At 42.7% G+C, this 48208-nt stretch carries 44 protein-coding genes; 4 read left to right on the top strand and 40 right to left on the bottom strand.

Annotated elements, in window-relative coordinates; genetic code table 11:
• Positions 1-137: 137 nt before the first annotated feature.
• The 3 genes from LG34_RS07270 to LG34_RS07260 all read right to left on the bottom strand — a co-directional run bounded on the left by LG34_RS07270 (position 138) and on the right by LG34_RS07260 (position 3246).
• Positions 138-983, bottom strand: coding sequence for a purine-nucleoside phosphorylase (locus tag LG34_RS07270; protein WP_109215516.1), 846 nt, complete (start codon positions 981-983; stop codon positions 138-140).
• Positions 984-1184: 201 nt separating this feature from the next.
• Positions 1185-2657, bottom strand: coding sequence for a stage IV sporulation protein A (gene spoIVA, locus LG34_RS07265; protein WP_109215515.1), 1473 nt, complete (start codon positions 2655-2657; stop codon positions 1185-1187).
• A 169-nt stretch (positions 2658-2826) separates the two neighbouring features.
• Complete coding sequence (locus LG34_RS07260; RefSeq protein ID WP_109215514.1) at positions 2827-3246, bottom strand: C-GCAxxG-C-C family protein; 420 nt, start codon at positions 3244-3246, stop codon at positions 2827-2829.
• Positions 3247-3463: 217 nt separating this feature from the next.
• Here LG34_RS07260 and LG34_RS07255 point away from each other — a divergent pair, with 217 nt between their 5' ends.
• Complete coding sequence (locus tag LG34_RS07255; protein WP_109215513.1) at positions 3464-3889, top strand: winged helix-turn-helix transcriptional regulator; 426 nt, start codon at positions 3464-3466, stop codon at positions 3887-3889.
• Positions 3890-4011: 122 nt separating this feature from the next.
• Here LG34_RS07255 and gltA read toward each other — a convergent pair whose 3' ends face one another.
• The 10 genes from gltA to LG34_RS07205 form a co-directional block, all read right to left on the bottom strand.
• Complete coding sequence (gene gltA / locus LG34_RS07250) at positions 4012-5397, bottom strand: NADPH-dependent glutamate synthase (protein ID WP_109215512.1); 1386 nt, start codon at positions 5395-5397, stop codon at positions 4012-4014.
• Positions 5397-6287, bottom strand: a complete 891-nt coding sequence (locus LG34_RS07245) for a sulfide/dihydroorotate dehydrogenase-like FAD/NAD-binding protein (RefSeq protein ID WP_109215511.1) — start codon at positions 6285-6287, stop codon at positions 5397-5399. Before LG34_RS07245 ends, gltA begins: the two co-directional genes overlap by 1 nt.
• 246 nt (positions 6288-6533) lie before the next feature.
• Positions 6534-7610, bottom strand: a complete 1077-nt coding sequence (gene buk, locus LG34_RS07240; protein ID WP_109215520.1) for a butyrate kinase — start codon at positions 7608-7610, stop codon at positions 6534-6536.
• A gap of 10 nt (positions 7611-7620) precedes the next feature.
• Positions 7621-8604 (bottom strand): bifunctional enoyl-CoA hydratase/phosphate acetyltransferase, encoded by a 984-nt coding sequence (locus tag LG34_RS07235; protein ID WP_109215510.1) that lies wholly within the window; start codon positions 8602-8604, stop codon positions 7621-7623.
• Positions 8605-9017: 413 nt separating this feature from the next.
• Positions 9018-9695, bottom strand: coding sequence for a GntR family transcriptional regulator (locus LG34_RS07230; protein WP_109215509.1), 678 nt, complete (start codon positions 9693-9695; stop codon positions 9018-9020).
• A gap of 255 nt (positions 9696-9950) precedes the next feature.
• Positions 9951-10139 carry an excinuclease ATPase subunit gene (locus LG34_RS07225; RefSeq protein WP_109215508.1) on the bottom strand — a complete coding sequence of 63 codons (189 nt, stop codon included), beginning with the start codon at positions 10137-10139 and terminating at the stop codon, positions 9951-9953.
• Positions 10140-10153: 14 nt separating this feature from the next.
• A complete protein-coding gene (locus LG34_RS07220; RefSeq protein ID WP_109215507.1) occupies positions 10154-11005 on the bottom strand; it encodes a 3-keto-5-aminohexanoate cleavage protein in 852 nt (283 codons plus the stop codon).
• Between the two features lie 199 nt (positions 11006-11204).
• Positions 11205-12215 carry a cyclase family protein gene (locus tag LG34_RS07215; protein ID WP_109215506.1) on the bottom strand — a complete coding sequence of 337 codons (1011 nt, stop codon included), beginning with the start codon at positions 12213-12215 and terminating at the stop codon, positions 11205-11207.
• Positions 12216-12311: 96 nt separating this feature from the next.
• A complete protein-coding gene (locus LG34_RS07210) occupies positions 12312-13259 on the bottom strand; it encodes a 3-hydroxyacyl-CoA dehydrogenase family protein (RefSeq protein ID WP_109215505.1) in 948 nt (315 codons plus the stop codon).
• A gap of 145 nt (positions 13260-13404) precedes the next feature.
• A complete protein-coding gene (locus LG34_RS07205) occupies positions 13405-14199 on the bottom strand; it encodes an SDR family NAD(P)-dependent oxidoreductase (protein WP_109215504.1) in 795 nt (264 codons plus the stop codon).
• A 323-nt stretch (positions 14200-14522) separates the two neighbouring features.
• On the opposite strand from LG34_RS07205, the gene LG34_RS07195 reads away from it, so the two are divergent.
• Positions 14523-14882: a cupin domain-containing protein gene (locus LG34_RS07195; RefSeq protein ID WP_109215502.1), complete on the top strand. Its 360-nt coding sequence runs from the start codon at positions 14523-14525 to the stop codon at positions 14880-14882.
• A gap of 310 nt (positions 14883-15192) precedes the next feature.
• Here the strand turns inward: LG34_RS07195 and LG34_RS07190 are convergent, their stop codons facing one another.
• The 7 genes from LG34_RS07190 to LG34_RS07160 all read right to left on the bottom strand — a co-directional run bounded on the left by LG34_RS07190 (position 15193) and on the right by LG34_RS07160 (position 23334).
• The gene (locus LG34_RS07190; RefSeq protein ID WP_109215501.1) at positions 15193-15993 is read right to left on the bottom strand and encodes an ABC transporter ATP-binding protein; all 801 of its coding nucleotides are present in this window, start codon (positions 15991-15993) and stop codon (positions 15193-15195) included.
• A complete protein-coding gene (locus LG34_RS07185; RefSeq protein WP_109215500.1) occupies positions 15993-16925 on the bottom strand; it encodes an ABC transporter permease in 933 nt (310 codons plus the stop codon). Before LG34_RS07185 ends, LG34_RS07190 begins: the two co-directional genes overlap by 1 nt.
• A gap of 21 nt (positions 16926-16946) precedes the next feature.
• Positions 16947-18014 (bottom strand): ABC transporter substrate-binding protein, encoded by a 1068-nt coding sequence (locus tag LG34_RS07180; RefSeq protein ID WP_109215499.1) that lies wholly within the window; start codon positions 18012-18014, stop codon positions 16947-16949.
• Positions 18015-18414: 400 nt separating this feature from the next.
• Entirely contained in the window at positions 18415-19359 is a 945-nt protein-coding gene (locus LG34_RS07175) for a TIGR03943 family putative permease subunit (RefSeq protein WP_177957228.1), read from the bottom strand.
• 108 nt (positions 19360-19467) lie between these two features.
• A complete protein-coding gene (locus tag LG34_RS07170; protein ID WP_109215498.1) occupies positions 19468-20592 on the bottom strand; it encodes a CobW family GTP-binding protein in 1125 nt (374 codons plus the stop codon).
• 63 nt (positions 20593-20655) lie between these two features.
• Positions 20656-21567, bottom strand: a complete 912-nt coding sequence (locus LG34_RS07165) for a DUF2156 domain-containing protein (RefSeq protein WP_109215497.1) — start codon at positions 21565-21567, stop codon at positions 20656-20658.
• 27 nt (positions 21568-21594) lie between these two features.
• Entirely contained in the window at positions 21595-23334 is a 1740-nt protein-coding gene (locus tag LG34_RS07160) for an ABC transporter ATP-binding protein (protein WP_109215496.1), read from the bottom strand.
• Between the two features lie 253 nt (positions 23335-23587).
• On the opposite strand from LG34_RS07160, the gene LG34_RS07155 reads away from it, so the two are divergent.
• Positions 23588-24226: a lactate utilization protein gene (locus tag LG34_RS07155; protein ID WP_109215495.1), complete on the top strand. Its 639-nt coding sequence runs from the start codon at positions 23588-23590 to the stop codon at positions 24224-24226.
• Between the two features lie 391 nt (positions 24227-24617).
• Here the strand turns inward: LG34_RS07155 and argS are convergent, their stop codons facing one another.
• The gene (gene argS, locus LG34_RS07150; RefSeq protein WP_109215494.1) at positions 24618-26384 is read right to left on the bottom strand and encodes an arginine--tRNA ligase; all 1767 of its coding nucleotides are present in this window, start codon (positions 26382-26384) and stop codon (positions 24618-24620) included.
• A 334-nt stretch (positions 26385-26718) separates the two neighbouring features.
• Here argS and sigG point away from each other — a divergent pair, with 334 nt between their 5' ends.
• Positions 26719-27501 (top strand): RNA polymerase sporulation sigma factor SigG, encoded by a 783-nt coding sequence (gene sigG, locus LG34_RS07140; RefSeq protein ID WP_109215492.1) that lies wholly within the window; start codon positions 26719-26721, stop codon positions 27499-27501.
• 163 nt (positions 27502-27664) lie between these two features.
• On the opposite strand, the gene srtB is transcribed toward sigG, so the two are convergent.
• From srtB to LG34_RS07045, 19 genes are all read right to left on the bottom strand, one after another.
• Positions 27665-28459 carry a class B sortase gene (gene srtB, locus LG34_RS07135; protein ID WP_109215491.1) on the bottom strand — a complete coding sequence of 265 codons (795 nt, stop codon included), beginning with the start codon at positions 28457-28459 and terminating at the stop codon, positions 27665-27667.
• 117 nt (positions 28460-28576) lie between these two features.
• The gene (locus LG34_RS07130; protein WP_177957224.1) at positions 28577-30040 is read right to left on the bottom strand and encodes a L,D-transpeptidase family protein; all 1464 of its coding nucleotides are present in this window, start codon (positions 30038-30040) and stop codon (positions 28577-28579) included.
• 90 nt (positions 30041-30130) lie between these two features.
• Positions 30131-30871 (bottom strand): RNA polymerase sporulation sigma factor SigE, encoded by a 741-nt coding sequence (gene sigE, locus LG34_RS07125; protein WP_109215489.1) that lies wholly within the window; start codon positions 30869-30871, stop codon positions 30131-30133.
• 176 nt (positions 30872-31047) lie between these two features.
• The gene (locus LG34_RS07120; protein WP_109215488.1) at positions 31048-31818 is read right to left on the bottom strand and encodes a sigma-E processing peptidase SpoIIGA; all 771 of its coding nucleotides are present in this window, start codon (positions 31816-31818) and stop codon (positions 31048-31050) included.
• Between the two features lie 91 nt (positions 31819-31909).
• On the bottom strand, positions 31910-33076 hold the full coding sequence (gene ftsZ, locus LG34_RS07115; protein ID WP_242979826.1) for a cell division protein FtsZ: 1167 nt from the start codon (positions 33074-33076) through the stop codon (positions 31910-31912).
• A 249-nt stretch (positions 33077-33325) separates the two neighbouring features.
• Positions 33326-34141, bottom strand: coding sequence for a cell division protein FtsQ/DivIB (locus LG34_RS07110; RefSeq protein WP_109215487.1), 816 nt, complete (start codon positions 34139-34141; stop codon positions 33326-33328).
• Positions 34142-34291: 150 nt separating this feature from the next.
• Positions 34292-35431, bottom strand: a complete 1140-nt coding sequence (gene ftsW / locus LG34_RS07105) for a putative lipid II flippase FtsW (protein WP_109215486.1) — start codon at positions 35429-35431, stop codon at positions 34292-34294.
• A 6-nt stretch (positions 35432-35437) separates the two neighbouring features.
• Complete coding sequence (gene murD, locus LG34_RS07100) at positions 35438-36799, bottom strand: UDP-N-acetylmuramoyl-L-alanine--D-glutamate ligase (RefSeq protein WP_109215485.1); 1362 nt, start codon at positions 36797-36799, stop codon at positions 35438-35440.
• A gap of 45 nt (positions 36800-36844) precedes the next feature.
• On the bottom strand, positions 36845-37795 hold the full coding sequence (gene mraY / locus LG34_RS07095) for a phospho-N-acetylmuramoyl-pentapeptide-transferase (protein ID WP_109215484.1): 951 nt from the start codon (positions 37793-37795) through the stop codon (positions 36845-36847).
• A 116-nt stretch (positions 37796-37911) separates the two neighbouring features.
• Positions 37912-39669, bottom strand: coding sequence for a peptidoglycan D,D-transpeptidase FtsI family protein (locus LG34_RS07090; protein WP_109215483.1), 1758 nt, complete (start codon positions 39667-39669; stop codon positions 37912-37914).
• Positions 39670-39797: 128 nt separating this feature from the next.
• On the bottom strand, positions 39798-41804 hold the full coding sequence (locus LG34_RS07085; RefSeq protein WP_242979825.1) for a peptidoglycan D,D-transpeptidase FtsI family protein: 2007 nt from the start codon (positions 41802-41804) through the stop codon (positions 39798-39800).
• A 102-nt stretch (positions 41805-41906) separates the two neighbouring features.
• On the bottom strand, positions 41907-42398 hold the full coding sequence (locus LG34_RS07080) for a hypothetical protein (RefSeq protein WP_109215482.1): 492 nt from the start codon (positions 42396-42398) through the stop codon (positions 41907-41909).
• A 29-nt stretch (positions 42399-42427) separates the two neighbouring features.
• Positions 42428-43366: a 16S rRNA (cytosine(1402)-N(4))-methyltransferase RsmH gene (rsmH, locus tag LG34_RS07075; RefSeq protein ID WP_109215481.1), complete on the bottom strand. Its 939-nt coding sequence runs from the start codon at positions 43364-43366 to the stop codon at positions 42428-42430.
• Positions 43367-43549: 183 nt separating this feature from the next.
• Positions 43550-43990 carry a division/cell wall cluster transcriptional repressor MraZ gene (gene mraZ / locus LG34_RS07070; protein WP_109215480.1) on the bottom strand — a complete coding sequence of 147 codons (441 nt, stop codon included), beginning with the start codon at positions 43988-43990 and terminating at the stop codon, positions 43550-43552.
• A gap of 263 nt (positions 43991-44253) precedes the next feature.
• The gene (locus LG34_RS07065) at positions 44254-44403 is read right to left on the bottom strand and encodes an aspartyl-phosphate phosphatase Spo0E family protein (protein ID WP_158582174.1); all 150 of its coding nucleotides are present in this window, start codon (positions 44401-44403) and stop codon (positions 44254-44256) included.
• 137 nt (positions 44404-44540) lie between these two features.
• Positions 44541-44855: a DUF1540 domain-containing protein gene (locus LG34_RS07060; protein WP_109215478.1), complete on the bottom strand. Its 315-nt coding sequence runs from the start codon at positions 44853-44855 to the stop codon at positions 44541-44543.
• A gap of 221 nt (positions 44856-45076) precedes the next feature.
• Positions 45077-45580 carry an SEC-C metal-binding domain-containing protein gene (locus LG34_RS07055; protein WP_109215477.1) on the bottom strand — a complete coding sequence of 168 codons (504 nt, stop codon included), beginning with the start codon at positions 45578-45580 and terminating at the stop codon, positions 45077-45079.
• A 303-nt stretch (positions 45581-45883) separates the two neighbouring features.
• Positions 45884-47383, bottom strand: coding sequence for an L-arabinose isomerase (gene araA, locus LG34_RS07050; RefSeq protein WP_109215476.1), 1500 nt, complete (start codon positions 47381-47383; stop codon positions 45884-45886).
• 51 nt (positions 47384-47434) lie between these two features.
• Complete coding sequence (locus LG34_RS07045; RefSeq protein ID WP_109215475.1) at positions 47435-48133, bottom strand: L-ribulose-5-phosphate 4-epimerase; 699 nt, start codon at positions 48131-48133, stop codon at positions 47435-47437.
• Positions 48134-48208 lie beyond the last annotated feature (75 nt).

Raw genomic sequence — 48208 nt, 5'->3', positions numbered from 1 at the left:
ATTACTCACCACTTGCAGAAGTGGGAGTCTTCTCGACTGAGATAAAACATATTTATACAAATCATTGATTTCTATTGTATTTTTGTCTTCTGTATTTCACATTCTTTATTTTTATTCAGTCACACAGATCCATTTTTCTAACAAGCATCATTTACCGTCTTTGCAATATTTACTACAGATTCTGTAATCAGCTGTTTAAACATTGGCGCCACCCGGTCTGCCATCTCCTGAATCTCCGCGTGTGTCAGAGGATGTTTAGAAATACCTGCTGCCAGATTCGAAATACAGGAAATACCACAAACGCGCATGCCCATATGATTCGCCGCCATTGCTTCACAGGCAGTACTCATGCCAACCGCATCTGCGCCAAGAATCTTAAACATCTGTATTTCTTCCGGAGATTCATAATTCGGTCCGGTTGTCTGCACATATACGCCCTCTTTCAACGGAATCTGTAACTCTTTTGCAGTAGTTCGGATCACTTCCTGCAGATCCTTTTTATAAACCTCACTCATATCCGGAAAACGGGTGCCAAGTTCATCTGGATTTGGTCCGATCAGAGGAGACGGCACAAAGCTGGAAATATGTCCGGTGATCAGCATAAAATCGCCAACCTGCATCCCATCCTGAATTCCACCGGAAGCATTTGTCAGGAATAAAACCTTTGCTCCAAGCAGTCCCATCAGTCTGGTAGGAAGCACGACATCACTCATCGAATAGCCTTCATAATAATGTACTCTGCCCTGCATAATTACCACAGGGACGTCCTGAATATAACCAAACACGAAACGTCCTTTGTGTCCCAGTACCGTAGAAACCGGAAAACCTTCGATTTCATGATAATCCAGAACCGCTTCTACCTGAATGTGCTCCGCATAATCCCCCAGACCGGAACCAAGAATCAATGCAATCTGCGGTTCAAAGGATACTTTTTCTCTCACACTGTGATAACATCTCAGTAATTTGTCATATACCTCACTCATGCCAAACTTCTCCTTTTTATCTGTTTTACTTGAAATCGTTACACTTTTCATATAGATAGTAAATTATAATACCACAAAACCCAAAAATGAACAAGTCCGTGAAGATGTTCCCCTTTTTGATATATAATACGAAAGCCCGGCAGAAGTATCCCACAGGCTAAGACGCCTTGTGTGATACTTCTGTCGGACTTTCTTACGTTTTTACAATATGATACATACAAGACCACCATTATTATCGTTGACAATTTTTTTCATGGTATCCTGCAATTTTTGCTGGCTTTCTTCATCCATCATCGTAATTTTTCGCCGGATTCCATCTTCCACCAGTTCTCCGATGGATTTTCCGAAAATATTGGTTTTCCAGAGACCTTCTGACGTATTCTGATTGTCTTTGATGTAAGTAACCAGATCGTTTGCCTGTTCTTCGCTTCCGATGATCGGCGCAATCTCGGTCTCAATATTTGCACGGATCATATGTATGGACGGGGAAGATGCTTTCACACGCACCCCATAGCGATTACCATGTTTGATTAGCGTTGGTTCCTCAATACTGATGTCATCCATGGACGGAGATACCACGCCATATCCCGTGTCACGGACACTTTCGATTGCAGAAGCCACCTGTTCGTACGCTTTTTTCTGTTTGGCAAGTTCCCGGATCAGGGATAGCAGTTCATATTCACCGTGAATCGGAATCCCTGTCAATTCACTGATATTTTCATAATAATACCGTTCATCCACTCCCAGACAAATTTTTACCGTTCCGCTGGCAAGGTCCGTCACATCCAGACGAATTTCTGCAATTTCCTCATGTTCCGGCAAAAAAGTATGCCCGACAATATCCTTCATCTGATCTGCCTGTTGCAAAATTTTCCCCGCTTCCTGTATCGCTGCCTGTTTCACTTTATGCGCTGTCGGGAGCATTTCTACCCATTTTGGGACATAAAATTCTAACGCCTCCAGTGGAAATTCATACAGCACACTCTGCAAAATCTGCCGAATATCTTCCGATTTCAATTGTTCACAGTTCACCGCCAGCACAGTGACACCATATTTCTCCTGCAACTCCTGACAAAGCTGTTCTGCCCCGGTACTGTGCGGCCTCGGTGTATTCAGTAAAATTACAAACGGCTTTCCAATCTTTTTTAATTCTTCCACCGTTTTTTCCTCTGCCGGGACATAATTCTCCCGTGGAATATCCGTAAAACTGCCATCCGTTGTCACTACAATTCCAATCGTTGCATGCTCCCGAATGACCTTCTCCGTCCCGATCTGTGCCGCTTTTGCAAATGGAATCTCATAGCCGTACCATGGTGTCTTTACCATCCGCTCCGCACCATCCTCCATATGCCCGCTGACACCCTCAATCAGATACCCCACACAGTCAATCAGCTTCACATCTGCCGACACATCCTCATCCAGTTGAATCGTTGCCGCTTCCCGCGGAATAAACTTCGGCTCCGTTGTCATGATCGTTTTTCCCTGTGCAGACTGCGGCAATTCATCAATCATCCGCTGTTTGCCTGCCGACTCCTCCATGCGGGGCAGCACCATCAGATCCATAAAACGCTTGATAAACGTAGATTTTCCGGTTCTGACCGGTCCCACAACCCCAAGATAAATATCACCACCGGTTCTTGCTGCGATATTCTGATAAATATTTTTATTTGTCATATCCGTCACTCTCCTCTTCTGCTTATGAATATGCGACACCCGATCAATATATGACATTAAAATACCAATAAAACCGCCCAACCAAATATTCAAAAAATATCCGGCAAGGCGTCTTAGCCTGCAGGATATTTTTTTCTCTCTTTTTTCGTCCGTCTAATCACACAATCCTTTATTCATCTAATAAATATTCCCCAAGAATCCGAATACCATCCTCGATACAGCCATCACAGCTTCGCAGCACTTTTCCAGTATCCACACCTTTCAGTTCCCGACATACGATCGAACCATTTTTATCCTTGAATTTTGCTGCCAGCTCCCGCACCAAACGCATGGTCTGTGGCTTGGTATCGCATGCCTGCAGATCCCCGGAACTGTTTTTCAATCCAAGTGCCATAAACATTGCGGTCACCGCACCACAGGTTTCCATCATACCACCCATACCTGCACCAAATCCTTCTGAGATCTGAAACAGTGTCTCCTCATCAATACTAAGCACATCTGCATAAGAGCACAATACCACCTGTGCACAGTTATATCCGCGTGCATGTCTGTCTTTTAACTCTGCTACTCTTTCTTCTACCGTCTTCATTTTTCTACCTCCGCTTTGCTCTTTTTTTACCCATTTTTCTAAATTTTTCACTTATTTGACTAATTATATCATATTTTGAATATTTTTTACCAGAATCCATTGAAATTTTGTCACGAAACTGCTACACTATGGTTACCCTTTTGATACTAAATTACTTTTTTAAACCAAATTACTTTTAGAAAAATCAAAAGAAAAGGTCGGAGGTGAAATACTTTCCATGCAACAAACTGTTAATCCGTATCATTTTGTCACAAACTGTATCTCCGGTAAATGGAAGATGACGCTTTTGCATCACATCCATCATTATGGAAAAATCCGTTTCAACGAAACAAAAAAGACACTCGGCGTCAGCGAAAAAGTGCTCAGTCAGCAGTTAAAAGAACTGACACATGACGGACTGGTTGAAAGAATACAGTACAACACCATCCCATTGAAAGTCGAATATATTCTGACTCCTCTGGGAGAAGATTTGATCCCGGCATTAGACATTCTTTACATTTGGAGTATCAGACGCTTAAATGAATTGAATCTTCCCATTGATCCAGATGCCTTTGCAGTTCACACAGAAGTCAAATATCGTGACCAATTACAAGATATCATGGATACGTATATGAAAAAGCATCCTCCAGTGGAGCAAAAATAGTAAACAAAAAAAGCTGCTTATGCAGCTTTTTTTGTTATTAGGATAGGATATTATATATAGCTACAAACAAGGTTGTATTCAACCTGTGTAACTGCCAGAATAAATTGTTCTGCAACAAACCCTTATTTGTTTGTTACATAATCATAGATTGCATGTGCTGCATGTTTACCAGCTCCCATTGCAAGGATAACGGTAGCAGCACCTGTAACTGCATCACCACCGGCATAGACACCCTCTTTGGTTGTCTTTCCGTTCTCTTCATCAGCTACGATACATTTCCATTTATTTACTTCCAGACCCTTTGTTGTAGAAGAAATCAATGGGTTTGGAGATGTTCCCAGAGACATGATAACAGTATCAACATCCAGAACAAAGTTAGATCCCGGAATTTCCTGCGGACGTCTTCTTCCCGACTCATCCGGCTCACCAAGCTCCATGCGGACACACTCAAGACCGGATACCCATCCGTTCTCATCTTCATAGATCTTAACCGGATTAGTCAGAAGGTCAAAGATAATGCCCTCTTCTTTTGCGTGATGAACTTCTTCCACACGGGCAGGAAGCTCTGCTTCACTTCTTCTGTATACAATATGAACTTCCGCACCAAGACGAAGTGCAGTTCTTGCAGCATCCATTGCTACGTTACCACCACCAACGACAGCTACTTTCTTTCCACCGTGAATCGGTGTGTCATACTCATCTCTGTATGCGCTCATCAGGTTATTTCTTGTCAGGTACTCGTTTGCAGAGAATACACCATTTGCGTTCTCACCATCAATACCCATGAATTTCGGAAGACCTGCTCCAGAGCCGATAAATACAGCTTCGAAACCTTCCTCATCGATCAGCTGATCAACAGTTACCGCTTTACCGATAACAACGTTTGTCTCAATTTTAACACCAAGATCTGTTACATTGTTGATCTCTCTTGCAACGATACGCTGTTTCGGAAGACGGAACTCCGGAATACCGTAACGAAGTACTCCGCCCGGCTCATGTAATGCTTCAAAAATTGTAACATCGCATCCCATTCTTGCAAGCTCGCCTGCGCAAGCCAGACCTGCAGGACCGGAACCTACGATTGCGATCTTATGTCCGTTTGACGGAGCCGGTGCCTGCTGGCTATAATTATTTTCAGCAGCTGCATCTGCTACGAAACGCTCCAGTTTACCGATGGAAACTGCCTCGCCTTTGATACCGCGGACACATCTTCCCTCACACTGGTTCTCCTGAGGGCATACACGTCCACAAGTAGCCGGAAGGGATGTATACTGAGAAAGGATTTTGTAAGCCTCTTCGATCTCGCCTGTTTTTACTTTTCCGATAAATCCAGGAATGTCGATGGAAACCGGACATCCTTCGATACATTTTGCATTTTTACATCCGATACATCTCTGTGCTTCCTGTACCGCTTCTTCTTTATTATATCCATAACAAACTTCTTCAAAATTTGTTGCTCTTACCTTTGGATCCTGCTCTCTTACAGGAACTTTTTTAAACATATCCATTAGTTGTCACCTCCGCAGTTTCCGCATCCACCATGATGTGTATCACCTTCATGCAGTTTCAGGATCGCGCGTCCCTCTTCTGTCTTATACATCTGCTGACGTTTCATTGCCTGGTCAAAATCAACCAGATGTCCGTCAAACTCCGGTCCGTCTACACATGCAAATTTGATCTCATCACCAACCTGCAGACGGCATGCACCACACATACCAGTTCCGTCTACCATGATTGGGTTCATGGAAACGATGGTCGGAATGTTCAGCTTTTTGGTAAGCAGACATACGAATTTCATCATGATCATCGGTCCGATGGCTACGCAGACATCATACGGCTGCTCAGCTTTTGCTGCCAGATCTTCAATTGCTGTGGTAACCATTCCCGGAATACCATAGCTTCCATCATCTGTACATACATACAGATTTCCTGCTACTGCTTTCATCTCATCCTCAAGGATCAGCATATCATGATTCTTTGCACCGACAACTACATCTACATCAATGCCATGCTCATGCATCCATTTTACCTGTGGGTAAACCGGTGCAGCTCCAACACCACCTGCTACAAACATGATTTTTTTCTTTTTCAGTTCTTCCAGGTCTTCTTCTACCAGTTCAGACGGGCATCCCAGCGGTCCAACAAAATCCTGGAATGCATCTCCCTCTTCCAAAGCTGACATACGTTCTGTAGAAGCTCCAACGATCTGGAATACAATGGTAACGGTTCCTGCTTCTCTGTCATAATCACAGATTGTCAGCGGAATACGCTCTCCGATCTCATCCATCTTTACTATTACAAACTGTCCCGGAAGACAGGCTTTTGCTACTCTTGGTGCATCAACAACCATATAATAGATTTTATCAGCTAACTGCTTACGTTCTAAAATCTTATACATAAGTACCTCCTCTATTGTTAATTTATTAACTAACTCACTTTTTATATTGTATACAAAATAGCGTCTTTTTTCAACTCCTTTCTGCACATTTACATGTTCTAATTCGTATACATTCAATTATAATTATTGCTTTTTTTATTATACAAAAAGCGTGCCATTTTTTCAACAAAAAGGACCCCTGCAAAGCAGAAGTCCTTTTCCTGGATAGGTATAATTTAGAAAATCATAAAATCAAATAATTTGATTTTATTCCGGAACAACTTTTGTGAATGTTCTGGCCTCTTCCTCGCCACGCTGTACACGTAAAGCGCCTAAAGCAAGGGATTCCATCTCATTTTCACCGGCATATACGATTACCGGTGCGATAAACTCTACACGTTTTGCAACTTCTTTTGTAAAATATTCAGAATATGCAATACCGCCGGTCAGAATGATGTTGTCAACTTTTCCATCCACATAAACACTCAATTTTGCAATATTTCTTGCAACATTGAGAATCATTGCATCATAGATCAGTTTGGCTTTCTCATCGCCATCCATCATCATTTTTTCAACGATTCGTGTATCATTTACACCAAAGTAGCCCATAAGACCACCCTGTGTTTTTACTTTTTTCATCATGGCTTTTTTGCCCATGCCTTCACGGGTTGCCATATCAATGACCTGAAATGCAGGCAGTCCGCCGGCACGCTCCGGTGAGAACGGGCCTTCATCATCAGAGATCATATCAACAATCTGACCTTTGTGGTGCAGGGATAATGTGATTCCACCGCCCAGATGAGCAACGATCACAGAAATATCACTGTATGGTTTGTTATGCTCTTTTGCATATTTCATAGCTGCTGCACGCATGTTCAGGTTATGTCCCATACCTTTACGCTGCATCTCCGGTAAACCGGTCACTTTGGCAAGTGGCTCCAGCTCATCAACAGTTACTGCATCGTAAATATAGGCCGGAATGTCAAGCTCTGTAGCGATGGCATTTGCGATAACTGCGCCAAGGTTGGATGCATGCTCATTCTGCGGTGCGTATGTAAGCTGCCATACCATATCTTCGTTTACACGATAAGCACCAGCTTTAATCGGTGGAAGCAGTCCTCCACGGGATACGATTGCTGTCAGATCCTCTTTGTGTACTCCATTTTTCTCCATGGTTGCAAGGATCAGGTCTTTACGCATCTCATACTGATCGATAATATTTTCAAAAGGTTTTAACTCATCCTGAGAATGTTCAATGCTCTCTACAAATAACGGTGTCTCATCCTGATAAACCGCAATTTTTGTGGATGTGGAGCCTGGATTCATTACTAAGATTTTTTCCATATCGGTCTCCTTATTTGTTTTTGCCTGCACTTACTGCTGCTGCTAATGCAAGAGAAAGGAATTTTTCTTTTGCAGAAGATCCTCTGGAGCAGAATACGATCGGTACCTGAGCACCAACTACGAAACCTGCCATGTTACCTTTTGCAATGATTGTGATGGATTTTCCAAGGATATTTCCAACCTGGATGTTTGGAACAAGGATAACATCTGCATCACCTGCAACCGGGCTTTCAAAACCTTTGATGTCTGCGCACTCTTTGTCCAGAGCGATATCCAGGGAGATCGGTCCCTCAACAACACAGTCTTTGATCTCGCCGCGCTCGTTCATCTCTTTTAACTCGCGTGCTTCTACTGTCTCAGGCATTTTCGGGTTTACTTTCTCTACTGCTGCTACAGCTGCGATCTTCGGATTCTCATATCCAAGAGCTTTCAGAGTCTCTACGGTATTCTCGATGATCTGAGCTTTCTGCTCAAGTGTCGGGTATGTCATCATACCACCATCTGTAGTAACAAGAAGTTTATGATAATGTGGAAGTTCGTCAAATACGAAATGAGACATTACACGGCCTGTTCCAAGACCTGTCTCTTTGTTTACAGCCGGTTTTAAGATCTGTGCTGTCTCCATTTTACCTTTCATCAGGAAATCACCTTTTCCTTCGTGGATCAGGGCAACGGCACGTTTTGCAGACTCGTCTACATCCGGAACATCGTAAATATCTTCTTCCGGTACAACCAGACCGATCTCTGCACAGATTTTGTCGATCTCTGCTTTATCGCCAACCAGAACCGGTTTTGCGATTCCTTCTTCCTGTGCGTGTTTGATTGCCTGTAATGTGTGCTCATCCTGAGCAGCTGCAACGATTACACGCATTGGCTCTGGGAAACCTTTTACACGCTCTACGATCTCATCAAAGTTTTTAATAACTGCCATACTAAAATCCTCCTGCTTTTGTTTATATATTTTTTTGAGTCTTTCCTGAGACTCTTTTCTCATTCATTGGTTCTCATTATAGCATGATTCTTTTTGTATCGCAACAGAAAAATTTGCAATTTATACTTTATATTTTGCATCGTGCACGATTTTTGTTTTTATATACATTATTGAAAGAGAAGTCCCTGATTTGTCTCAGTCGCTAACAATCGCTCCTTGAGAAAAATCAGGGACTTCTCTTAATCTACACGGTGATAAAAAATCACGGTAATATTCCTATATTTTTTAGTTTATACATTCTTCGCTGTTTATCAAAAAATGTAATAAAATTTCTATTAGAAAAAGATATTCGTCATGAATTATATTTTTGCCATGTAAATTCAGGACAACAACTGAAATAGCGGGAATCTTAATTTTTCCTAGCAGCGATTGTTAGCTGCTGGGACAAATTAAGAATCCCGCTCTCATACTCTATATTAGAATCTATTTTTCACAGTCTCAAGGTTTTTAAGAATGTACCCCCGTGACCACAACTGATGTGCTTCCAATCCATCACAGATTTTTGCAAAATCTTTGTTTGCAACCGCATCATGAATCTGCTCAAAATATGTGATACCGGAATGGTACTGTCCGCCACTGCCACCTTTTTCACGCGGCATTGCAAATAATGCATGCAGAATCTCGTCCATACCTGTCATAGAAGTTACTTTTGTCATCAACATATCATTGTTGGAATTTTTATAAAATACATCCATAATATTTCGGATACATCTGCAGCTTTCAATGACGCCATTGGAAGAACGGTATTCTTCAATGTATTTTTCGATCTCCTCTGCCATCTGCTGTGCATCGCCGTTACGAAGTGCATTACGTGCGGCTACCATCTGATAAGAAAAAGAAATCTCCTGAATCTCCCGGACATCTTTCTCTGTGATATCTATAACGTGTGCACCTACGTTGTTTTCGAATTCAATCAGCCCTTCATTTAATAAACGGTTCAGCGCTTCACGCACCGGTGTGGAACTTACACCATATTCCTCCTGAAGTTTGCTTACATTTAATTTACTTCCAAAAGGAATCTTTAACTGTACAATGCGCTCCCGCAATTTGTCATATACCTGATCCACAAGGGATACTCTCTTAATTACTGCCATTCTTTTCTTTTTACTCCTGTTTTACTTATAGCCTTCCTACACATTTCACATTTTGCACAATGTCAAATACATAGAATATTATGCCACACATCCAGAAGCAATGCAAACACTTTATCGTATAAAAAGAAAAACTTTCCACATAAAATCTTTGTAATATAGTTTCTTAAATTCTCCTGTCAATGACTAGCCATTCATTTATATATAGAAAAAAAGACACGGTCAAAACCATTTCTGATTCTGATCGTGTCTTTTCTATTACTCTACTTCAAAGTAATCATTGTCATCCTTCTGACGGGCACCTTCTTTTTCATAGACACCCATCACATGGCATTCCGGACAGAAACCGAACTCATCACCAAACTCAGTCATGACATCCAGTGCGTATTCGAATTTCATTCCGCATTTTGGACAATGATAATACATGTATAAAGCTCCCCAGGTCATAAAGAAGCCTCCTATTATTTAGCTGTTAAACCAAGCATCTCACGTGCCTCAGCCGGTGTAGCAACTTCGTTACCATACTCTCTGATTACACGAGCAGCTCTCTCTACGAACTGAACGTTGCTCTCTGCAAGCTGTCCTTTAGCGTACATTACGTTGTCTTCCATACCTACACGGATTCCGCCGCCAAGTGCTACTGCACCGTACAGCATCTCCATTGCGCTGTGTCCAACACCGAAGCAGGACCATGTGTAGTTTCCTTTTCCTACTAACTCATCAGCTGTCTCTTTCATGAAGATCAGGTTTTTCATTGTTCCCGGGATACCATTTGCACATCCCATGCAGAACTGGAAGTGTACAGGTGTTTTCAGAACGCCTTTTTTGATATAGTAGGCAGCGTTTCCGATCATACCCGGATCAAATGCTTCGATCTCTGGTTTTGTATTTGTCTCCTGGAATAACAGACCACAATCTGTTAAGAATTTCGGGGAGTTGATGAATAATCCACTGTTTAACCAGTTCATAGAACCACAGTCATAAGAAGCCATCTCTGGTTTTAATTTTTTAACATGAGCAACACGGATCTCGTCATCAGCGTGGATATCTCCAGATGTTGTAAGGTTCAGGATGATATCGCAATCCGGATATTTTGTGTGGATCAGGTTTACAGTCTCTTCGAATTTAGCTGTATCCATTGTTCCATTTCCTTCATCATCTCTCATATGAAGATGAGCGATTGCAGCGCCTGCTTTCCAGCATGCGTATACGTCATCAGCGATCTCCTGTGGAGTCATTGGAACGTTCGGGTTGTTCTCTTTTTTTGGCCATGCGCCAGTTACTGCTGCTGTGATAATTGTTTTCTTTGCCATTTTTCATTCCCTCATTTCTTATTTATATGGTATAAATTCATACATTTAAATTTTATGTCATGTCTGGTCGAATGTCAAGACATTGACATAGCAACTTTTGAAAAATTTGACAATATATCTCTATTTTATAAGCTCTGAATAAGCCCACTGCATTGCTGCAATGGGCTTATTTTATATCATTTGGTAATTCCAGCCAGAATTATTTGTTGCGGTTGAACAGTCTCTGGATGTAGTCAAGGCAGCTAAGACCATACTCTTCAGCATCGCCGTAACCTGTTCCACAGTATTTGTATTTTCTATCCGGAACTGTCGGATCAATGTTCTCTTCGTCAACGTAAGCAACCGGATGAGCCATAGAGCCATCGCCCATGTACCATCTGATTGGGTAGCAGTGGAAGTCGAACCATTTACCTGGAACGATCTTATCAAGATCACCACCAAGGTTCTCAACACCAACAATACCATGACCAAGCATCTCTTTATGACATGGCTCCCAAGTTCCCCATACACCAAGGTTCTCTAACTCGCCAAATTTCTCATCATATGCTTCCTGTCCATGGATACGGATGTACTCGAATTTATCGAACTCAGCGTAAGCTTCCTCACCAAAGAGCTCTTTGTACTCTTCAACGATTGTTTTACCTGTAGCGCCAAGAAGGTTCATTCTTGTCATACCGTTGTTACCCATAGCTGTGTGAAGCGGATGATCCAGAGCCTGTCCGTCCATAGCTACACATTTAACGCCCTGTTTTACAAACCATTTACCAGCGTCGATACCTGTACCAGCTGCATAATGATAGTAAGCTTTAGAATCATCGAAGTAACGATGCATTCCAGAGTTCAGGCAAAGGATTTTTCCTTTCAGATCACCATCTTTAAGACCGTACTCTTTCATACATGCATCAAGATGTTTGTCTGTGATCAGTCCCCAAGGCTCGATATCGATTTTGAAAACGATAGCCTGTCCAGCGTAAGCATCAGCCGGCATCTCATGTGTGTAACGAGCACGTCTGCCATCGAACTCATACTCCATAACGTGACGTGGTGCATCACAGTGTGTACCTGTATGCATTGTACATGTAATTCTCTGTGTTAAAACGCCACCTTTAGCCATAGAATGTGCGCCTACGATTTCTGGTTTATCAAAGTAAGGCCAACGCGGAATCTCTGCACTAAAAGGATGTGCTAAATCTACTACTACTTTTCCCATTTTTATTATCCTCCTGAATAGAATATAGTGTGTCTATTTCATGTACCTTCACATTACCCGAAGATACGAATGAACCATGTTATTGTATAATTAAATTTATTTGTTGTAAAGCATCTTGATCAGATACTCATTCAGACCACCGTTGATCTCTGCGATCTCTTCGTCTGTATATTTCATGAATCCTTCATGAACGCCATCTACTGCCTCTGCACGGAAACCGTTTTTGCCTTCATCCAGCATCTGTTTCAGTAATGGAGAAGCATCATGTCTGTCTTCCAAATCTTTTAATACATAGTTATGGATATTGGATGTCAGCTGTGTGCTTACCATATCAGAGTTTACTAATGGTGGTAAGTATGGAAGTCTCAGACCAAAGCTGTATTTGCAAGCATCATCTACAGTTTTTGCATCTGCGATACCACGCTCAACGATGGAAATAGCCTCACGCCATAAAGCATGCTGCATTCTGTTTGCGATAAATCCCGGAACATCCTTTTTGCAAAGAACCGGTTTTTTACCAGCTTCTGTTAAAACGTCGATAACAGTCTGGGCAACCTCATCTGTAGTAGCATCTGTCTTAACAACCTCTACTAACGGAATCAGGAATGCAGGATTCCAGAAATGTGTACCGCAAAGTCTCTCACGGTGTTTACATTTTGCAGAAATCTCTGTCGGGCTCATAACGGATGTATTTGTACAGAAGATACAGTCATCTGCTACATACTCCTCTAACTGAGCGAACAGATTCTGTTTCATCTCCATCTCCTCTAATACACACTCAACAACCATCTGTGCGTTTTTAACGCCTTCGTCGTTCATATCCTGTGTAAAGCTGATTTTGGAAACGATGTTATCTACGTCTGCCTCTGTTACGATTCCTTTTTCTACAAGAAGTTTCATGTTGTTGCGAACTTTTGCTTCTACGTTTACTGGGAATACATCATATACAGTAACCTTTGCATCATCAAGTCCTGCAAGGATCTGTGCGATTGCGCTTCCCATCATTCCGCCGCCGCATACTAAGAAATTTTTAATTTCACTCATTATTTTTGCATCTCCGTCTTATTAATCATTTACAGAGCCCGCCCGCTTGTGGCGGGCAGGAGCTCTTCTTAATTTGTGTAATAAGTCTGCAATCATGGTTTTGTACGCCACATTACATGACTGTGTTTATTGTCAAAGACAATAATTAGCAGGTTAAGTAACCACCGCTGCAGTCGCAGTTAGCGCCTGTGATGTAGTTAGAAGCGTCAGAAGAAAGGAAGATAGCATATCCTACGAAATCTTCCGGCTCAGCCAGACGTCCGATTGGCTCACGTTTCATAAAGTTCTGGTATACAGCAGACTCCGGATCGAACATCCACTCTGTTAAATCGCTACGGAATACTGTCGGGCACAGAGAGTTAACATTGATACCATATTTAGCGGAAAGGTCACAAGCCATGGAAGAAACCATAAGGTCTGCACCACCTTTAGATGTACAGTATCCTGTGTATCCAGCCATACCACGTTTAGAACGCTGAGATGTAACAACTACTACTTTACCGCCTTTGCCCTGAGCAACCATCTGCTCTGCAACATATTTACAAACAACGTATACAGATTTGCAGTCAGCATCCATGATGTACTGCCAATCAGCTACGGACTGCTCTAAGATGTTCTGTGGTTTGTTGAATCCGTGGCAAACAGCAAGAATGTTGATCTCACCATATTTAGCAACTGTACCTTTTACTAAAGCGTCAACATCTTCCTCTTTTGCAGGATCAGCTTTGATGTATGCGCAGTCGATATTCTCTGCTTTGAACTCTGTCTCCAGCTCCTCTAATTTAGCTGCGTTACGACCAGTCATCATAACTTTTGCTCCAGCATAACCATATGCTTTAGCAAGAACTTTTCCTAATGCACCAGTTGCACCTGTAACCAGAGCTACTTTTCCTTCTACAGAAAACATGTTGTCGACAAAGTCTTTCTTTAAACTTACCATTTCCCAAAATCCTCCTTCATTTTTTGCCTTTTGGTTTTTCTCATTTCAGTTTCTAAATTAAGAAGCTGAGATGGATCAAGGCGAAACGGATAAACCTAAAATTCCGTTCGTCAAATTCATCATGTTTAGTATAGTTCATGTCGCTTTTTTATGCAATACATACAATATTGTTATTAAGTTACTGTACGGTAATTCAGTTTCCTTTTTGTGCATTACTACTAACACTTTTTTATTTTTTTACATGAAAATTGTTGATTTTTCCCTCACATGGTGGTAGACTATGTCTTGTAAAAAATGTCAGGTAGAAAGGAAGGTTTTATATTATGGCTGGCTACAAAATTACTAAAAAAGATGCTTATTATACTTATGAGGCACCAGGACACAAAGAGTGCAAATTATGCAGACTTCATGATCCGCAGGATATCGATGGTGGTAGACTGATCAACGGTCTTTCTCACTTCCTTCCAAGCGGCGGCGGCACAGAGTTCGCTGACAACGCTATGGAGTCCATCTACTACATTGTAGAAGGAACAATGTTATTCAAAGGCGATGACGGAGTTGAGACTGTTCTTGAGGCAGGCGACAGCGTACATATCGCACCGCACTCTAAAAAGAGCGTTACAAACATCGGAACAACAACAGCTCAGATGTTAGTAATTCTTTTACCAGAAGCTGCTAAATAATTCATTTAAGCGAATTATCATATCTGTAAAAAAAGAAATCCGGTTTTCTGATCTTCAGAACGCCGGATTTCTTTTTTCTGCTCCTATTCTTTATGTCATTCTTACATTCTATTATATTGCTTATGTAAAATTCACCAAATTGCTTTTTACTCTGAGTGAAAATCTTAACTTCCTCTTACATAAAAACCGGCATCTGTTTTGCTCAGACACCGGTTTTTGTTATGTTTTCTTCTATTCCTGTATAATATTACTTTTGTATTATGTCTCTCATTTTCTTCTCAATCACAAAATTCCCGATCACTCGGATCATTTATGATAACAGGATTCGGTCATTATCAAGCTGAGCGCCAACACCCTCCTTGAATTTTTCCAACAGATCTGCAACCGTCAGACCTTTTCTTTCCTCTTCTTTGACATCCAGCACGATCTCACCGGAGTTCATCATCAAAGTTCGATTGCCAAGATCCAGCGCTGACTGCATGTTATGTGTGATCATCAGGCAGGTGATCTTGTTTTCTGCCACGATCCGTTTGGTCAGATTCAATACTTTTTCTGCCGTCGCCGGGTCCAATGCTGCCGTATGCTCATCCAAAAGCAAAATTTTTGGTGTTACAACGGTTGCCATCAGAAGTGTCAGTGCCTGACGCTGTCCACCGGAAAGCAGTCCCACCGGATTTTTCATACGGTCTTCCAGTCCCATATCAAGTAAAGCAAGTTTTTCACGGAACATCTGTTTTTCTTTCTGAGAAATTCTGCTGAAAAACTTTCCTCTTGAGGCAGATGCCCTCAGATAAGCTAGTGCAAGATTTTCCTCAATGCTCATATTCGGAGCCGTACCTTTCATCGGATCCTGAAACAGATGTCCGATGTATTTGCTTCTCTTATGTTCTTTTTCATATGTAATATCTCTGCCATCCAGAATAACTGCGCCTTCATCCACAAAAAATGTTCCGCAGATTGCATTGAACATAGTTGATTTTCCGGCACCATTACTTCCGATGATGGTTGCGAAATCACCATCCTGTAATTCCAGATTCAGATGAGACAATGCTTTTTTCTCATTTACCGTTCCCAGATTAAAGGTTTTTGATATATCGATTAATTGGAGCATTACAGATTACCTCCCCGTTTTCTTTTTGCGATTGCCGCACGTTTGGTCTTTGCAAACGCCGCTTTCTGTTTCAGATACGGCAGAGAAATCGCTACTGCTACGATAATGGATGATACCAGTTTCAGGCATTCTGCCGGGACATTGAATCGAAGTGCAATTGCCACGATGAAACGGTACAGGCAGCTTCCAAGGATGACGCCAAAAATTCGTTTTGCCACATGTCCTTTTCCAACCAGTGTCTCACCGATGATCAGACTCGCCAGAGCGATGGTAACCTGACCGGTTCCGATATTGATATCACAGGATCTCTGATACTGAGCCAGCAGCCCGCCGGAAAGTCCGGTCATAGCGTTTGCCACACACAGTCCAACGGTAATGGTAAATACCGGACTGATGGAGGAAGCTCTTACCATAAAGGCATTGTCACCGGTTGCCCGGATAGAAAGTCCCAGCCTCGTTCCAAGAAACCAGATCAGGATAACTGCCACGATCAGGATTACGATCAGAATGGCAATAATTTCATACCAGTTTCCACCAATTTTGTCTTTTGCCAGTGTGAAAATTGTATCGTTGGCAAACAGATTGATAGTGGATGAAAATCCCATAACCGCAATATTGATGGTATACAAACCGGTATTTACGATAATTCCAGCCAGAATGGACTCAACGCCCAGTCTGGTCTGAAGAAATGCCGTTACAAATCCGGAGATTACACCGGCACCGGTCGCTGCCAGAAGTCCCAGAAACGGATGACCCTGCAGGGTTACCATGGCACACACAGCGCATCCTAAAGTAAAACATCCATCTGTGGAAAGATCCGCAATATTTAAAATTGAAAATGATACAAACAGCGCCAGCGCAACCAGCGCATAAATACATCCAAGTTCAATTGCACTCTGTGCAAGTGATACTGTAAAAATTGAAGATAACATAATCAGTTTCCGCTCCCGCTTTTATTCAAATTCCTGAGCAGTTGTAGTCTCTTTTACCTGCTCGCACATAGTAGCAAACATGCTGTAATCCAGACCGATTTTTTCTGCTGTGTCTGTATTGATGGTTGCGATACCATTGTTCATAGTCTGTACCGGAGTTGTTGCCGGATCAGCACCGTTTACCAGAATATCTACTACCATGTCTGCTGTTGCTTTTCCAAGTTCTTCGTAATTTACGCCATATCCGCAGAATGCACCATTTAATGCGAAGGAATCAGCACCACAATACTGTGGAACTTTTGCATCCTGGAATTTTTCAAAAATTGCAAGTTCTGCTGTCATAACGGTATTGTCAGTTGGTGTAAATACCGCCTCGCATCCTGCTGCGATCAGCGCGTCTGCTGCAAGAGATACCTCATCGTTGGTTGTTCCTGTTTTTTCAACATACTCGATTCCTTTCGCATCCAGATATGCTTTTGCATCTGCGATCGGCTGTGTGGAGGAATCCTGTCCTTTGTCATATAACAGACCTACTTTTTTGATATCCGGCTGTGCCGCCAGCATCAGATCCATGATCGCATCGGTATCCAGCATATCAGATGTACCTGTGATGTTGCTGCCCGGTTTATCCATGCTCTCTACCAGACCTGTGATAACCGGATCAGATACTGCAGAAAATACAACCGGTGTCTGTGTTTCTTCTGTTGCTGCCTGCATAACCATTGCAACCGGTGTTGCTACCGGAACAATTGCATCTACGTTATCATTGATCAGGTCACTTGCGATCTGGTTCATAACGGTTGCATCTGCCTGACCATTGTATGTGTGATTTGCATAATCAAATGTCACACCAAGCTCTTTTCCTTTTGCATCCAACTCTTCTTTTACAGCTTTTACGATCTGGTTTAAAGAAGCATCGTCAACATACTGAACAATTCCTACCTGATAAACTTTGCCATCTGCTGCCTCTTCTGTTGCAGAAGTGGTATTTCCTGCATCTTTCTGATCGTTTGACTGACCACCGCAGCCTGCCAGAACTGTTACTGCCATTGCGCATCCAAGTGCCATTGCTAAAAATCTCTTTTTCATCTTTTTACTCTCCTCTTTTTCATGTTTCATGATTTTAAAAAAACCGTCCCAGGATAAACTTATCCTGAGACGGTAATAAACTGATTTATTATCGCGGTACCACTCAAATTGGCGTGACGCCCACTCTTTTTATGTACGTATTCATACATACCGACTGGATAACGGGTTCGGCTCCCGGCATACCCTACTCTCAAATCCATTTCAGGCAGCCCTCAAAAGTCCATTCAGCTTTCTCCTCATACTGCACTCACACCAACGACAGCTCTCTGAAAATCGGTTCGACATCACTGTCTCCAGCCTACTACTCTTTTTCAACGGTTTCAACTTGTTTTCTTATATGTGCTTTAGTCTATTACATTCTTGAAGTTTTGTCAATCAGTTTTCTCATTTTTCTCACATTTTATGAGAAGTATACAAGACTGTCTTCCGGTTCTTCTGCTTTTACGACTTCTTTTGCGTACAGAACCGGGCCTTTTCCACGATATTCCTTGGCAAACTCATTGTGGATCTCTGCGGTTATATAAATCCAGGATTTGTGCGGAATCTCCACTGCTTTGTCATACTTGCATTTCAGACCGATAAACTGAATATCCTCTGCACAGCAGGTCATGGCAAAACGTCCCGGTACCATCATCGGTTTTTTACCGAATTTGTCCGGTCTATATACAAGTCCCAGGAAACGAATGGTTTTGCCTTCGTATTTCTGCGGATTGTCCTGTACATCCAGATAGAAAATGCCGTAGTCAGCATCGGTGATTTCAATGACATCCTGATCCAGATCATATGGAAGCTCATCAGCATCACTCTCATCAATGGTACCATCTTCTCGCTCGTATACGATCTGTGCACGGCGATTTACAGCCTTGATGGTTCTGCGGAATTTTGCTTTCGGTGTGTCATCGGTGCAGCGGTTAAAAATAACCACATCGGTATTGAACACCTGCTCCATCATCATGGCACGCATGTTTGTCAGGTACAGTTCAAATGTAGAAGCATCTACGGTGGCCAGAGACTGAACGATTTCCCATCCTTTCGGGAGTTTCATTTCCAGAATTTTGGCTGATTCCCAAGTACCGTTATACTCGATAAATACCTGATCCGGCTTAATGGTATCGTCACACTCTTTCAGATATTCCTCGGTAAATTCTTCTTCGGACTCTACTGCCACAACCGTAATTTTGTCTTTTGCCAGTGCTTCTTCATCGTATTCTTCATCGCCGTCTTCGCAGGCAATGATCAGACTGCGGGAGCCGATGCCAAAATCATTCTCCTGAAGGGTCTGAGTGATCAGGGAAGTTTTTCCACTGTCCATAAAACCGGTAAATAAATATACTGGTATATCCATAATTATTCGTTTCTCTCTTTTCTGTAATTTTTGCTTTCTGCGTGGTTTCAAAAGAAAACTTTTTCCGATATAGCAATGCTGACCGCACTGCCATATCGGAATCCGTTTTTAGTTCAGTTCAAATAATTCTTCTAACTTATGCTCGTCGATATCTGTACCGATGACACAGAGACGTCCGGTATAATCCGGCTCACCGTCACGCAGCTCATACTCGCCCGGAACCATATCGAAATAGATCCATGTGCCGTCTTCTGCCGGAACCATTCCTTTTGCACGTAAAATTGTGCCGTAGTCCTCAGTATCGCAGAATGTTTTCAGGATAGACTCGATCTTCTCTTTTGTATATTTATGAGGAGTCTCTTTGCCCCAGCTGATAAATACTTCATCTGCATCATGGTCGTGATGGTGATGATCGTGGTCATGGCATCCACAGGTGCATCCTTCGCCGTGGTCGTGATCATGGTCATGATGATGCTCATGCTCGTGATCGTGGTTATGGTCGTGATGATGTTCATGCTCGTGATCGTGGTCATGATCGTGATGATGTTCATGCTCGTGGTCATGGTCGTGATGATGTTCATGCTCGTGATCATGATGATGCTCTTCGTACTCTTTCATCATTTCCTGCATCAAAGAATCCTGCTGCTCGATTACTTTCAGGATCTGCTCTCCGGAAATAGAATCCCAAGGTGTTGTAATAATAGCAGCCTTCGGATTTAATTTCTGAATCTCTTTTACGCAAAGCTCCAGTTTTTCCTCTTTCATATTCTGAGTTCTGCTTAAAACAACAGTTGTTGCATTTTCAATCTGGTTGTTGAAGAACTCACCGAATGCTTTCATCTGTTTGGTTGCTTTCATTGCATTTGCAACCGTTACCAGTGCATTTAATTTTACATCATGATTTTTCTCCATGTCTTTTACAGAAGACATAACATCAGAAAGTTTGCCAACTCCGGACGGCTCGATAAGGATACGATCCGGATGATAAGTCTCGATTACTTCATTTAAGCTGCGGTTGAAATCACCAACCAGAGAGCAGCAGATACAGCCGGAATTCAGCTCTTTGATCTCGATACCGGAATCCTTTAAGAATCCGCCGTCGATACCAACTTCACCGTACTCATTCTCAACCAGAACTACTTTCTCACCGGAGAAAACTTCTTCCAGCATTTTTTTAATAAAAGTTGTTTTTCCGGCTCCAAGGAATCCGGAAATAATGTCTATCTTTGTCATTTTATATCATCCTTTCTTAGCTTTTAAATTTCCACCCTTTGACAGATTATTTTAAGTCTGAAATCAGGAATTGTCAAGGTGTGTCACATATCCCTTCAATCCCATAAACGCAGGGTGATAGGACTCTTTTGCCCGGCGCAGCCCTTCTACACCGCTGTCATCCTCACGGTTGACATACTGATACCCCTCTGCCGCATGCTCTGCGAACTGCTGGTTGATCATCGGATAAGCCCCCGGCACATCCGCAAAAGCCTTTTCGATATGCACCACATACATATCTTTATTTAATTCTTCGCCAATGGCAAAAGCTACCACATCGCCATCCGGCTCCAACCGCAGCAAACCACCGGTCAGATGAAGTTCTTTCATCAGACGCAACGCATTGAACGTCACACACAGTTCGTCCAGTTTTTCTTCATCCTCTTCACAGTCGTTGATTCTGCGCCATTCCAGTCCCATCTGAAAACAGTCTTCCACATTTTCATCAGTGATCGGCTCATACACCCAGTTCGGATACAGATTTTTAAATTTATTCACATGGTTCTTTTTGCCGTGATATTTCTTGCCGGATAATGCCACAAGTTTTTCCCTCTCATATACATAATCCGCCAGGTCGCGCTCATACTCCACCTGATATTTTCCCGGAAACCATTCTTCTAACTGCTCCACATTCTTTGGTGTCGTCAGATGCAGCGCAAAAGGTTTGCCATCCTCTGCAAAATACTCCTCCAGCGTCAGAATCGCCTGTTTTACTTTTTCCGGTTCGCCAAGCGGCATGGATACGCTGTTAAAATCCGTCAGATCCGCAAAAATCAGACAATCGTTGACCATCGCGTAACCGGTTTTATATTTTCTGCCCCAGAGATAGATGTTTGCAAAACACATGTCACAGCCTTTGTCCTGTTTTTCATCCAGATAGGCGTCCATCCATGTCTTATCGGACAGTTGTACTTTTTTTACTTCCAGTCTGCTCATATATAATAATTTTTTCCTTTCCAGACTTTATTGTGCAAGATTTGCCATCTCGCACAGTTTCTGATAAATACCGCCTTTTGCCACAAGTTCTTCATGAGTACCGCTCTCTTCAATGCCGTTTTCCGTCAGCACCAGAATACGTTCTGCATTACGGATGGTAGACAGACGATGTGCAATTACGAAAGTAGTACGTCCTTTGGCAAGGATTTCCAATGATTCCTGCACAACTTTTTCACTTTCATTATCCAATGCAGATGTCGCTTCGTCAAAAATCAGGATCGGCGGATTTTTCAGGAACACACGGGCAATAGACAGACGCTGTTTCTGACCACCGGACAATTTCACTCCTCGCTGTCCGATATCCGTATCATATCCATCCGGGAAACTCATGATAAATTCATGGGCATTGGCTTCTTTTGCCGCTTTGATAACCTCTTCCCTGCTGGCATCCGGTTTTCCATAGCGAATATTTTCCAGAATCGTCCCCGCAAATAAATACACGTCCTGCTGCACGATTCCGATATGGTTGCGCAGATCCGACAATTTGATCTTGCGGATATCCTGACCATCCACCCGGATCGTACCGCCTGTCACATCATAAAATCGCGGAATCAGACTGCACAGCGTACTTTTTCCTGCACCGGAGCTTCCAACCAACGCCACATACTCTCCCGCCGGAACTTCCAGATTTACATGGTTCAGCACCATCTGATCACTGTCTGCATAATGAAAGGACACATTTTCAAAACTGATCTCACCTTTCACTTCCTGCATCGGCTGCGCATCCGGCGCATCTTTGATATCAGGCACCACAGAGATCATCTCCATAAAACGCTCAAATCCGGAATAACCATTCTGGAATTGTTCCGTAAAATCAATCAGCGTTTTTATCGGCTCAGTGAATACATTAATATACAGCAAAAATGTGATCAGATCCGTGATATTTCCTTTTCCACGGGCAATCATCACACCGCCAGACAACATGACAACAACGGTAATTGCTGTTGTAAACGCAGTCAAGCCGGCATTGTAACCGCCCATATACCGATAACTGTTTTTCTTTGCATCCAGAAATCCGTCATTGCCCTTTTTGAACTTTTTATTTTCAATTTCCTCATTGGCAAAGGATTTTACCACACGGATTCCAGACAGATTATCCTCAATCTGACTGTTAATATCTGCAATTTTCACACGGTTCATACGGAAAGCGCGCTTCATTTTTTTGTTGAACACATAAGCGTACACCAGCATAAACGGCACCAGTGCAAATGCTGCCACTGTCAGCCGTGGACTGATATTTACCATAATAATGAAAGCACCGATAATGCGAATCAGCGAAATCACGATATTTTCCGGTCCGTGATGCAATAGCTCCGTAATATCAAACAGATCCGATGTAATACGGGACATTAACTGACCGACTTTCTGATCATCGTAGAAACGGAAGGACAGTTTCTGATAGTGTGAAAAAATCTCTGCACGCATGTCGTACTCGATCTTTGCGCCCATAACATGTCCGTAATTCGATATAAAATAGTTGCAGTAACACTGAACAGCGATCAGTACCAGCATGATCACGCCCAGTCGTAAAATCGTGTGCAGCGCCTGACTGCTTTCCCAATGAACAACCTCAGATGTGATATAACGCACCACTAACGGAATCACCAGCGATACCGCCGCTGCGCCAAATGCAAAAAACATATCTGCAATAAAAATTCCCATATATGGCTTATAATATGAGAACAATTTCTTTAAATTTTTCCTCATTCGTTTTCCCCTTATCATTTAAACTGTAGTCTAATATACTACACCCATGCAAAAAAAGTCAAACCACTAGTACTCTCATTCCCCGACTTTTTCGCAAAAAGTTTGGCTCTTCTAACAATTCTCACATCTCTTGACTTTCTTTCCTGATTGGTTCACTATATTTTTATACATATTGTAATACTGTAAAAATTCTGCAGTGTTCTCCTTTTTTGCACTGTAGATTAACACAGTATTTCAGCAAGGAGGTTATTTTATGACACCAAAACAGAAATATTATAAAGTTGCCGCAGAAACGATTCTGAAAAACATTGAACGCCGCGGCTACGAAGGATGTTACTGCGAAACAAGCGAAGAAGCCGTAAAAAAAGCTCTTTCCTATGTAACACCAGGTTCCAGCGTATCTTTCGGCGGTTCCATGACCATGAACGAATGTGGTCTGATGGACGCTCTGCAAAAAAGAGACGATATCACATTACTGGATCGTTCCAAAGCCTGTTCCCCGGAGGAGATTAAAGAGATTTACCACAAGGCTCTGTCCTGTGACTATTATTTCATGAGTACAAATGCTATCACATTAGACGGTCAGTTAGTTAATACTGACGGTACCGGAAACCGTGTAGCCGCTTTAATCTATGGACCAGAAAATGTAATCATCATTGCCGGCATGAATAAAGTTGCTGCCACATTGGAAGAAGCTGAATCCAGAGTAAAAAATATCGCTTCTCCGCCAAATGCCATCCGTCTGGACCGCAACACACCATGTGCGCTGACCGGAAGCTGCCATGACTGTTTTTCAGAAGGATGCATCTGCAGCCATACTGTTATTACAAGAAGAAGTGCTATCAAAGGACGTATTAAACTGATTCTCGTTGGTGAAGAACTAGGCTATTAGTGAATGTTTCATTATTTCACATTAGACAATTCGAAATCACATTACACAATTTTATAAAAAACAAAAGGCGATCAACTTTCTTCTGTTGATCGTCTTTTGTTTGGTCATACTCTTTTATTATCAGCGTCTCATATTTTCAACCTGTATTTGATGGCATATAACTCAAGCCAAACGGTGCCACACGAGTATAATTTATCCAACATACTTGTGCGGCACCGTTTCTTAATCATCTATACTAATTTCTAAAAAATTCTACCCATTTAAGAAATTCTATATTCTGTGCGGTTGTTTCTGTATTATATGCATAAAAAAGTTTTACACATCTTTTTATAAAGCATTGTGTAAAACTTTTTTCATTTAAAACTATCGTTTTTTCCTATAAATTGTTATCTTACATCTTCTCCGGTGCATCGAATCCAAGAACATCGATACATGTCTCAAGAACGTCTCTTGTCAACTCTAACAGACGGATATAACCAGCCTGTACAGCCACATCTTCTTCTACCATAATTTTTGTCTCATGATAGAAATGGTTCAACGCATTTGCCAGTCCGTAAATATATGCACAGATCTTGTGCGGTGCAAGTTCCTCTGCTGCATTTGTCATTACTTCATTAAAACGTGCCAGCTCCAGCATCAGGTTCTTCTCGCTTGCAGAATGTGCTGCCTGAATGGTGTAATCTGCTGCTGATTTTCCGCTCTCTGCGTATTTTTTCAAAATAGATTTGATACGCACGATGGTATACAGGATATATGGACCTGTATTTCCCTCGAAGGAGATAAATCGGTCAATATCAAAGATATAATCTTTGGAAGCCTGATTGGACAGATCTCCGTATTTGATAGCAGATAATGCAACCTGTTTTGCAGTCTTTTCTGCTTCTTCTTTTTCCATGGTGTTGTTCTCGGCAATTTTCTGATACATCTCATTCTGGATGTCCCCAACCAGTTTTTCCAGACGCATAACGCCACCCTCACGGGTTTTAAACGGTTTGCCGTCTTTGCCATTCATGGTACCAAAGCCGATAAATTTCAGTTCTGTGTTGTCATCTACCAGACCTGTTTTCTTTGCACAGCGGAATACCTGTACAAAATGAAGCTCCTGACGTTTGTCTGCCAGATATACCATCTGATCCGGATGATAATCTTTCATACGCCATACGATAGTTGCAAGGTCTGTGGTTGTATACAGAGATGCTCCGTCTGATTTTAAGATCATACATGGCGGGATCTCTTTTGCATCGGTCTCCTCGCTGACATCAACAACCAGTGCGCCCTCGCTCATATATGCAAAACCATCTTTCTTCATCTGTTCAGCCATTGGTGCGATGTATGGATCTGCATCGGACTCGCCTTTCCAGAGGTCGAAAGAAACGTTTAAGCTGTCATAGTTTTTCTTCAGATCCGCGATGGATACAGACAGAATGTGTTTCCACAGTGCGATGTAACCTCTTCTGCCTTTCTGAAGTTCAAAAGTAGCCTGCATTGCTGCTTCTTTGTAAGCTGCATCTTCTTTTGATTTTCCACTTGCAGTCGGATAAATCTCCTCTAACTCAGAGATGGTAAACGGTGCTTCCTCCGGATATTCTCCTTCGTATGCCTCGTCAAAATAAACCAGCTCCGGTTTACGCTCATGAAGCTCTGTAATGATGAGTCCCATCTGAAGTCCCCAGTCACCAAGGTGAACATCACCGATGACATTGTGACCGATGTAACGGCTCATACGTTTTACGCTTTCACCGATAACTGCGGAACGAAGATGTCCGACATGCAGCGGTTTTGCTACATTTGCTCCACCGTAATCCACGATGATGGTCTTCGGCTCTGCTGTCTTCTCGCAGCCGTAACGCTCATCTGCCTGCATTTCACGCAGATACTCTGCCAGATATTCCTCCGATAATTTCAGGTTCAGGAATCCCGGTTTTACAGACTCTACCGATGCAAACATCTCCACATCCTGCAGACGTGCTGCCACGTCATCTGCGATCATAAACGGTGCTTTTTTATACTGTTTTGCAGCAGCCATGGCTCCGTTACACTGGAACTCACACAGATCCGGTCTGTTAGACAATGTAACTTTGCCGAATTTTTCTTCGTATCCGGCTTCCACAAAAGCTTTTGTTACCTCAGCGGTAATATTATCTAATAATTTTTTCATGTGTACCTCCCGGTTTCAATCTTTCTAATTGACAATTGTTTTTATTCTAACATCATTTTTAATGTTGTGCAACGACCTGAGCCACATTTTTAAACCTGAACCGCATTTTGTAACTAAGATCACATTCCATCCCAAACAACCGTTGCAAATCACTTTTGTACCCATTAGCATTCTCACAAAAAACAACTGTATTCTTTTTCCCAATTTTACCATTCTTTGTTTTTCCATCTTCGGAATAATTTTTCTGTTTTGGTGCAAGCTGTTAATACATCAGATGTAAAATGCCAAGGGCATTCTTGAATTTGCATCAAACAATTCCGGAGGTAACCCATACATGCCAGCATACAAAGTCGAAATCTGTGGTGTCAACACATCCACGCTCCCTGTTTTGAATGAAAACCAGAAAAAAGAACTATTTACCCGCATCCGGCAGGGTGACCAACAGGCTCGGGAAGAATACATCCGCGGTAATCTCCGCCTTGTTTTAAGTGTGATCCGCCGTTTTTCCGCCTCCAACGAAAATGTGGATGATCTGTTTCAAATTGGCTGCATCGGGCTGATCAAATCCATCGACAATTTCGATCCTACTATGGAGGTAAAATTTTCCACCTATGCCGTTCCCATGATCATCGGGGAAATCCGACGCTATCTCAGAGACAACAACAGCCTGCGTGTCAGCCGCTCCCTGCGCGATACCGCCTACAAAGCCATTCATGCCAGAGAGCTTATGACCAAAAAAAACAATCGGGAACCCACACTGGATGAAATCTCCAAAGAAATTGATATTTCCAAAGAGGACATCACCTATGCACTGGATGCCATCCAAACACCGGTCAGTCTCTATGATCCCGTTTATACAGACGGCGGTGAACCACTTTACGTCATGGATCAGATCAGCGACAAGAAAAACAAAGAAGATCGCTGGGTGGAAAATCTCTCACTCAGCGATGCAATGAAACGTTTGAATAAACGCGAAAAGCATATTATAGATCTGCGCTTTTTTGAGGGTAAAACCCAGATGGAAGTTGCTGAAGAAATTCATATTTCTCAGGCACAGGTCAGCCGACTCGAAAAATCCGCGTTAAAAACCATGCGAAATTACCTCATGGCAACCTAAATGCTCTATGGTGGCGCAAAAATTTACGAAAAGCTCTGTATAAAACAAGAACTTCTGCAATTTTTTTCAAGGAGCGATTGTTAGCGACTGAAACAAATTGCAGAAGTTCTTTCAAAAAATTAAATTGTAAATTTTAAGCCACCCTAAAAGTCCCAAAAAACTTTTAATGTGTTTTCACATCGACCAGTACTCCATGAACCACGAAACGTTTGGTCTCCCCAGCCTTACTACAGGTAGACAGCGTCACCACTTTATCCTCCTTGGTCGGATGAATCCCCGTATCTTTCATAGAGGAAGCAACCATCTTATCGATCATTGCCTGCCAGCTGTCATCTGCACCGTAACCAACAGTATAGATATCACTGTCCTCATCCACATCATAGTAGGAGAAAATCTGATACCGGTACACTTTATCCGCGGTATAAACATTAAAAAACTGATTTTTTTCATAAAATCCTTCATCGTTTTTATAACGCTTAAGGTCACCGAACATCGTGGTATTTCTCATATTATGTCCGTAAATAATGGAATGATAATCGGAAAAATCCGGATTATTCAGTCCCTCCAGAAAAATACAGCCCGCAATATGATAGTTTCCGTAAATATCGCTTCTCAGATATTTGGAATCATCCCCGGAATACAATACCGGATAGCTGATATGTACATCATCGAAATTGTCAAACCGCAGCCATGCCATAATATCCGGATTTTCTTTTTTCAGCGCATCAAACTGGATTCTGGTATCATCATTCCAGTCATCCTCTGTCACGGAGCTTCCATCCGGATTGACCACATAGGTTTCTTCCAGTTTTTCAAATGTCTGCTCGGATTCCTGATAGTCCTTGTAGATCTGAGCAATTTTGAAAAGTGCAAATGCCATGACTGCCAGTGCGATCACAATAATCACCAGTGTCAGCTTTCCACCTTTCTTTTTCTTCGGATTTTCTGCTTTTTTCATACGTTCTCCTTACATTCCAAAACCTCTGTTTATCATACATCAAAGCCCGAAGCCCATATCAGGTAGAAGATGAATCTCTTCCACTGACATAAACTTGTTTTCCACATCTGATGGAAATTAATAAACTACAACCGGATAACCAATTTTGACATTCTCATAAATGGTTTTCATGGCACTGTACGGTGTATTGACACAACCATGAGAACCACGTGTCTTATAAATACTTCCACCAAACTCACTTCTCCATGAAGCATCATGGATTCCGACATCTCCATTAAACGGGAGCCAGAAAGAGACTTCTGAATTATAATCCTGACCCTTCAGAGTATAGTTTGTCATACGCGCATCAATTGCCCATACACCGCCGGACGGTGTGCTGTGTCCGGCTGATACATTTCCGGTTACAACCGGTGTGGATACAATACATTCCCCGTCTTTGTACAGCCACATGGTCTGTGCCGCAATGCTTACCTCAATATAAGTACTGCCAAGGTCATTCGTATCACGGCAGACACCACTATACAGATATACAGGCTCTACCGTCTCTTTTGCCCCCTGCAAAACCAGTTCCTTTAACTGCGCAACCGTTTTCTTTTTATTGATACACCAGCCATAATCACCGCCTTTCAGTGTGATTGTCTGACCATCATGTGTTTTGAACTGTCTGCTCAAACCAAACGTATCATATTTCAATCCAAGCTGATGTACATATTCCGTAATTTTATCCTCATCCAAATCAAAGGTATAATCATCACCAAATGTAATCCAGTCTGCGATTACGGAGCTATCCACCACCTCTGTCCGATCGCCAAAATCATAGGTAATCTCTGCGACAAGCATTTTATTTGCATCATCGCATTCCTGTTTTAATTTTTCATCATCCTTGTATACACTCGGTTTTACATAACAATCCTGGTTATCCAATGAAACCTCAGATGCTCCCTCACTGACAGCGGTCTCGATCACCTGCTCTGCCTTATTGACATCCAGCTGATTTCCATGTGTCTCATCCACGATCTTGAATTCCCCATCGGAATATTCCAGATGTGCATCTGTCGGAGCTGTCATGTTCTCATCCTGCATGCAGGAAAGTTTCTGGATCTCATCATCCAATTTCTGCTCATCTACGGAAATATCCAGATCAATTTCTTCCTCTGAAGTCGCTGCCATCAAAAACCACAAAAATGGTTTTTCTTTTTTAAACAGATCATCCAGTTCCTTTTTGTCATCATATTTCAGTCCGATATCCGATGCATTGATGGTCTCCTCCCCATCTCTGGCGGATACCGTAAGTGTGTAGGCATTCATTTTTTCTTCGATTTTTTCCTTGACAGATGCCACACTTTCATTGCGCAGAGCAATTCCGAACGCTGTTCCCTTTGAATAAAAATGTTTGCTGTAATACACGGTTCCTGCAATGTAGATCACGATTGCAGCCGCAATAATCAGATATAAAATTCTGCGGAAACGTTTCTGACTTGTTCTCTGTCTTTTTAATTCCTGTCTTAATTTTGTCTTTTGCACGATTCTTACTTCCTTTGTATCTAATTTCAATTTACCCTGTCTTTTTGGCTTAATCATCTCATATTGTAACTCATTTTTATTTTTCATCAACCTTTCCGGCAAAACTTAATAAAATTGTAACCTTTTCTTCTTATTTACCCAAGTGGGTTATTCATAACGGGTAATTTCTTTTTTCAACCGCTTCATGATCTTTTTTTCCAGACGTGAGATATAAGACTGGGAAATATTCATCTGATCTGCCACTTCTTTTTGTGTATACTCTCTGCCACCGGGTGTCAGACCATAGCGAAGTTCAATGATATTCTTTTCCCTTGGAGAAAGCTTGTCGATGGCACGTTTTAACAGCTTTTTCTCCACCTCTACTTCCATATCTTTATAAATAATATCATCCTCTGTTCCAAGAATATCAGAAAGCAGCAGCTCATTGCCGTCCCAGTCGACATTTAACGGTTCATCAAAAGAAACTTCCATCTTCATCTTGCTCGTCCGGCGAAGATACATGAGAATCTCATTTTCAATACAGCGTGACGCATAGGTGGCAAGTTTGATATTTTTTCCCGGATTATACGTGTTGATGGATTTGATCAGCCCGATCGTGCCAATGGAGATCAGATCCTCCACCCCGATTCCCGTGTTATCAAACTTCTTTGCTATGTATACAACCAGGCGCAGATTATGCTCGATCAGCCGTTTTCTGGCTTCCTCGCCGCCCTCCTCCGTTCCAAGCAGCATGATACACTCATTCTCATCCTCCCGTTCTAACGGTGCCGGAAGCACATCCGTGCCACCGATATAATGAATATCATTTGACTGCAAAAACAGCAGATTCTGCACAGTTGGTATTAATTTCAGTTGGAATTTTCCAGGTACGGAAACTTTTAAATACATACTTATAGATCCTTTCCATGCTCTTTTCTTTTTCTCCTCTTCTCTTACTTCCAGAGTGCCTCTGCACTCCGGTTGAAAACTATATCCGTTCAAGTCGAACGCACGTAAGACTTAGTGCGTGATTTTGGTCAGCGTAAACTGACATATTCTTCTCAGAATCACTGTAATCTGCCCTCTCATCTGATATAGCCTGCATGTAAAAGCATTTGTACCTTCGGATTCTGCATAATCTCCCCGGTATGCAGACCAATCTCCGGCTCCTTTATCTCCGTTACCGTACCTTTCTGATAAATCTTCATTTTATCCAACATCACAATTTTCAGTTTTTCTTTTTCTGTGCCGATCGTGTGACAGGAAATCTCTTTTTGTATTGTTCGGTCAGCAGCAAATTGCGCTAACACTTCCTGTTGCAAAATGCAGACCGGCCTTCCCGTCAGTGGATCTCTCAGCAGATTTCCGGTATCGCAATAAGCATCTACCGTGACATGTTCTGTCCCTGCCCACAGTTCCACCCGACAGATCTGCTGGATGACACGCCGTCGGATCTGATAGATACAAAACAAAAGTGCCGCTGCCATCCCGGACAACAGGATTTCCAATGTACTGCTTCCAAGCAACACCCCAATACTGTTCTGCACCCCACCCATCACAAACAAAATCAGATAAATGGTCAAAAGCGTGCGTAAAAACCGCCCTCGGTCTTTTGCCCCAAATACCCCAAACGTCATCAGCGGATGGATTACCATATGTAAAATGATACTGTAGACCAGATATTTTTTCAGCAGTATCAGCAACACTGTGGAGCCTGTCACCCCTGCCACACAGACTACCAGACAACGTCCCAACCGTAGTCTGTCGTTGAGCAAAAGCGCCGCGGCAAACATGGCACTCATATCCATCAACAGGTTTGTTAAAAGAAAAACATCTGCATACCATTCATACTCCACTTGTCACCTCCCTGAACAGTATACAAAAAACTCCGCGATTTTTTTGTCGAAATCGCGGAGTTTATTACCATAATATTCTATTTTCGAATGATTAGCGTTTTGTATTTTTCAGGAATTCCGGAATCTTGATGTCACGCGGAGCAACGGTTGGTGTTGGTTTCTGCGGACGCTGGATTCCATTGAACTGTGGCTGAACCGGAGTTGTGCCTGTCTGTGCCGGTTTTACGCTGCCAGCAGTACGTGCCATGTTCAAAGTATTGCCACCATTAAATTTCATGCCCGGTAAAATAGACGGTGCCGGTGCTGCGGCATTCTCCAGACCTGTTGCAATAACAGTGATGGTTGCTGCATCCGGAATAGACTCGTCGTATTTTGCACCAAAGATGATATTTGCATCATCACCGGCAAGATCCTGTACATAGCTTGCTGCATCATTTGCATCCATAAGAGAAATATCACCGGAAATGTTGATGATAACATGGGATGCACCATTGATGGTTGTCTCAAGCAACGGACTTGCAACAGCCATTTTAACTGCCTCGATGGCTTTATCATCACCGGTAGCTCCACCGATACCGATATGTGCCAGACCTTTGTCTTTCATAACAGTCTGAACGTCAGCAAAGTCAAGGTTGATCAGAGCAGGTACATTGATCAGGTCTGTGATTCCCTGTACTGCCTGCTGTAATACTTCATCTGCTTTCTTCAGAGCATCCGGCATCGTGGTTCTTCTGTCAACGATCTCAAGCAGTTTATCATTCGGGATCACGATCAGCGTATCTACGCTCTCTTTCAGATTCTCGATTCCATGTACTGCATTTGTCATACGTGTTTTTGCTTCAAATTTGAAAGGTTTTGTAACAACACCTACGGTAAGGATTCCCATATCTTTTGCAATCTTCGCAACAACTGGTGCTGCACCAGTTCCTGTTCCGCCACCCATACCACAGGTAACAAATACCATATCTGCGCCTTCGATTGCTGCTGTCAGTTCTTCTGCGCTTTCCTCTGCAGCTTTCTGACCGATCTCCGGCTGTGCACCTGCGCCAAGTCCTTTGGTGAGTTTCTCTCCAATCTGAATCAAAGTCGGTGCTTTACATAAAGTAAGTGCCTGCTTGTCTGTATTTACTCCAACAAACTCTACACCACCGATTTTTTCATCTATCATTCGGTTTACGGCATTGTTTCCAGCGCCGCCTACTCCGATTACAATAATTTTTGCGCTGGACTCAGCCCCTATTGACATGATTTCAACCACGATATTCCTCCTTTTATTCCTCCCACGGAATATATTTATACTATCTTTAACGACATTCCTGCCACTATTTTTATTATCTCTTCTATAATATCTGTTTTTGCAAAAATAATCAACCTCTAAATCATATTTAATCTGAATTTTCCAGAATTCATTCCATTATAAATTCCATTATAAGAAGAAGTAATCCATTTTCTGAATTCATTTTCTTATAAAGAAATGTGATTCATCCTCAAAAAAGAGGATACGATCCTACTGACTACCATCCGCAGATCCATCTGACGCTTCCGGAACAGTCTGCACATCATTCGGGATCTCCATCAGTTCCCCGTTTCGGAAATAAATATCCGTATTGTTCTCCGACCAAGTTTCCACATGCAGCGTTCCACTCATTCCGTCAAGCTGTGGCAGAATCTGATCCATTCGAAGGATCTTCTCATTCAGATCCGTTCCTCCACCAAGGTTTACCTGAATCTGACCATAGATCAGATAAACATTGCCATCTTTGATATAGATCATTTCCGGCACCCGGTCATATTTCTTCAAAAGCTGTGTCACATTTAACAGGGTACGAAGCAGTTTGCTGTTATCACCGATGGAAAGTTTTTTGTAAAGTTCTGCACTTTCCACAGATAAACCGTTGATCTTGGTCACACCATCGATCACCTGAGAGGAAAGTTCCACCACAAATCCATCTTTGTCAAAATATGCATTTTTTCCCAGTGACGGAATGTACAGATATCCAAGGATTCCCTTTTCCACCACTGTGATCTCCAGCTTCTGCGGCGATTTCAACCGGATCTGCAGAGAATCCACAAAGGGGATCTCCTCGGTTTTATTCAGTTTGTTTTCAAAATAAACATACAGTGAATTCCAGGAATATTTTTCATCCAAAACCCAGTCCTCAATCTGCTTGTCCGTATAGATCTCATTTCCTTTTACGGAAACATCTTTTACCACAAATACTTTCCATATCAAAACTGCTCCCAATGCAGCTACAAATGCAGCTACAAGAAGAGCAGTCAGAATGATACGTAAATTTTTCTTTTTTCGTCTCTTTCTACGCATACAGTTCTCCACATTTTATCTCAGTCTGAGTTGAGAATCTTACCAAAGTGCTGAATCATATTAACACTTTCTCAATCTAATTTGAGACTTTTTCTTCTGAATCATTCCAATTTTTTCAATGATCCTCTGTCTTTTTACTGTCAGATCACATCACTCGATCGGATGATTGGAATCAAATTTGATCCGACGCGACACATTCAGTACCAAGCCCATCTCCGTGATCAAAATCAGGATCGACGTACCTCCGTAACTGAAAAACGGCAGGATAATACCTGTATTTGGCATCCAGTTTGTAACAACCATGATATTTAACACTACCTGCAATGCGATATGTGACATAACACCCACCACCAGCAGGGAAGAAAACAGATCCGGTGCATTATTTGCGATCACCATGCAGCGCCAGAGCAACAAGACAAATAATAAAATAACACAGATTGCACCAAACAGTCCCAATTCTTCACAGATAATGGTAAAAATAAAGTCGTTTTGCGCCTCCGGTACATAACCAAGTTTCTGTACACTGGCACCAAGTCCCTTTCCGAACAAACCGCCGGAACCGATGGCATACATTCCCTGCAGCGTTTGATACACCTCATCCGGATAGTCTTCCGGATGCAGCCATGCAGCAATACGTGTCACACGATAACCACCCATTTTTACACCGATGGCTCCCAATGCGACCAGACCTGCTCCAAGAACGAAAAATTCCTTTGTCTTCGGACTGACCACAAAGATCATAAGTACGGCAATACCACCGACAATGATTGCGGTACTCAAGTTGCTAACTGCGATCACACCTACCATCGGCAGAACAAAAAGCAGTACCTTGATAATGGATTTCAGATCTTTGACCTGTTTTGGAATCCTGCTTAAAAGCGCTGCCATAAAAATGATCACTGCTATTTTTGCAATCTCAGACGGCTGCAACTGAATCGGTCCGATCTTCAGCCAACGGGTAGAACCGTTCGAACCTTTTCCGACTACAATAACCGCCGCACACATCAGAAATGACAGCACATAACTCGGAAAACTCAGCTTTTTCCACCATTCGCATGGAATCACACTGACGATAAACATACCGATGAATCCAAGAAATGCGCAGCCTGCCTGTCGTTTCAGGTAGTGAAATGGATCATTGAACACATCCTGACCTTCATAAGCACTGACACTGTAGAGCATCACCAGTCCAAACAGCACCAGAAAAATGATAATAAACAGCAGACTGTAATCAAAATATTTGGTTGTTCCCGCATCCGCAGTATTCTTATGATATTTGCGGTTACCCATGTAACATTACTCCTTTAAGGCATGAACCATTTCTTTAAACATTTTTCCCCTTACTTCATAGTTCGGGAACATTCCCCAGCTTGCACAAGCCGGAGAAAGTAATACGGCATCACCATTTTCCGCATTTTCATAGCAGATATCAACTGCCTCCTGAAGACTGTCGGCAAATACATAATCGTAGAAGCCACATTTTTCTGCTTCCTCGGCAATCTTCTCTCTTGTCTGACCGATCAAAACCAGTTTCTTTACTTTACCGTCAAAACTGTTGATCCACTCGGTATACTCAGACTGTTTATCATAACCGCCGCCGATCAGACAGGTCGGACGATCCATCGCCTGAATCCCTTTGATAGCAGCATCCGGGTTGGTTCCCTTGGAATCATTATAGAAACGGACACCGCGTTTCTCTGTCACATACTCAATTCTGTGCTCTACTGCCTGAAATGTACGCAGAGCCTGACGGATATGCTCCACCGGGACATCATAACTCATAGCCATAGCAGTCGCTGCCATCGCATTTTCATGATTGTGGCGTCCAAGGATATTCAACTCATCTGTAGATATAATTTCCTCAATCTGACCGTCATGTGCATACACGATCTTGTCACCTTCCAGATAGAAGCCTTCCTCTAATTTGGAAAGACTGCTGAAGAAAACAACCTTTGCAGAAAGATGTTTTGCCTGCTCTCTGAGCACTTCATCTTCATAATTTAATACACAGGTCTGCTCCGGTCCCTGATTTTTTGCAATGCTCATTTTTGCCGCGATGTAATTATCCATCGTATGGTGGCGGTTCAGATGATCCGGTGTAATATTTAAGATTGCGGATACTTCCGGACAGAAAGTATCAATCGTCTCTAACTGAAAGCTGCTGATCTCTGCTACCGTCACGGTATCATCCGTATCTTCTGCAACCAGACCAGTGTAAGGAATTCCGATATTTCCTACCACATGCACCTGCGGATACGTTGTTTTCATGATCTCTCCAAGCAGTGCAGTGGTCGTTGTCTTTCCGTTTGTTCCGGTAATCGCAAGTACATCACCTTTTTTACATCGATATGCCAGTTCAATCTCGCCCCAGATTGGAAGTCCCGCATCTCGCAGTTCATTGACAAACGGAAGATCTGTCGGTACACCCGGGCTTAATACAACCAGATCCAGTCCTGCACGAACTTCTTCCGGTAATTCACCTACATATAATTCCGGCATATGATCTGCCTCAAAATTTTCCAGCACATGTTTTTTATCCAGTTCCTGGTTTCCGTCAAATAATACGACTGCGGCACCAACGTTTTCCAGTAATTTTGCCGCTGCAATTCCACTGATTCCTGTTCCGAAAACCAGAACTTTTTTTCCTGCAAATTCCATTGCAACATTCCTCCAGATCCTTGATGTATAGTATAGTAAATCTCTTTATAATCCAATAAATGCAATCAGACACAAAATAGCTGTAACAATGGAAAATACTGCTACAACCCGTGTCTCAGACCATCCGCCAAGCTCAAAATGATGGTGGATCGGTGCCATACGGAAGAACCGCTTACCACCGGTCTTTTTGAAGTATACGACCTGGATCATAACCGATAAGATCTCGATCCAGTAGATCAGTCCCACGATCAGGATAAAGATCGGCATCTGCAACATATACGCTGTTGCCGCCACAAATCCACCCAATGCCAGGGAACCGGTATCTCCCATAAATACGCTTGCCGGATATACATTAAATAATAAAAATCCAAGTAATGCGCCCACTACCGCACAGGTAACCGGTGCGATGCCGCAGGCATTTCCAACGGCTACAACAGAGAAAAATGTTGCAACCAGAATTGTTACGCTGGAAGCCAGACCATCCAGTCCATCCGTAAAGTTGACACCATTTACGGTTCCGATCACTGCCAGAAACAGTACCGGAAGTGCCAGCCATCCAAGTTCCAGATAACGTCCTCCGCTAAACGGGATCAGCATAGACATCGGAATCTCATTTTTCACTAAGAAAAATGCAAAAACTGCTGTCACAACGATCTCACAAAGCATCTTCTGCCATGCAAGCAGTCCGTCTGATCTGCGCAGAACAACTTTTAAATAGTCATCCAGAAAACCGATGATTCCAAATCCCACGGTTACAAACAGGATCGGAATAATCTTCGGATATCCTTTTACATAAAACAGGGAAGTAATCACAACTGCAATCAGAATCATAATTCCACCCATAGTCGGTGTACCATTTTTCTTCTGATGAGACTGTAATTCTTCTCTCTCTGTATTTCCAATTTTTAATTTCCGCAAAAACGGAATCATGATCGGTCCAAGTACTGCTGTGATCGCAAATGCTACCAGAACCGGAATAATTACCTGATATGTCATTTTCACACCTCTTCTTACTGCGGCATTCTCCCAATGCCGACTGTATCTTTTTTTACAACTTAATTAGTATCATACGTCTTTTCGATTTGTTTGGCAACCGCAAAATAAGTTCGACATCAATTCCCTTCCTCATTTGCATCCGTGGCTTCTGTCTGCACTTTTTCGATTCCCAGATAGGGCAGCACATTTTCGAATATTTCTTTCATCACCGGTGCCGCAACGGTTCCTCCATAATACACTCCCTGTGGATGATCGATCACGACAAGTCCAATGACCTGTGGATCCTCTGCCGGTGCAAATCCAAGAAAAGATGCGATATATTTATGTTCGCTTCTTGGAAGCGTCTGAGAAGTCGCCGTCTTGCCACCGATGGAATACCCTTCAATCGCCGCTTTTTTTCCGGTTCCTTCCGACACGACTTTTTCCAACAGGCTGCGGAGTGTTTCGGATGTTTCAGTACTCACCGTCCCCTCTGTAGTATCATAGGAAAATGTGTGGATCGTCTCTCCCTGTGCATTCTGCACAGAAACACCGAAATGCGGTGTGACACGTCTGCCGCCGTTGATCAGCGAAGCTGCAGTGGTCACAAGCTGAATCGGTGTGATCTGAAACGACTGGCCAAATGATATGGTAGCCAGTTCCACCTGTCCTATGTTGTCTTTTTTATGCATAATCGTTGCTGCCTCACCGGGGAGGTCTATCCCGGTTTTGGACAACAGACCGAATTGCTCAAAATAATGGTAAAAATCATCTGCGCCAAGCCGCAGTCCCAGTTCAATAAAAACCGGGTTGCAGGAATTCATGATTCCCTGGGTAAAATCTTCTGCACCATGTCCGGTTGTCTTATGGCATCGGATCCTGCGATCCTCCACGATCTTGTAACCCGGACAGTAGAAACGGTCACTGACGGATAATACGTGCTGTTCCAGCGCTGCTGCCGTCGTAATGATTTTGAACGTAGATCCCGGTTCATAGGTGTCGTTGATGCTTGGATTGCGCCACATCTGATTTAACAGATTCTGCTTTTCCTTATCCGATATTCCTGAAACATCTGTGTTTAAGGTAAAAGGCTCATTCAGATTGTATTCCGGCTCATTTACCATTGCCAGAATCTCACCATTTTGCGGATTCATCAGGATGATCCGCACACCATCTGCCGCTTTTTCCTGCAATACAGTCTGTGCTGCCTGTTCACAGTAGCTTTGCAGATTGTAATCCAGACTGATGGTCAGCTGGTTTCCGGTCTGCGGTTCCTCCCGGCGTTCCCCTTCCTGCTCCAATTCTCCACCGGAGGCATTGGTCATGGTCAGGATCTTGCCGTCTGTCCCTGCAAGCCATTCATCATAGCGCACTTCCAGTCCCACAATTCCCTGATTGTCTCCACCGGTAAATCCAATGACTTTTGACGCCAGTGAATCATACGGATAATAACGTCGATAGTCTTCGTCAACTTTTACACCTGCAAGATCATATGCCAGTATTGCATCCCCGATCTCCTTTGGAACATTTGTTTTGATCCGCTCAATGGAACTGTTTTTTTCCACTCTTTTTCGGATCGTCTCCTCCGGAAGTTCCAGTTCCTTTTGCAGCACTTCGATCACGCGCTCCGGATCCTCGATCTGACTGTGGATCACCGATATCGTACATACCGATTTATTATCTGCCAGAACGATCCCGTTACGGTCTACGATTTTTCCCCGGGCAGCTTTGATACTGCGCTCCCGTTCATGGAGATCCTGTGCAATCTTTTCATAATAGACGGACCGAAATACCATAAGATAGATCAGTCTTCCAAACAACGCTGCCATCACAATGGTGATCATCAGCATCAATGCAACAATCTTTTTTCTCTGGAAGGTTTTCAAATGCCGCATAATTGTGTGCCTTAAAGCATACTTATTACACTTTATTCCACACACATACTGCACATTCCCTTTTTCTACTTTTCCACAATAATTCTGACTGTTTCTATTTTTCTAATATAAAAGAAATTCAAAACTTTTTACTGACCGGTGGTATCGGTCGGTGCTTCTGTCGGCACTTCACTGTCCATAGCTTCTGTCTGTTCTACCGGGGTTCCCTCACCGGTAATACCAACACCTTCATTGATACCGGTTTTCTCTTCATCCGGATAGATGCCAAGGTATGGAAGCGCTTCCTTTAAAATTTCTCTGGCAATACTCTGTGCATAATAGCTGTGTGCCTGATCCTCTGAATTTGCCTCATCTACAACGACATAGATAGCAACCTGTGGATTTTCTGCCGGTACAGAGCCGATAAAGGATACCAGATATTTTCTTGCGGATCGCGGTAATTTCTGTGCCGTACCGGTCTTGCCGCCCATGGAATAGCCATCCACTTTTGCTTTCTTACCGGAACCGTTATCTACAACGCCTTTTAAATACTGGCGGATTGTTGCGGATGTTTCCTCTGACACGGTCTCTTTTACCAGTGTCGGATCAATCGTCTGAACGCTATTGCCATTTGCATCCTGTATTTTGCCAACCACATGCGGCTGATAATATTTTCCGCCATTGATCAGAGAACAGTAACCAGTGATCATCTGGATCATGGTTACGTTATAACTCTGTCCAAAGGAGTTGGTTGCAAGGTTGATGGTACTGAGCTGGTCTTCTGTGTAGATCAGGGAATCAGTACGCGCTTCACCCGGCAGATCAATATTGGTCTTCAGTCCAAAATTAAAGATCTGCTGATATCTGCTGAAATTTGCCGGCCCGATCAGATAAGACATCTGCATCAGGGCATCGTTGCAGGAATTTTCCAGCGCCTGCTGAATGGTTTCCATGCCGTGTCCGGCTTTCTTAATACAGCTGATATGATGTCCGGCAATGGTCTCTGCACCATCACAGTAAAATGTTTCATTTCCGGTCAGCGTTCCACTTTCCAGTCCGGCGGCTACCGTAAATGGTTTTGCGGTAGATCCAGGCTCATAGGTGGAAGATACACAGAAGTTGTTCCACACCTGATTTAATAATGCCAGATGATGGATCTGCTCTAACTGTTCGTCACTGTAATGTTCACTTAACGCAGCACTCCACTGTTCATCTGTCATAGCATCAATTTCATCGGTGCTGTAGTACTTTTTCAGTTCCACACGTTCTGCCTGTTTGATGGTTTTTGCCCGTTCTTCCTCGGTAAAATACTTATCAGTATCCGCATTCCACGGATCCTGCAAACTGAAGGTTCTGTTCGTTGCCATTGCCAGCACTTCACCGGTGTTTGGATCCATCATGATGACACCAATATTTTTGGCACCTTCATGCTCACTGTCCTTCATTGCATCATTAAATTCTGCAATCTTGCTCTCTGCGATGGACTGAAGATTTGCATCAATGGTGGATACGATCGTATTGCCATCCGTTGCATCTTTTGCTTTGATCTCATAATTAGAATCTGAATTGACATATCCATATTCTTTACCGTCAATGCCATTCAATTCATCATTATAATAATCTTCCAGCCCGCCGATACCTTCGTTACCGGATGTGGTAAATCCAAGCAGGGAACAAGCCAGGGTGTCATACGGATAGTTTCGGATATATTCCTTTTCAAACCAGACACCTTTGATATTTTTTCCTGTTTTCTTGTCATTCTGCAGAGACTCAAATTCGGCAATTTCTTCATATGGAAGCTTCTTTGCCAGAACGTAATAACGCTTCTTCGGGTTTGCCTTTACATAAGTTCTGATATCATCTGTATTGAGTTCAAAACACTGTGCCAGTGCTGACAGCGTCGGTTCCATATAATCTTCCTTCGAAGTCAAAACGCTGCAATCTAAAATGACATTGTAAACATCTGTACTCGTCGCTAAGACAGTCCCCTTTCTATCTACAATGTCACCCCTGCGAAACGGTATGGTCTTACTGCTGTATTCCTGCTGGTTCAGAACAATCTTGCCATACTTGTCTCCACTTTTTAATTCAATATAAGCCAAACGTCCCACCAGAGCAATCAGCATTCCAATGATGATCAGAAATACGATCAGCATCTTCGCCTTCATTCTGGTGAGAAATTTGTACGTAATGTTTCTGTTTTTTCCAGCTCTTTTTCTGGACTTTTTTGGTCTTCCGGGTCTCATTCTTTCTCCTCTTTAGTTCGTTGGAATTTCCCCATACTGATTCATGTAATCGCTATTCTCTACTGAATAATAACGAACCTGATCACTCCCCGGCATAACCAGTCCAAGACCGATTGCTGCATCCTTGATCTGGTCAAGATTCATTGTGGTCTCCAGACGCTTCTCTGCTGCCACATTATCTGATTTCATATCAGCGATCTCGCTCTCAATGGTTGCAATGTTCGCAAGTCTGGTAGTTACATCAGACTGCAAATATAAAAATACGCCACATACCAGGCAACAGACAATGGTTGCACACGCAAGAAAAGCAACATATCCACGATTCATAGACAATGCTCTCTGTTGATTCTGTCTTGCTGCATTACGGCGCATCCGCTCTTTTCTCAGCTGCTCCGGGGATTTCTCCTCATATTGTCTGCGGCGCTCCGGTGCACGTTCCGGCTGGCGTACCACATTTCCATCGATATAAGATTCACGACGATATTGTCTGTTTCTGTTCTCCATCTTCTACACGCTTTCTTTCTAATTTCCTATTATCTTCGTTCAAATACACGCAGCTTTGCGCTCTTAGAACGTTTATTGTATTCCATTTCTTCTTCTGTCGGTAAAATTGGCTTTCGTGTCAGCATCTTACCAAGGGATTTCTTTCCACATACACAAACCGGAAAATCCGGTGGACAAGTACATGGATTCTCATTCCGCTTGAAATTCGTCTTGACAATCCGGTCTTCTAAGGAATGGAAGGTAATAATGCAAAGTCTCCCACCCGGTTTCAGCATCTGGATCATCTCATCTAAAGAATCCTGAAGCACGTCCAACTCGTGATTTAACTCAATTCGGATTGCCTGATATGTACGCTTCGCCGGATGACCTCCGGTCGCCCGTACCTTTGCCGGGATTGCTGCCCGGATGATCTCATTTAGCTGCCCTGTCGTCTCGATGGGTGCCACCTGACGCGCCTGCACGATATGTTTTGCAATATTTTTTGCAAATTTATCTTCACCATAATCGCGGATCATACGATAAAGATCCTGCTCACTGTATTCTGCCAAAATGTCCTTTGCCGTCATACTCTGACGCTGATCCATACGCATATCCAGAGGAGCATTTTCTTCCTTATAAGTAAAACCTCGCATTGGCTCGTCCAACTGATAGGACGAAACTCCAAGATCCAGCATAATGCCGTCCACCTGCTCAATACCAATCTCTCTGAGTCGCTGCGGCATCTCACAGTAATTACTTCTTATGATCGTCACCTTATCTTCAAATGGCTTCAACCGCTCTGTTGCTGCCGCGATTGCATCTGCATCCTGATCAATTCCGATCAGTCTGCCTTTATCTGACAGTCTGCTGCAGATCTCATAACTGTGTCCCGCACCACCTAAAGTACCGTCCACATAGATTCCATCCGGATCTGTAATGAGATTCCCGACTGTTTCTTCCAGTAAAACTGATATATGAGAAAACTCCATCGTTTCGCCTTTCTATTGCTTTCTGGTCAAGCGGATATTCGCAATCCGCTTCGCTACTTGCTCATAACCGAATAACTGCTCCGCAGTTTATCAGAAGGAGCTTGCACTCCTCCTGATACAAGCAAGTCCCCACCCACTGCTTATTGCTTTTCGCAATTGAAGCAGGGGACTTACTTGATTCGGTTAAAATCTCAGACCGATCTCTGACATGTGTTTTGCGATCTGATTTACATCCGAATAGTCTTTTGTCTTGAGCCAGCGTTCCTTGCTCCAGATTTCTACCCGGTTAAGTACACCTGCCAGTACGGCCTCTTTCTCGATTCCCGCATGTTCACGCAGAACTGCCGGAAGTAGCACTCTGCCCTGCTTGTCTACTTCACAGTCTGCTGCTCCTGAGAAAAAGAATCTTGTAAACTGACGTGCATCTTCATCTGTCAGTGGTAATTCGCTGAATTTGTCTTCGATTTTCTCCCACTCCTCATCCGAGTAAACGTATAAGCATCCATCCAGACCTTTTGTTACTACGAATGTTTCGCCGAGTTTTTCGCGGAATTTTGCCGGGATGATCAATCTGCCTTTTGCATCTACAGTATGATTGTATTCGCCCTTAAATCCGCGCGCCATCGAAAACACCTTCTTTCTGGTTCGTATTCGGTGTCTTAGTTATCCACAAAGTTATCAACCTTATCCACTTTCCACCCTTTTACACCACTTTCATCCACTTTTATATAAATATTAATGCATCTATTCGCAAAAATCAATAGCATTTTCATAATCCGGGCACAAAAAAACACCGGAATCTCGCGTGATTCCAGTGTTTTTTAAGGAAATCTACATTTTTTCCAAAAAGTGGGGCGTTTTCCCACAAAAAAGTACGTTTTTGTACTTTAATCCTCATAGTAACGTGTGATCAGATCATCCAGTTTTTTACTCTGGTCATAGGCATCCTCATGGTCTACCCCACATTCCGCCACTACCTTATCCAGCATTTTTCGTTCCTGTTTGATCATCTCTTTTAATTCCATCGCTTCTTGCATCCTGTGTTTCCTCCAACATGTGCAATTCTTAACCTTCGTCCTGCAACAACATCTTACCATCATGTTCCCTGCTTGCAAAGACTACATGTGTGGTTACTGTTTACACAGGATAGTTACAGCGGCTTTCCCATCTTATCTTATTTACAGCAGAAATCACCACATTCTGTGTCCTGACACTGACAGGCATCTGCTCCACCACCGATCCCCACACTGTCGGCACAGCATTTGCATCCGCGGTTGTGCACACAGTCTTTTGCTTCACAATCAATGTTTACCGTACTGGTCGCATATCCGGTGGAATTGCTCGGCGCACCACTTCTCTCTTTGAAGCTTTCGCAGCAAGTATCGCTTGCCTTTTTCGCATTTGATCCACCCACGGTAATATCCTCTTTTGCGCAGTAATGATCCTGATTATACAGGCAGCTTGTTACAGAACAATCTAATTGTGTCATTGTAAGATCCTCCTTTTGATTTCATACAAAAAGAGTATCTTCCTTTTTTCAAAAAATATACAAACTTAAAAAAAGAAAAAGCATTGCAATTCACATATAACACTCATAAATCGAAAAACATATAAGCAATATGCAGACATATCACACATAAATATGTAACTATATAAAAAAGATATCCATGCAAAATCATTCACATGGATATCGATATGTTTCTTATATTATTATTTTCTGCCGCAGCATTTTTTATATTTTTTGCCGCTTCCGCATGGACACGGATCGTTCGGATATACTTTTGCAGCTTTTACAACAATACCGGATTTCTTCTGCTCTGTGTATAACTGTTTTAATTTCTCCTCAGAGAAGATTTCTTTCCACTGTGGAAGTTCGTATAACCAGTCAGCTTTTGCATCTACCATGTTTTTGTAAAGTTTCTCTTTATCAAAAGCAAGACTTACATGGCTGTCTTCGCTTAAATCCTCAAGGTCATTCTCCTCTACAAGACTCTCATTGATTCCATCTAAGAAACCAACCATAGCCATCAGTTCAATATCGAAACGCTCTGCCAGCTCTTTAACAGTTCCTTCTACAACCTCATCCGGGTTGGAAAGAAGTTTCTCATATACGCTTTTTTCAATTGCAAAGTAACGGCTCCAGAAGTTCTGAAGCTGACCTCTGTCTGCATTTTCATTAAAGGCAACTGCCTGCCAATCCTGTAATAATCCCATTATGTTTACCACCTTTTATTTATTTTATTCATCATTGCGCTTTACTGCATGTTTTAGTATAACTCATACACGCCATGTTTGTAAACTGTATTTTTTCGAATCCGCTTCTATTTTCATGAATATATTTTCCCAATCCGGTTATAATGAAAATGAACACAAAAGACAAGTTTTTTTAACTTATCCTCCCCTATTTATGAAGGGAAAGCTCTCACTTTCCTAACCCAGAAAAATACCGCCGCAGCGTTGTTGGGAACCTGTGGCGGTATTTTCCTGTTATTTTATCATTACTTTTTCAAATTCGTTTTATTTTCTGTAAGCAAGTGCATTCCAGCGCAGCTCGTTTTTCAGCTGACGGATGTTGGTATCTTTATCAATATAAACAGCTTCGATACCCATTGCATCTGCCCAGTCTCCCATCTGCTCCGCAGTCAGATCATAAGAGAATGCGGTATGGTGTGCGCCGCCGGCGAGAATCCACGCTTCAGCACCTGTGATCAGGTTTGGCTGTGGTGTCCAGAATGCAGTAGCAACCGGAAGTTTCGGCATCGGTTTCTCTGTCTTTTTGCAGTCTACATCGTTGATAATCAGACGAAAGCGGTCGCCAAGGTCGATCAGGGAAGTTGCGATTGCCGGACCTGTCTTTGCAGTAAATACCAGACGTGCCGGATCTTCTCTGTCACCCATGGATAACGGCTGCTCTTTGATGCTGATTGGACCATCTGCGATACTTGGGCAAACCTCCAGCATATGAGCTTCCAGAACGCCTTCTTTTCCCGAAACCAGATTGTATGTATAATCTTCCATGAAAGAAGTTCCTTTTGCATCTTTTATGCCCTGAGTCATAATCTTCATAACACGTACCATGGCTGCTGTTTTCCAGTCACCTTCGCCACCGAAACCGTATCCTTTTTCCATCAGACGCTGGATTGCCAGTCCCGGAAGCTGCTGCAGAGCACCCAGATCTCCGAAATGTGTTACGATCGCCTGATAATTTTTCTCCTCCAAGAAACGCTCAAATCCGATCTCAATGCCTGCCTGGACTGCGACATGTTTGCGGAACTCTTTTTCATCTCTGCCCTCTAACAGAATCTGATATCTGCTGTAATATTCCTCTACTAAAGTATCAATATCTGCCTGAGAAACAGCGGCAACTGCCTCTGCGATCTCGTTTACCGGATAAGCATCTACTTCCCATCCGAATTTGATCTGTGCTTCTACTTTGTCACCCTCGGTAACGGCTACGTTTCTCATGTTGTCAGCGATTCTCATAACACGGATGTGGCTGCTCTCTACCACACCAACTGCGGTACGCATCCAGGAACCGATTTTTTTCTGAACAGCTTCATCTTCCCAGTAACCAACTACGATCTTGCGCTCCATACCAAGACGGCTGAAAATATGACCAAACTCACGGTCGCCGTGTGCAGACTGGTTCTCATTCATGAAATCCATGTCGATGGTATCATACGGGATCTCACGGTTGAACTGTGTATGCAGGTGCAGTAACGGTTTTCTGTACTCTTGCAGACCAAGGATCCATGATTTTGCCGGTGAAAATGTATGCATCCATGTGATAACTCCGGCACAGTTCTCATCATTGTTTGCCTCGTTAAAAGTCTGACGGATCAGTGCGTTTGTGATCAGGGTTGGTTTCCAGACTACTTCATATGGAAGGTTTCCGGAAGCATTTAATGCATTTACGATAATTTTGGCATGTTCTGCCACATGTGCAAGACATTCATCTCCGTATAAGTCCTGGGAACCGGTGCAAAACCAAAATTTGTAATCTTTCTGCTGAATCATAGTATGTTTCCTCCTCATAAATATTGTTTATGTTTCATAGTTTCACTTTTGTTAATTATTCTGTCCGTAATATGCGTTCGCACCATGTTTTCTGTAATAGTGCTTGTCCTGTAATTCCTGCGGTGCCGGCTGATTCTGCGGATTGATCATCTCACAGCGTGCTGCCATTTTTGCAACTTCTTCTAATACTACGGCATTGTGAACCGCTTCGTTTGCATCTTTGCCCCAGGTAAACGGACCATGGTTTTTGCATAATACAGCAGGTACTGCAATGTAATCTTTTTTGCGGCGTTCAAACTCATCTGCAATCAGGACGCCGGTATTATGCTCATAACCTTCGTCAATTTCTTCTTTTGTCAGATTCCGCACACATGGAACTTCTCCGTAAATATAATCTGCATGTGTCGTTCCATAACACGGAATATCGCGTCCTGCCTGTGCCCAGCTTGTTGCCCAGGAAGAATGGGTATGTACGATTCCGCCGATATTCGGGAAACGATTATAAAGAACCACATGGGTTGCGGTATCAGAAGATGGATTGTAACATCCTTCCACCTTATTTCCCTGCAAATCCACAACAACCATATCTTCCGGTGTCAGAAGGTCATATTCCACACCACTTGGTTTGATGACAAATAATCCGGATTCCCGGTCAATGCCGCTGACATTTCCCCAGGTAAATGTAACCAGACCATATTTTGGAAGCAGCATATTTGCTTCGTACACCTGTTTTTTTAATTCTTCCAACATGTCAAAATTCCTCCATTCTTCCGATATACTTCAAGTCGAACGCACGTGAGACTTGGTGCGTGATTCTGGTCAGCG

It is taken from the genome of Eubacterium ramulus (assembly GCF_003122485.1).
Classification (GTDB): Bacteria; Bacillota; Clostridia; order Lachnospirales; family Lachnospiraceae; genus Eubacterium_I; species Eubacterium_I ramulus_A.
The sequence above is the reverse complement of the archived record's forward strand: the minus strand, read 5'-3'. Positions and strand labels throughout refer to the sequence as shown.

Coding starts and splice junctions, on each gene's coding strand:
- buk (WP_109215520.1), bottom strand. CDS start 7,610: ATGGAAAAAATCTTAGTAATGAATCCAGGCTCCACATCCACAAAAATT.
- LG34_RS07085 (WP_242979825.1), bottom strand. CDS start 41,804: ATGCTGATCGTATTTCTGATCATCATTGGAATGCTGATTGCTCTGGTG.
- LG34_RS07270 (WP_109215516.1), bottom strand. CDS start 983: ATGAGTGAGGTATATGACAAATTACTGAGATGTTATCACAGTGTGAGA.
- gltA (WP_109215512.1), bottom strand. CDS start 5,397: ATGGATATGTTTAAAAAAGTTCCTGTAAGAGAGCAGGATCCAAAGGTA.
- LG34_RS07185 (WP_109215500.1), bottom strand. CDS start 16,925: ATGTTATCTTCAATTTTTACAGTATCACTTGCACAGAGTGCAATTGAA.
- murD (WP_109215485.1), bottom strand. CDS start 36,799: ATGGAATTTGCAGGAAAAAAAGTTCTGGTTTTCGGAACAGGAATCAGT.
- LG34_RS07175 (WP_177957228.1), bottom strand. CDS start 19,359: ATGGATATACCAGTATATTTATTTACCGGTTTTATGGACAGTGGAAAA.
- LG34_RS07220 (WP_109215507.1), bottom strand. CDS start 11,005: ATGGCAAAGAAAACAATTATCACAGCAGCAGTAACTGGCGCATGGCCA.
- LG34_RS07215 (WP_109215506.1), bottom strand. CDS start 12,215: ATGGGAAAAGTAGTAGTAGATTTAGCACATCCTTTTAGTGCAGAGATT.
- LG34_RS07245 (WP_109215511.1), bottom strand. CDS start 6,287: ATGTATAAGATTTTAGAACGTAAGCAGTTAGCTGATAAAATCTATTAT.
- LG34_RS07130 (WP_177957224.1), bottom strand. CDS start 30,040: ATGATTAAGCCAAAAAGACAGGGTAAATTGAAATTAGATACAAAGGAA.
- LG34_RS07080 (WP_109215482.1), bottom strand. CDS start 42,398: ATGGAGAACAGAAACAGACAATATCGTCGTGAATCTTATATCGATGGA.
- LG34_RS07235 (WP_109215510.1), bottom strand. CDS start 8,604: ATGAGAAAAGAGTCTCAGGAAAGACTCAAAAAAATATATAAACAAAAG.
- sigE (WP_109215489.1), bottom strand. CDS start 30,871: ATGTATTTAAAAGTTTCCGTACCTGGAAAATTCCAACTGAAATTAATA.
- LG34_RS07225 (WP_109215508.1), bottom strand. CDS start 10,139: ATGACCTGGGGAGCTTTATACATGTATTATCATTGTCCAAAATGCGGA.
- LG34_RS07165 (WP_109215497.1), bottom strand. CDS start 21,567: ATGAGCAGACTGGAAGTAAAAAAAGTACAACTGTCCGATAAGACATGG.
- LG34_RS07065 (WP_158582174.1), bottom strand. CDS start 44,403: ATGCAAGAAGCGATGGAATTAAAAGAGATGATCAAACAGGAACGAAAA.
- LG34_RS07160 (WP_109215496.1), bottom strand. CDS start 23,334: ATGAGGAAAAATTTAAAGAAATTGTTCTCATATTATAAGCCATATATG.
- spoIVA (WP_109215515.1), bottom strand. CDS start 2,657: ATGACAAATAAAAATATTTATCAGAATATCGCAGCAAGAACCGGTGGT.
- mraZ (WP_109215480.1), bottom strand. CDS start 43,990: ATGGCGCGCGGATTTAAGGGCGAATACAATCATACTGTAGATGCAAAA.
- sigG (WP_109215492.1), top strand. CDS start 26,719: ATGCCAGCATACAAAGTCGAAATCTGTGGTGTCAACACATCCACGCTC.
- LG34_RS07055 (WP_109215477.1), bottom strand. CDS start 45,580: ATGGGATTATTACAGGATTGGCAGGCAGTTGCCTTTAATGAAAATGCA.
- LG34_RS07190 (WP_109215501.1), bottom strand. CDS start 15,993: ATGCTCCAATTAATCGATATATCAAAAACCTTTAATCTGGGAACGGTA.
- LG34_RS07195 (WP_109215502.1), top strand. CDS start 14,523: ATGGCTGGCTACAAAATTACTAAAAAAGATGCTTATTATACTTATGAG.
- LG34_RS07060 (WP_109215478.1), bottom strand. CDS start 44,855: ATGACACAATTAGATTGTTCTGTAACAAGCTGCCTGTATAATCAGGAT.
- LG34_RS07205 (WP_109215504.1), bottom strand. CDS start 14,199: ATGGTAAGTTTAAAGAAAGACTTTGTCGACAACATGTTTTCTGTAGAA.
- LG34_RS07090 (WP_109215483.1), bottom strand. CDS start 39,669: ATGCGGCATTTGAAAACCTTCCAGAGAAAAAAGATTGTTGCATTGATG.
- LG34_RS07210 (WP_109215505.1), bottom strand. CDS start 13,259: ATGAGTGAAATTAAAAATTTCTTAGTATGCGGCGGCGGAATGATGGGA.
- mraY (WP_109215484.1), bottom strand. CDS start 37,795: ATGACATATCAGGTAATTATTCCGGTTCTGGTAGCATTTGCGATCACA.
- araA (WP_109215476.1), bottom strand. CDS start 47,383: ATGATTCAGCAGAAAGATTACAAATTTTGGTTTTGCACCGGTTCCCAG.
- srtB (WP_109215491.1), bottom strand. CDS start 28,459: ATGAAAAAAGCAGAAAATCCGAAGAAAAAGAAAGGTGGAAAGCTGACA.
- LG34_RS07045 (WP_109215475.1), bottom strand. CDS start 48,133: ATGTTGGAAGAATTAAAAAAACAGGTGTACGAAGCAAATATGCTGCTT.
- LG34_RS07180 (WP_109215499.1), bottom strand. CDS start 18,014: ATGAAAAAGAGATTTTTAGCAATGGCACTTGGATGCGCAATGGCAGTA.
- argS (WP_109215494.1), bottom strand. CDS start 26,384: ATGAAAAAATTATTAGATAATATTACCGCTGAGGTAACAAAAGCTTTT.
- LG34_RS07170 (WP_109215498.1), bottom strand. CDS start 20,592: ATGACAAAGATAGACATTATTTCCGGATTCCTTGGAGCCGGAAAAACA.
- LG34_RS07255 (WP_109215513.1), top strand. CDS start 3,464: ATGCAACAAACTGTTAATCCGTATCATTTTGTCACAAACTGTATCTCC.
- ftsW (WP_109215486.1), bottom strand. CDS start 35,431: ATGGGTAACCGCAAATATCATAAGAATACTGCGGATGCGGGAACAACC.
- LG34_RS07260 (WP_109215514.1), bottom strand. CDS start 3,246: ATGAAGACGGTAGAAGAAAGAGTAGCAGAGTTAAAAGACAGACATGCA.
- LG34_RS07230 (WP_109215509.1), bottom strand. CDS start 9,695: ATGGCAGTAATTAAGAGAGTATCCCTTGTGGATCAGGTATATGACAAA.
- LG34_RS07155 (WP_109215495.1), top strand. CDS start 23,588: ATGACACCAAAACAGAAATATTATAAAGTTGCCGCAGAAACGATTCTG.
- LG34_RS07110 (WP_109215487.1), bottom strand. CDS start 34,141: ATGCGTAGAAAGAGACGAAAAAAGAAAAATTTACGTATCATTCTGACT.
- rsmH (WP_109215481.1), bottom strand. CDS start 43,366: ATGGAGTTTTCTCATATATCAGTTTTACTGGAAGAAACAGTCGGGAAT.